51 protein-coding genes (1 of these 51 cut by a window edge) are annotated in these 57,020 nt (G+C 64.3%); 29 read left to right on the plus strand and 22 right to left on the minus strand.

The annotated features are described in order from the left end of the window. A partial coding sequence (locus G1E_RS03380) for a DMT family transporter (RefSeq protein WP_047149669.1) occupies positions 1-772 on the minus strand: 772 nt, incomplete at its 3' end. Positions 773-912: 140 nt separating this feature from the next. Here G1E_RS03380 and G1E_RS03385 point away from each other — a divergent pair. After that, positions 913-1,224 (plus strand): hypothetical protein, encoded by a 312-nt coding sequence (locus tag G1E_RS03385; protein WP_009686693.1) that lies wholly within the window; start codon positions 913-915, stop codon positions 1,222-1,224. Between the two features lie 72 nt (positions 1,225-1,296). On the opposite strand, the gene G1E_RS03390 is transcribed toward G1E_RS03385, so the two are convergent. Continuing rightward, entirely contained in the window at positions 1,297-1,509 is a 213-nt protein-coding gene (locus G1E_RS03390) for a PLDc N-terminal domain-containing protein (protein WP_009686692.1), read from the minus strand. Positions 1,510-1,598: 89 nt separating this feature from the next. Then, positions 1,599-2,069, minus strand: a complete 471-nt coding sequence (locus tag G1E_RS03395; protein WP_009686691.1) for a hypothetical protein — start codon at positions 2,067-2,069, stop codon at positions 1,599-1,601. Between the two features lie 181 nt (positions 2,070-2,250). On the opposite strand from G1E_RS03395, the gene G1E_RS03400 reads away from it, so the two are divergent. After that, positions 2,251-3,258 (plus strand): GlxA family transcriptional regulator, encoded by a 1,008-nt coding sequence (locus tag G1E_RS03400; protein ID WP_009686690.1) that lies wholly within the window; start codon positions 2,251-2,253, stop codon positions 3,256-3,258. A gap of 16 nt (positions 3,259-3,274) precedes the next feature. Here G1E_RS03400 and G1E_RS03405 read toward each other — a convergent pair whose 3' ends face one another. Both G1E_RS03405 and G1E_RS03410 read right to left on the minus strand, forming a co-directional pair. Next, the gene (locus tag G1E_RS03405; protein ID WP_009686689.1) at positions 3,275-3,958 is read right to left on the minus strand and encodes a TetR/AcrR family transcriptional regulator; all 684 of its coding nucleotides are present in this window, start codon (positions 3,956-3,958) and stop codon (positions 3,275-3,277) included. Between the two features lie 77 nt (positions 3,959-4,035). Further along, complete coding sequence (locus G1E_RS03410) at positions 4,036-4,914, minus strand: hypothetical protein (protein ID WP_009686688.1); 879 nt, start codon at positions 4,912-4,914, stop codon at positions 4,036-4,038. 239 nt (positions 4,915-5,153) lie between these two features. Between G1E_RS03410 and G1E_RS03415 the strand changes: the two genes are divergently transcribed. Next, a complete protein-coding gene (locus G1E_RS03415; protein ID WP_009686687.1) occupies positions 5,154-5,990 on the plus strand; it encodes a bifunctional allantoicase/(S)-ureidoglycine aminohydrolase in 837 nt (278 codons plus the stop codon). 98 nt (positions 5,991-6,088) lie between these two features. Here the strand turns inward: G1E_RS03415 and sodC are convergent, their stop codons facing one another. The 4 genes from sodC to pobA all read right to left on the minus strand — a co-directional run bounded on the left by sodC (position 6,089) and on the right by pobA (position 10,762). Then, complete coding sequence (gene sodC / locus G1E_RS03420) at positions 6,089-6,604, minus strand: superoxide dismutase family protein (RefSeq protein ID WP_009686686.1); 516 nt, start codon at positions 6,602-6,604, stop codon at positions 6,089-6,091. Between the two features lie 113 nt (positions 6,605-6,717). Continuing rightward, the gene (locus G1E_RS03425) at positions 6,718-7,599 is read right to left on the minus strand and encodes a LysR substrate-binding domain-containing protein (protein WP_009686685.1); all 882 of its coding nucleotides are present in this window, start codon (positions 7,597-7,599) and stop codon (positions 6,718-6,720) included. 69 nt (positions 7,600-7,668) lie between these two features. Continuing rightward, positions 7,669-9,459, minus strand: coding sequence for a gamma-glutamyltransferase (ggt, locus tag G1E_RS03430; RefSeq protein WP_047149628.1), 1,791 nt, complete (start codon positions 9,457-9,459; stop codon positions 7,669-7,671). Positions 9,460-9,574: 115 nt separating this feature from the next. Next, on the minus strand, positions 9,575-10,762 hold the full coding sequence (gene pobA / locus G1E_RS03435; RefSeq protein WP_009686682.1) for a 4-hydroxybenzoate 3-monooxygenase: 1,188 nt from the start codon (positions 10,760-10,762) through the stop codon (positions 9,575-9,577). Between the two features lie 172 nt (positions 10,763-10,934). Here pobA and G1E_RS03440 point away from each other — a divergent pair, with 172 nt between their 5' ends. The 3 genes from G1E_RS03440 to G1E_RS03450 all read left to right on the plus strand — a co-directional run bounded on the left by G1E_RS03440 (position 10,935) and on the right by G1E_RS03450 (position 13,239). After that, on the plus strand, positions 10,935-11,813 hold the full coding sequence (locus G1E_RS03440) for a helix-turn-helix domain-containing protein (RefSeq protein WP_009686681.1): 879 nt from the start codon (positions 10,935-10,937) through the stop codon (positions 11,811-11,813). Between the two features lie 108 nt (positions 11,814-11,921). Then, a complete protein-coding gene (locus G1E_RS03445) occupies positions 11,922-12,320 on the plus strand; it encodes a MerR family DNA-binding transcriptional regulator (RefSeq protein ID WP_009686680.1) in 399 nt (132 codons plus the stop codon). 19 nt (positions 12,321-12,339) lie between these two features. Then, complete coding sequence (locus G1E_RS03450) at positions 12,340-13,239, plus strand: hydroxymethylglutaryl-CoA lyase (protein ID WP_009686679.1); 900 nt, start codon at positions 12,340-12,342, stop codon at positions 13,237-13,239. A gap of 530 nt (positions 13,240-13,769) precedes the next feature. On the opposite strand, the gene G1E_RS03455 is transcribed toward G1E_RS03450, so the two are convergent. Next, positions 13,770-14,288 (minus strand): MgtC/SapB family protein, encoded by a 519-nt coding sequence (locus tag G1E_RS03455; protein WP_009686678.1) that lies wholly within the window; start codon positions 14,286-14,288, stop codon positions 13,770-13,772. 187 nt (positions 14,289-14,475) lie between these two features. On the opposite strand from G1E_RS03455, the gene G1E_RS03460 reads away from it, so the two are divergent. The 4 genes from G1E_RS03460 to G1E_RS03475 all read left to right on the plus strand — a co-directional run bounded on the left by G1E_RS03460 (position 14,476) and on the right by G1E_RS03475 (position 19,809). Further along, positions 14,476-14,715: a DUF3203 family protein gene (locus G1E_RS03460; protein ID WP_009686677.1), complete on the plus strand. Its 240-nt coding sequence runs from the start codon at positions 14,476-14,478 to the stop codon at positions 14,713-14,715. Positions 14,716-14,835: 120 nt separating this feature from the next. Continuing rightward, the gene (gene ccoG / locus G1E_RS03465) at positions 14,836-16,239 is read left to right on the plus strand and encodes a cytochrome c oxidase accessory protein CcoG (RefSeq protein ID WP_009686676.1); all 1,404 of its coding nucleotides are present in this window, start codon (positions 14,836-14,838) and stop codon (positions 16,237-16,239) included. A 50-nt stretch (positions 16,240-16,289) separates the two neighbouring features. Further along, positions 16,290-17,699 (plus strand): GntR family transcriptional regulator MpaR, encoded by a 1,410-nt coding sequence (gene mapR / locus G1E_RS03470; RefSeq protein ID WP_009686675.1) that lies wholly within the window; start codon positions 16,290-16,292, stop codon positions 17,697-17,699. Between the two features lie 487 nt (positions 17,700-18,186). Further along, positions 18,187-19,809 (plus strand): PAS domain-containing sensor histidine kinase, encoded by a 1,623-nt coding sequence (locus G1E_RS03475; protein ID WP_047149665.1) that lies wholly within the window; start codon positions 18,187-18,189, stop codon positions 19,807-19,809. A 104-nt stretch (positions 19,810-19,913) separates the two neighbouring features. Here the strand turns inward: G1E_RS03475 and G1E_RS03480 are convergent, their stop codons facing one another. The 5 genes from G1E_RS03480 to G1E_RS03500 form a co-directional block, all read right to left on the minus strand. Next, positions 19,914-21,449 (minus strand): DHA2 family efflux MFS transporter permease subunit, encoded by a 1,536-nt coding sequence (locus G1E_RS03480; RefSeq protein ID WP_009686671.1) that lies wholly within the window; start codon positions 21,447-21,449, stop codon positions 19,914-19,916. Continuing rightward, the gene (locus G1E_RS03485) at positions 21,446-22,639 is read right to left on the minus strand and encodes an HlyD family efflux transporter periplasmic adaptor subunit (RefSeq protein ID WP_009686670.1); all 1,194 of its coding nucleotides are present in this window, start codon (positions 22,637-22,639) and stop codon (positions 21,446-21,448) included. Before G1E_RS03485 ends, G1E_RS03480 begins: the two co-directional genes overlap by 4 nt. A 29-nt stretch (positions 22,640-22,668) precedes the next feature. Then, complete coding sequence (locus tag G1E_RS03490) at positions 22,669-23,142, minus strand: MarR family winged helix-turn-helix transcriptional regulator (protein WP_009686669.1); 474 nt, start codon at positions 23,140-23,142, stop codon at positions 22,669-22,671. Between the two features lie 161 nt (positions 23,143-23,303). Continuing rightward, positions 23,304-23,936 (minus strand): response regulator transcription factor, encoded by a 633-nt coding sequence (locus G1E_RS03495; RefSeq protein WP_009686668.1) that lies wholly within the window; start codon positions 23,934-23,936, stop codon positions 23,304-23,306. Positions 23,937-23,947: 11 nt separating this feature from the next. Next, positions 23,948-25,324: a sensor histidine kinase gene (locus tag G1E_RS03500; RefSeq protein ID WP_115295280.1), complete on the minus strand. Its 1,377-nt coding sequence runs from the start codon at positions 25,322-25,324 to the stop codon at positions 23,948-23,950. 225 nt (positions 25,325-25,549) lie between these two features. On the opposite strand from G1E_RS03500, the gene G1E_RS03505 reads away from it, so the two are divergent. From G1E_RS03505 to G1E_RS03515, 3 genes are all read left to right on the plus strand, one after another. Next, positions 25,550-27,172 carry an acyl-CoA synthetase gene (locus tag G1E_RS03505; protein WP_009686666.1) on the plus strand — a complete coding sequence of 541 codons (1,623 nt, stop codon included), beginning with the start codon at positions 25,550-25,552 and terminating at the stop codon, positions 27,170-27,172. Between the two features lie 105 nt (positions 27,173-27,277). Further along, a complete protein-coding gene (locus G1E_RS03510; protein WP_009686665.1) occupies positions 27,278-29,047 on the plus strand; it encodes an acyl-CoA dehydrogenase C-terminal domain-containing protein in 1,770 nt (589 codons plus the stop codon). 140 nt (positions 29,048-29,187) lie between these two features. Beyond that, positions 29,188-30,195: a FecR family protein gene (locus G1E_RS03515; protein WP_047149629.1), complete on the plus strand. Its 1,008-nt coding sequence runs from the start codon at positions 29,188-29,190 to the stop codon at positions 30,193-30,195. A gap of 12 nt (positions 30,196-30,207) precedes the next feature. Here G1E_RS03515 and G1E_RS03520 read toward each other — a convergent pair whose 3' ends face one another. Next, positions 30,208-31,527 (minus strand): Na+/H+ antiporter family protein, encoded by a 1,320-nt coding sequence (locus G1E_RS03520; RefSeq protein ID WP_009686662.1) that lies wholly within the window; start codon positions 31,525-31,527, stop codon positions 30,208-30,210. A 237-nt stretch (positions 31,528-31,764) separates the two neighbouring features. Here G1E_RS03520 and G1E_RS03525 point away from each other — a divergent pair, with 237 nt between their 5' ends. From G1E_RS03525 to G1E_RS03535, 3 genes are all read left to right on the plus strand, one after another. Then, a complete protein-coding gene (locus G1E_RS03525; RefSeq protein ID WP_009686661.1) occupies positions 31,765-33,909 on the plus strand; it encodes a methyl-accepting chemotaxis protein in 2,145 nt (714 codons plus the stop codon). An 80-nt stretch (positions 33,910-33,989) separates the two neighbouring features. Continuing rightward, positions 33,990-35,006, plus strand: coding sequence for an ABC transporter substrate-binding protein (locus G1E_RS03530; protein WP_047149630.1), 1,017 nt, complete (start codon positions 33,990-33,992; stop codon positions 35,004-35,006). Continuing rightward, complete coding sequence (locus G1E_RS03535) at positions 35,003-35,851, plus strand: proline/glycine betaine ABC transporter permease (protein WP_047149631.1); 849 nt, start codon at positions 35,003-35,005, stop codon at positions 35,849-35,851. Before G1E_RS03530 ends, G1E_RS03535 begins: the two co-directional genes overlap by 4 nt. A 43-nt stretch (positions 35,852-35,894) precedes the next feature. Here the strand turns inward: G1E_RS03535 and ilvA are convergent, their stop codons facing one another. The 4 genes from ilvA to G1E_RS03555 all read right to left on the minus strand — a co-directional run bounded on the left by ilvA (position 35,895) and on the right by G1E_RS03555 (position 40,152). Further along, a complete protein-coding gene (gene ilvA / locus G1E_RS03540; RefSeq protein WP_009686656.1) occupies positions 35,895-37,454 on the minus strand; it encodes a threonine ammonia-lyase, biosynthetic in 1,560 nt (519 codons plus the stop codon). Positions 37,455-37,634: 180 nt separating this feature from the next. Further along, the gene (locus tag G1E_RS03545; protein WP_009686655.1) at positions 37,635-38,066 is read right to left on the minus strand and encodes a PACE efflux transporter; all 432 of its coding nucleotides are present in this window, start codon (positions 38,064-38,066) and stop codon (positions 37,635-37,637) included. A gap of 79 nt (positions 38,067-38,145) precedes the next feature. Beyond that, entirely contained in the window at positions 38,146-39,444 is a 1,299-nt protein-coding gene (locus tag G1E_RS03550) for an ATP-binding protein (RefSeq protein WP_009686654.1), read from the minus strand. A gap of 6 nt (positions 39,445-39,450) precedes the next feature. Beyond that, on the minus strand, positions 39,451-40,152 hold the full coding sequence (locus tag G1E_RS03555; protein ID WP_009686653.1) for a response regulator transcription factor: 702 nt from the start codon (positions 40,150-40,152) through the stop codon (positions 39,451-39,453). Positions 40,153-40,423: 271 nt separating this feature from the next. On the opposite strand from G1E_RS03555, the gene G1E_RS03560 reads away from it, so the two are divergent. Together G1E_RS03560 and G1E_RS03565 are read left to right on the plus strand one after the other, a co-directional pair. Continuing rightward, positions 40,424-41,599 carry an efflux RND transporter periplasmic adaptor subunit gene (locus G1E_RS03560; protein WP_047149632.1) on the plus strand — a complete coding sequence of 392 codons (1,176 nt, stop codon included), beginning with the start codon at positions 40,424-40,426 and terminating at the stop codon, positions 41,597-41,599. An 11-nt stretch (positions 41,600-41,610) separates the two neighbouring features. Further along, entirely contained in the window at positions 41,611-44,736 is a 3,126-nt protein-coding gene (locus G1E_RS03565; protein ID WP_009686651.1) for an efflux RND transporter permease subunit, read from the plus strand. Between the two features lie 27 nt (positions 44,737-44,763). Here G1E_RS03565 and G1E_RS03570 read toward each other — a convergent pair whose 3' ends face one another. Continuing rightward, on the minus strand, positions 44,764-45,075 hold the full coding sequence (locus G1E_RS03570; RefSeq protein WP_009686650.1) for an HU family DNA-binding protein: 312 nt from the start codon (positions 45,073-45,075) through the stop codon (positions 44,764-44,766). A gap of 186 nt (positions 45,076-45,261) precedes the next feature. Between G1E_RS03570 and mobA the strand changes: the two genes are divergently transcribed. From mobA to G1E_RS03625, 11 genes are all read left to right on the plus strand, one after another. Then, complete coding sequence (gene mobA / locus G1E_RS03575; RefSeq protein ID WP_047149633.1) at positions 45,262-45,852, plus strand: molybdenum cofactor guanylyltransferase MobA; 591 nt, start codon at positions 45,262-45,264, stop codon at positions 45,850-45,852. Between the two features lie 122 nt (positions 45,853-45,974). Continuing rightward, on the plus strand, positions 45,975-46,283 hold the full coding sequence (locus G1E_RS03580) for a hypothetical protein (RefSeq protein WP_009686647.1): 309 nt from the start codon (positions 45,975-45,977) through the stop codon (positions 46,281-46,283). Positions 46,284-46,851: 568 nt separating this feature from the next. Continuing rightward, positions 46,852-47,913 (plus strand): 3-deoxy-7-phosphoheptulonate synthase, encoded by a 1,062-nt coding sequence (locus G1E_RS03585; RefSeq protein WP_009686646.1) that lies wholly within the window; start codon positions 46,852-46,854, stop codon positions 47,911-47,913. A gap of 80 nt (positions 47,914-47,993) precedes the next feature. Beyond that, the gene (locus G1E_RS03590; RefSeq protein ID WP_009686645.1) at positions 47,994-48,275 is read left to right on the plus strand and encodes a peptidylprolyl isomerase; all 282 of its coding nucleotides are present in this window, start codon (positions 47,994-47,996) and stop codon (positions 48,273-48,275) included. Between the two features lie 11 nt (positions 48,276-48,286). Next, complete coding sequence (locus tag G1E_RS03595; protein ID WP_370593758.1) at positions 48,287-50,215, plus strand: extracellular solute-binding protein; 1,929 nt, start codon at positions 48,287-48,289, stop codon at positions 50,213-50,215. Then, complete coding sequence (locus G1E_RS03600; RefSeq protein ID WP_009686643.1) at positions 50,212-51,270, plus strand: microcin C ABC transporter permease YejB; 1,059 nt, start codon at positions 50,212-50,214, stop codon at positions 51,268-51,270. Before G1E_RS03595 ends, G1E_RS03600 begins: the two co-directional genes overlap by 4 nt. Continuing rightward, a complete protein-coding gene (locus G1E_RS03605) occupies positions 51,270-52,286 on the plus strand; it encodes an ABC transporter permease (protein ID WP_009686642.1) in 1,017 nt (338 codons plus the stop codon). The genes G1E_RS03600 and G1E_RS03605 overlap by 1 nt, the downstream gene beginning before the upstream one ends. Positions 52,287-52,338: 52 nt before the next feature. Next, the gene (locus G1E_RS03610) at positions 52,339-53,721 is read left to right on the plus strand and encodes a sigma-54-dependent Fis family transcriptional regulator (RefSeq protein ID WP_047149634.1); all 1,383 of its coding nucleotides are present in this window, start codon (positions 52,339-52,341) and stop codon (positions 53,719-53,721) included. Positions 53,722-53,953: 232 nt separating this feature from the next. Continuing rightward, a complete protein-coding gene (locus G1E_RS03615; protein ID WP_009686639.1) occupies positions 53,954-55,345 on the plus strand; it encodes a GntP family permease in 1,392 nt (463 codons plus the stop codon). 10 nt (positions 55,346-55,355) lie between these two features. Next, complete coding sequence (gene hbdH, locus G1E_RS03620; protein WP_009686638.1) at positions 55,356-56,126, plus strand: 3-hydroxybutyrate dehydrogenase; 771 nt, start codon at positions 55,356-55,358, stop codon at positions 56,124-56,126. Positions 56,127-56,303: 177 nt separating this feature from the next. After that, positions 56,304-56,579: a peptidylprolyl isomerase gene (locus G1E_RS03625; RefSeq protein ID WP_009686637.1), complete on the plus strand. Its 276-nt coding sequence runs from the start codon at positions 56,304-56,306 to the stop codon at positions 56,577-56,579. 52 nt (positions 56,580-56,631) lie between these two features. Here the strand turns inward: G1E_RS03625 and G1E_RS03630 are convergent, their stop codons facing one another. After that, positions 56,632-57,020, minus strand: the 3' portion of a protein-coding gene (locus G1E_RS03630) for a LysE family translocator (RefSeq protein WP_009686636.1). 235 nt of this gene lie beyond the right edge of the window; the window shows 389 of its 624 coding nt (coding positions 236-624); its start codon lies off the right edge, out of view; the stop codon is at positions 56,632-56,634.

The raw sequence follows: 57,020 nt of genomic DNA on the forward strand, positions 1-57,020 counted from the left end.
CCAACCCCGCCAGCACCGGCACACTCAGCTGCAGGGTCGCCGCCTGTTGCGCACTGACCTGCCGCACCACGCCATACCACACGGCATAACCGGCTCCGGAAGCCAGCACACCGGAGCCCAGGGCGAACAGCAAGCCACCGGCGCTAAGGTGTGGCCCGGCCCCCAGCCACAGCAGCGGTGCCAGCACCACCAGCCAGGGCAGGCTGCGGGCAAAGTTGCCGGCCGTGTCGGCCAGCGGCCTGGGCGACCCTCTGCCGAGCAAGGTGTACGCCCCCCAGGCGATGCCGGAAATAACCATCAGCAAGGCACTGCTGAACGGTGGCGCCGAAGCGCCTGGCAACAACAGCACCAGCAAGCCGGCGAAGGCGATCAGCATACCCAGCAGGCCCCGTGCGCTGATGCGTTCGCCTTTGCACCAGGCAAAGCCGAACATCGTGATCTGCACGGCACCGAAGAGCAGCAAGGCGCCCGCCCCGGCGCTCAGTTGCAGGTAGGCCGCTGAAAACAGGAAGGCATACAGGCACAAGGCCAGGCCTGCTCGCCAGGTGCCACCCATGCGCTGCGCCGGTCTGCGCAAGCGAATCAGCAACAACAGGAATACTGCACCGCTGGCCAGGCGCACCACGGTGAACGAGGCCGGGTCGATCGCCCCGTTCTTGAGGGCCAGGCGGCAGAACACCGAGTTGGCGGCAAATGCCACCAGGCTGAACAGCGCTGGCCAAAGCCAGGCACGAGCCTTATGCCCGGCAAGCGAGGTGGTGCCAGTGCTCATGGTGTGGGACTCGAGGTCAAGTAGGTCGTTTCCTACAAACAGATGAGATTGTTGAACACCTCGTTCGTTTTCACAACTTGCGCATGCCGGTAAGGTGCACGGCACGGCACGGACGCTTTAGCGCAACCAAGGACAAAACCATGAGCAAATTCGATTTTCAGTTGGCTTACACCGTCGAAGGGGATGAGGCAGATGCGGCGAAGGCACGTACGTACCTTCGCGAGAAAACCGGCCTGGAAACCGTCCAGCACATCGAGACCACCTTGCTTGGGGTGGTCACGCTCGAGGCCGCGACGCTTGCCGACCGCCAGAAGGATGCCGAGCGCGTATTCCACGCATTCATACACGATGCGTTGAAGGCGCTGGGCGTGCTGTCCACCGTGAAGTTCTACGGCTGCCTGATGGTGAACGGCCTCGGCCCCGCCATTCGCTTCAACGTGCTGCCCAAATGACCGCTGAGAAGTGACCGCTGGAAAGTGACCGCTGACGGTATCAGGCGCGCGAGCGCCTGATACCCGTGCCTGTCATTTTTCTTCGAGTACGGACCGGCCTTTGACGGCGCGCGGGCCGCGCCAGGCCCAGAACAACAAGCCGGGGATTGGCGCGTAGACGACGAACACCACCCACAACATCTTGCGTTCGGCGCGCCGCTCACTGCCGATGATGTTCCAGATGGCCCAGATTTCCATGAGGATGACCAAGGCTGCGACAATGATCCAGATCGTTCCGACTTCCATAAGCGCTCTCTCTTTGCCGTGTAATGGCTTGGGTTGTTATTGACGCTGAGGGTTCAGATTGTTTTGACCACTCCTGCAGGTAACGCACCTCACTGCTGCGGCGCACGCTCCAGCGCCGCCTTCAATGCCGCGGCATCGGTGAACGCCTGCTGGCTCACCAATCTGCCTTCTTGCAACTGCAACCACTGCACCTGCCCTGGCTGCCCGGGGTACCGGCTGGCTACCCGCCCTTCCCGGTCGAGCAGCACCCTATAGCTGTAACCGCGCATGGCCGGGATGGCGAACAGCTTGCTGACCAACGCAGGCATGCGCTGGATGTCGGCGACGAATACGGCCTTGCGTGCTTCCAGGTAGTCTTTGGGCGCGTCGGCCAGTGCAGCCTTGACCAACTTGGCGCCGTCCATGTCGCGCGCCACCAGTAGTACCTGGGTGTCCGCGCTCAGGGTGTAGGCCTTGTCATGCTGGTCAAGCAACGTGAAGGGCGCGAGCGGTTCGCCCGGCTCCATGGCCGTGGCCAGCAATGGCAACAAGCTGAGCAACAAGGCAGCGGCGTATTTCATCGATAGGTTCCTCAAGGGCCAGGCGTTTCATGCAAGCGCCTATGGCAAAGCATAGTGGGAAAGTCTGCAGCCATACAGGTTGCCTGAACACGACCTGTAATACGACACCGCCACCGGGGAGATTGTCTTTCCTCCAGCCACCGGCCACACTCTGCGAGCCAGCCAGCAAGCGGAGTTCAGAGTGCCCACGCCACGCCAGTTCAGCAAGAAGACCAGTACCAGCAACATGCTGCGGCTCAAGGCCAGCAGCGCCGACGCCCAGGCCCCTTATCAAGTCGATTTCGTGCTGCTCGAACACTTCTCCATGGCCAGTTTCACCGTGGCCATGGACGTGCTGGTCACGGCCAACCTGCTGCGTACCGACAGCTTCAGTTTCACCCCGCTGTCGCTGGACGGCGACCGCGTGCTCAGCGACCTTGGGCTGGAACTGGTGGCCACCGAATTGTCCCCCCAGGCGTTGCAGTCACCAGACCTGCTGGTCATCTGCGGGGGCTTGCGTACGCCGCTGAAATACCCGGTACTCGACCGCTTGCTGAGTGATTGCGCGGCCCATGGCATGGCCTTGGGTGGCTTGTGGAACGGCGCCTGGTTCCTGGGGCGCGCCGGGGTGCTGGATGACTATGGCTGCAGCGTTCACCCCGAGCAGCGTGCCAGTTTGTCCGAGCGCAGCCCGCAAACCCGCATTACTCCGGCCAGCTTCACCCTCGACCGTGACCGGCTCAGTGCCGCCAGCCCGAACGGCGCCATGGAACTGATGCTGGGGCTGGTGCGGCGCTTGTATGGTGACGGCCTGGCCGAAGGCGTGGAAGAAATTCTGTCGTTCTCAGGCGCCCGTTACCGCCAGGTCGGGCCGGGGGCCAAGAAGTCCATGAGCCTGCACCTGCGTACCATTGTCGAACTGATGGAGAACAACCTCGAAGAAACCCTCAGCCTCGACCAGCTGGCCGCCTACAGCGGGCGTTCACGGCGGCAGATCGACCGGTTGTTCCAGGCCCAGCTGGGCACATCGCCGCGGCGTTACTACATGGAGCTGCGCATTACCAAAAGCCGCAGGCTGCTGCAGTATTCCGACCTGTCGGTGATGGAAGTGGCGGTGGCTTGCGGCTTTGTTTCGGTGTCACATTTCAGCAAATGCTATGCGGCGTATTTTGGCTACCCGCCCTCGCGTGAGCAGCGGTTGGGCGACTGAGCAGGCTGGCGCAGCGTCAGGGGCGCTGCCCAATCTGAATGTAGCGCAGCACCGCATCACAGATCATCGCCTTGTGCCGCAGCTTGACCTGGTCATCCGACAGGTCTATCTGGAAGATCTCGCCAAAGGTATGCCGGTTGGACACCCGGTAAAAACAGAACGAGCTCATCAGCATGTGCAGGTCGATCACCTCGATACCGCTGCGGAACACCCCTTCTTCTACCCCGCGGCGCAGCGTGTTGCCCAAGGCTTCGAGCACCAGGCTGCTCATTTCGCGAATAGCCGGGGACTGCTTGACGTATTCGCCGTAGTGGATGTTTTCGGTGCAGATGATCCGCACGAAGTCGACATTGCGGTCGTGGTGGTCGAAGGTGAACTCCACCAGCCTGCGGATCGCCTGGTCGGCCGGCAGCGACTCCAGGTCCAGGCTTTGCTCGGTCTTGCGAATATCGCCGTATAGCTTGACCAGGCACTCGCAATACAACTGCTCCTTGCTGCCGAAGTAGTAGTAGATCATGCGCTTGGACGTAGCCGTGCGTTCAGCGATGGCGTCTACGCGAGCCCCGGCCAGCCCTTGCTGAACGAATTCGTGGATGGCGGCCTGGAGGATATCCTCGCGGGTTTTCTCGGGGTTGTTCTTGCGCGTTCTGCGCCCCCCTTCGGTTTCAGGCTGGCCAAGGCCGACTACGGAATCACTCATACCCACTCACAGGCTGTTTATTGGAATGTGGGGGATTATCCGTGAGCACGGCCGTGCAGGGAAGCACGCTGTTGCGGCTAGCGCTGGGCCGTGACCGGCTCTGCTGGCGGCGTCAGGTGCAAGACACGGTCGCGTCCGCCCTCGGCCAGCAGGTAACCGCCCTTGCCGTCGGCGATGATGGCCTGGGGCGCCTTGAGAAACGTCAGCACCGTGTGCTGGCTGCCGTCGGCAGCGATGCGCAGCAGCCGGGCGCGGTGCGTGTTGTCCTCGCTGATCCACAGGCCACGCTGGTCACAGTACAGGAACGTGGGGTTGCGCAAACCGTCGACCACCACCGGGTCGTTGCCATCGGCGGACAGGGCGCGCACGATGCCCTTGGCTTTTTCGGTGTACAACAGGTCGCCCCGACAGCGTGTCAGCCCTTCGGTTTCTGTCAGGCCGGAACGCAGCACGTCCAGTTGCCCGCTCTGCCAGTCGTAGCGCATGAGGCGGCCGTTACCTTTGCGGTCTTCGATGGCATACAGGTGCTTGCCGTCGTTCCACAGCCCTTGCACGCTGTCGCCATTGAACAACGGCGTGACCTCGCCATCGCGGGCCAGGCTGACGGGCGCGGCACCGCCCTCCTGGCTGAATACCCAACCGCCCTGGGCCGCGACCATGCCGTCGGGTTTGGACAGGTTATCAATGACTACCACCCGGGCGCCGTCGGCGGCGATCTTGAGGATGCTGCCGCGGCCGTCGTCCAGCTCGCGGCTGACCAGCAGGCTGCCATCGGCTTGCGGCAGCAGTGACGCGGCCTTGGTCACGTCACTGTGCAGCACACCGACTTTCCAACCTGCCGCGGCCTGCACCGGATAGAAGCTTTGCCAGGCGAAAAAGCCCAATGTGGCCACGAGCAGGCCAGTGGTGGCGGTGAAGACGATTCGGGTGCTGCGCTTGCGCAGGATAGACGGCATAAGGGGGGGCTCCTTGGAAATGCCGGGGGATCCTAACAAGGGAATGTGAAAAATATGTCGGAATTATCTGCTCAGCAGCCCCTGCGAGCGAACGCGCATTCAGCGATCGAATCCTGGGTATTCCAACATTTAATTTGTGCATGGCGCGCGCTCGACCCTATTCTGTCGCCACATCCCCTGCGCCGCACCGGCCGGTGCGGTTCACGGCACGGGGAGAGAACAACAAGTCGAGATTGTCCATGTCGAACCATTCGTACTTCGCCCCCCACGGTGGGCACCCGGCTCAAACCGAGCTGCTGACTGACCGTGCCATGTTCACCGAAGCCTACGCCGTCATCCCCAAAGGCGTGATGCGTGACATCGTCACCAGCCACTTGCCATTCTGGGACAAGATGCGCATGTGGGTCATCGCCCGCCCACTGACCGGTTTTGCCGAGACTTTCTCGCAGTACATCGTCGAAGTGGCCCCGGAAGGCGGCAGCGAACGCCCTGAGCTGGACCCTGATGCCGAGGCCGTGGTGTTCATCGTCGAAGGCGAAATGGACATCACCGTCGAAGGCAAGCACCACACCCTGGTGCCAGGCGGCTACGCGTTCCTGGCGCCAGGCGCCGAGTGGAGCCTGCGCAACAACAGCAAAGCCAATGTCACCTTCCACTGGCTGCGCAAGCACTACCAGAAAGTCGAGGGCCTGGACGCACCTGAGTCGTTCGTGACCCACCGTGACAACGCCACCGTCATTGAAATGCCGGGCACCGAAGGCCGCTGGGTCACTACCCGCTTCGTCGACATGGCCGACATGCGTCACGACATGCATGTGAACATCGTCACCTTCCAGCCCGGCGGCGTGATCCCGTTCGCGGAAACCCACGTGATGGAGCATGGCCTGTACGTGCTGGAAGGCAAGGCGGTGTACCGCCTGAACCAGGACTGGGTCGAAGTGGAAGCCGGCGACTTCATGTGGCTGCGCGCCTTCTGCCCGCAAGCCTGCTACGCAGGTGGCCCAGGCAAGTTCAGCTACCTGCTGTACAAGGACGTGAACCGTCACGTGCACCTGACGCTGAACCCCAAGCGCTGAGGCACCGGGGCGCATGGCGCCCTCCCGACACAAGGCCGCCCCCGCAGGTTTGCGTGAACCTGCAGGGGCGGCCTTGTTTCAGGCGCACGGGCAAGCGTTTACTGCACGACCCCGCAGGCCACCCGGGCTCCACCGCCACCCAGCTTCTCGGGGTGGTCGCTGTGGTTGTCACCGCCGGCGTGCACCATCAGTGCATGGCCTTTGAAATCGGTGGCCTTCAGCCGCGGCGCGAGGACCGGATAGGTGGCCTTGCCATCGGCCCCCACATACAGCGCCGGCAAGTCGCCACGATGACCACTGTCATCATAGGGGCCTTTGTGGGCGTTGCTGGAATCCGGGTCCCAGTGCCCGCCCGCAGCACCCGCTGGCACAGGCTTGCCGCCTTCTTGCGCCGGTGCGCACGAGGCGTTCTGGTGGAGGTGGAAGCCGTGCACACCTGGCGGCAGGTCCTTCAGGTCGGGGGTGAGCAACGTGCCATATTTGTTCTGCTCGATGCTGATAGTGCCAATGGACTTGCCAGGGCCGTCGGGGCCGGCCAGCTTGAGTTCGACCGTTTCGGCCGCCTGGGCCAACCCGGCGCTGGCCAGTAAAGCGACAAATGCAGCTGTTTTCATAGTGCGTCTCCATGGCTTGGGTTGCTGGGCGTACTGCCCACGTTAACGGTGGGACTGCACGGCCCTGCCAGACATTCCATCGCGCCACAGCCTGAAACACTTTTCTCGTTGGGCTAGATGCCACCCCCGGCCAGCAATTGAGTCATCACCTCGGCCAAGGCCTTGACCATGATGTCAGCGGTCGGCCGGTGCACAATGACGATTTCATAGCTATCGATCTCCGGCAGCCCCTGCCCCTCGCCCAGCACCCGGTGCTCGCCTGTCGCCGCGCGCGGCGGGAGCAAACTGACGCCCATGCCATCGGCCACGGCCGCCTGGATGCCACTGAGGCTGGAACTGGTGAAGCTGATACGCCAGCGCCGGCCCATGCCCTCGATGGCATTGATCATGTCTTCGCGGTACAGGCCGCGTGGCGGAAAGGTCACAAGCGGAATCGGGTCCAGCTCGAACGCCGGCGCGCGGGCACTGTCGATCCACTGCAGGCGCTCTGGCCAGCATGCCACGCCCTCGCGGGTGTTGCGCCGCTGCTTGAGCAGCACCAGGTCGAGCTCACCGTTGTCGTAGGCCTGGCTGAGGTCGCGGCACAGGCCGCTGGTCACCTCCAGCTTTACCTGCGGGTGCAGGCGGCTGAACGCCGCCAGCGCATTGGTGGTCCGCCCGCCGACGAAGTCTTCCGGCACACCCAGGCGCACGGTGGTGCCGACCATGGCCCCGGCCAAGGCTTCGAGCATCTGGTCGTTCAGCGCCAGCATATGCCGGGCATAGCCCAGCAGGGTCTGCCCGGCGTCGGTTGGCAGCACGTCGCGGTTGCCGCGTACCAGTAACCGGTGGCCAACCATGTCCTCCAGGCGGCGAACCTTCTGGCTGATGGTCGACTGGGTGGAATGCAGGCGTGCGGCCGCGGTGGTGAAACTGCCGCAGTCGGCCACCACCACCGTGGCGCGCAACAGGTCAAGGTCGAACAGGGCCCTATTCGATTTCGCGCTATTGGACATCTTGGTATTCAACTAATGAATGACAAGACAGACTTCTATCACGCTATACCAGGCCCTGCAACGCCCTGCTCAGTCGCCGAGGGCGACCCCTTCGCGCCGCGGATCGGCCCCTCCGGCCCAGCCGTCAGCCGTGCGCTGGATGATCTGCATGCCGCTGGTCATGGTCATTGGCGTGACTTCGTGGCCCCAGGCCGCCAACTGGCGGACCAGTGCCGGGCTGGCCAGCCCTGCTTCCACTTCCGTGCCGGCATTGCGGCTGCCGAAATTGGGCAGGCCGGCAGCCTGCTGCGGGTCCAGTTGCCAATCCAGCAGGCCGAGCAGTGCCTTGTTCACGTAACCGATGATCTGTGAGCCCCCCGGCGAACCAAGGCTGGCCACCAGCTCGCCGCCAGCGCGGGAAAACACCAGGGTCGGCGCCATGGCCGACAGCGGCCGCTTGCCAGGTTGTACCCGGTTGGCCACAGGCCGGCCACGCTCCTGCGCGATGAACGAAAAGTCGGTCAGGGTGTTGTTGAGCAGGAAGCCCCTGACCATCACGTGCGCGCCGAACGCGGCCTCGACCGAGGTGGTCATGGCCAGGGCATGACCGCTGTCATCCACTGCGCTCAGGTGCGAGGTAGAAATGCGCAGGGGCGAGCGGTCTGGTGCCAGGGCCAGGTCGACACCAGGCGGCTGGCCTGGGCGCGCACGCCTCATGCTGTGTGCCCCGATCAAGGCGGCGCGGCTGGCCAGGTAGGCCGGGTGGGTGAGGGCCTTGACCGGCACGGGCACATAATCGCTGTCTGCCAGGTACTGGGCGCGGTCGGCATAGGCCAGGCGCTCGGCCTCGGCGACCAGGTGCACGGCCATTGGCGCTGCTTCAATACCCGCTGGGGATGAAGTGGGCTGCGGCCGCAACCCAGCCAGGTCATGCGCAGGCACGGCCCGTTGAGCGGCTTCAAGGATGCCCAGGGTCTGCAACACCGTTACCCCGCCGGAAGACGGCGGCGGCACGCCGCAAATTTGCCAGGCCTTGTAGGGGCCGCATACCGGCTCGCGCTCCCTGGCCTGGTACAGCTGCAAGTCCTGCAGCGACAGGTAACCGGGATTGGCATGGCTGCGCACCTGGGTCACGATGGCCTGGGCAATCTCACCGCTATAGAACACATCGGCGCCGTGCGCAGCGATCAGCTCCAGGGTTTGGGCAAGCGCCGGGTTGCGCAGGGTAGCCCCCACTGGCAAGGGCCTGCCCTGTTCATCCAGAAAATAACGCGCCATGGCCGGTGACTGGGCAATGAACGGGTCACCGGCTATCAACGTGTGCAAGCGCGGGGAAACCGCAAAGCCGCTGCGGGCCAACGCGATGGCCGGCGCAAACAGGTCGCGCCAGGGCAGCTTGCCATAGCGCTGGTGGGCCACCTGCAACGCCCGCAGCACACCCGGCACCCCCACCGAGCGGCCACCGATCTGCGCCTGGCGGAACGGCATCGGCTCACCATCGGCCTGCAGGAACAGTTGTTCCGTGACCCCCGCCGGGGCTGCCTCGCGGCCGTCGAATGCCTGCACGCGCTCGCCATCCCAATACAGGATGAAAGCCCCACCGCCAATGCCACTGGACTGCGGCTCGACCAGGGTCAGCACCATTTGCATGGCGATGGCAGCGTCGATGGCGCTGCCACCGGCCCGCAGTATCGCCCGCCCCGCTTCGCTGGCCAGCGGGTTGGCAGCGGCCACCATGTGCCGGCTGGCGTGCACCGGCTGCAGGCCGGTGCGGTACCCGGAAGCCAGTTCCGGTGCAACTGGCAGCGCCTGGTCGGCCTTCGTCGCCCCGCTGGCAGCCAGCAGCCACAGGGCCACGAGCAGTGGCTTGGAAAATGTCATCGCGTGCTTCCTGCTTCACCCATTCAGCCCGCCACTGTGGTTCATGGCTAAACCCGAGTTCAAGCTTTTGCGCGATTTTCCTGGCTCCCGGCCTCGTCAGCGGGAGGCGGCAGCCTCAAACCACCTCTTCGAACGGCAGGCCCACATAGTTTTCGGCAATGTTCAGCAAACCTGCCGGCGAGGTCAGGAAGTACTCGCGATCAGCCTCTTGCATCTTCTGGTCCCAGGCGTCCTTGTGGCTGCCGAAGTCGTGCAGCAGTTGGGTCATGAACCAGCTGAAACGCTCGCCCTTCCATACCCGGCGCAGGGCCAGGGGCGAATACTGCTGCAACAGCTCGGTACGCCCCTCGCGGTACACCTTGAGCAGAATCCGGTACAGGTAGTTGACGTCCGAGGCTGCCAGGTTCAACCCCTTGGCCCCGGTTGGCGGCACGATATGCGCGGCATCGCCGACCAGGAACAGGTGGCCATACTGCATCGGTTCCACCACCAGGCTGCGCAGCGGCGCGATGCTCTTCTCCAGGGCCGGGCCTGTGACCAGGTCCGCTGCCACCTCGGCAGGCAAACGCGCTTTCAGTTCGCCCCAGAAGCGCTCGTCGGGCCACTCCTCGACACGGTCTTGCAGCGGCACTTGCAGGTAGTAGCGGCTGCGGGTTTGCGAACGTTGGCTACACAGCGCGAAACCGCGGGCGTGGTGGGCATAGATCAGTTCATGGTTGACCGGCGGTGTATCCGCCAGCAGGCCCAGCCAGCCGAAGGGGTATACCCGTTCGTATTGTTTGAGCACACCCTCGGGAATGCTCTGCCGGGAAACCCCATGGAAGCCGTCACACCCAGCAATGTAATCGCAATCCAGGCGCTGGACCTGACCGTCTTTTTCAAAGGTCAGGTAGGGCTTCTCGCCCTTGAGCTCATGCGGCTGAACATTGCTGGCCGAATAGAAGATGGGGGCCCCGCTGGCTGCACGGGCCTGCATCAGGTCACGGGTAACTTCGGTCTGGCCATAGACCATCACCGTCTTGCCGCCGGTCAGGGCCTTGAGATCCAGGCGCTGGCGGCGCCCGCCAACCAGCAGCTCGACCCCTTCGTGCACCAGGCCTTCGCGGTCCATACGTTCGGCCACACCGGCCTCGCGCAGCAGGTCGACCGTGCCCTGCTCCAGCACCCCGGCGCGGATGCGGCCCAGCACGTACTCGGCGGTCTGGCGCTCGACGATCACCGTGTCGATACCGGCGTTATGCAGCAGTTGACCCAGCAGCAGGCCCGACGGGCCCGCGCCAATGATTGCAACCTGAGTTTTCATTGTTGTTGTCTCTGTTGGAACGACACCGGGCCTGCACTGGCGGTGGCGCGGCATCTGCTGTTAGAGTTTGCCTTTGCATTTTTACGGGCAAAAACCGCAACTGAGCTGTGCTATTCCATGCAAAACCTGCACTTTTACAAAAAACGTTCGATTAACGGACAGGCCAAAGCTGATGAAATCCACCCTCCCCGGCGTTCCGCTGTTCAAGTTGTATGGGGAAAACCAGGCCTGGCCTGGTACCGACCTGCTGCACTGTGAGCCGATCCCCGCACGCAGCCGCCTGCACCACTGGGAGATCAAGCCCCACCAACATGCCGAGCTGTTTCAATTGCTGTACGTGCAACGCGGGCAGGCCCAGGTGGAAATCGAGGGCACCCGCACTGCCATAAGCGAAGCCGCGATCCAGGTGGTGCCCCCCCTGACCGTGCATGGCTTTCGCTTCAGTGCCGACATCCAGGGCCACGTGCTCACTTTTGGCGCCGCGCTGGTGGCCAACCTTGAGCAGCGCCTGGGCGCACCGCTGGCGGTGTTGTCCAAGCCGGTAAGCTACCCGCTGGGCCGGGATCGCGCGCACCTGCGCAGCCTGATCGAGACCTTGCAGCAGGAATACCAGGGCAACGCCCCATCGCGGGCCGCCATGCTGGAGGCGTTGGTGACCGCCCTGATGGTGTGGATCAGCCGCCGTCAGCAGCTTGGGCAGGCCCCGCGCACGCGCGATGAACGCGACCGCCAGTTGCTGGGGCAGTATTTGCGCCTGGTCGAAGCGCACTACCGCGAGCACTTGTCGATAGAGGCATTCGCCGCACGGCTGAATGTGCAGAGCCTGCAGTTGAACCAGCTGTGCCGGGCGCTGAGCGGGCAGACGGCGTTGCAAGTGGTGCACCAGCGCCTGTTGCTCGAGGCGCGGCGCAGCCTGGTTTACACACGCATGAGCATCGGCCAGTTGTCCGATAGCCTGGGGTTCAGCGACCCCACCTACTTTGCCCGCTGGTTCAAGCGCCTGAGTGGGCAAACGCCCAATGCGTATCGACGGGCAGTGCAGCCTGAATGATCGGCCTGCCTGGCCCCAGGTCCGCAGGCCATGCCCACGCTCGCGCTTGCTTGACGTTTACGTCAAGCTGGCCTCAGGATACCCGGATACTTCCGCCCGAGCCCCAGCATGAGCACGCAGACCTACAGCATCTCCGACCTGTCCCGCGAACTGGACATCACCACCCGCGCCATCCGCTTCTACGAGGAACAGGGCCTGTTGAGCCCGGAGCGCCGGGGCCTGGAACGTATCTATTCGGCGCGCGACAAGGTCAGCCTGAAGCTCATATTGCGTGGCAAGCGCATCGGCTTTTCGCTGGCCGAGTGCCGCGAGCTGATCGAGCTGTACGACCCCACCAGCGGCAACCTCAAACAGCTCAACAGCATGCTGGCGAAAATCGCCGAACGCCGCGCCCAGCTGGAGCAGCAACTGCTCGACATTCACCAGATGCAACTGGAGCTGGACACGGCCCAGGAACGCTGCGAGCAAGCACTGGCCGCCACCCTCAACAACACAGACAACCGCTGAACGCCACAGGAAAACCACCATGTCCCTGCCCAACCACGTGCGCCTGGTCGAAGTCGGCCCCCGCGACGGCCTGCAGAACGAAGCCCAACCCATCAGCGTCAGCGCCAAGGTGCGCCTGGTAGACGACCTCACCGAAGCGGGCCTGGCCTACATTGAAGTGGGCAGTTTCGTGTCGCCCAAGTGGGTCCCGCAGATGGCCGGCTCGGCCGAGGTGTTTGCCGGTATCCAGCAGCGCCCAGGCGTTACCTATGCAGCGCTGGCACCGAACCTGCGCGGTTTTGAAGACGCATTGGCCGCGGGGGTAAAGGAAGTGGCGGTGTTCGCCGCGGCCACCGAAGCGTTCTCGCAGCGCAACATCAACTGCTCGGTCAGCGACAGCCTCAAGCGCTTCGATCCGATCATGGCAGCTGCCCGCAGCCACGGTGTGCGGGTGCGTGGCTATGTGTCGTGCGTGCTGGGCTGCCCCTACGAGGGCAAGGTCAGCGCCGAGCAGGTGGCACCGATTGCCCGCGAGCTGCGCGACATGGGCTGCTACGAGGTATCGCTGGGCGACACCATCGGCACTGGCACCGCCGGCGACACCCGACGCCTGTTCGAGGTGGTGTCGGCGCAGGTGCCACGCGAGCAACTGGCCGGGCACTTCCATGACACATATGGCCAGGCCCTGGCCAATGTCTACGCCAGCCTGCTCGAAGGCATCAATGTGTTCGACAGCTCGGTCGCCGGCCTGGGCGGTTGCCCGTATGCCAAGGGCGCCACCGGCAATATCGCCAGCGAGGATGTGCTTTACCTGTTGCAGGGGCTGGGCATCGAAACCGGCATCGACCTGGACCGGCTGATTGCCGCTGGGCAGCGCATCAGCCAGGTACTGGGCCGCAGCAACGGTTCACGGGTGGCGCGGGCGCGCATGGCGCAGTAGGTCATGAAGGTGTCACAGAGGTGTGGGTGAGTGTTACCGCCCCCCATTCCACAGCGAAAAATCGGGTAACAGGGAAACAAATCGACAAAAATTCGGGCCCTGCATTTTTTTCAAAATCCGCTAAATGCTTGATTTTAAACGATATTCAAAAGTTGGCACGCTGCCTGCTATATCTTTCGTACAACAACAAAAAAAATGCGATACCCAATAAAAACAACAGATAACGGCTCTGACATAACAAGAACAACACGGCAGAGGCGCAGCAAGCAGATTTTTTTGGAGTAGGCAGTCTTTTCAGGGGCCCGCCCCGCGGTCTGGCACAGAACAACAAAACTACCTCGAGGTAGCAGCAGCCAGGTTCGGATCAGCAATGATGAAAGCAGGTCAGCGCTCAAAAAAATACGTTTGCTCTTGACCCCGCATGGGGGTCGCCCGCAACACCAGGACACGCCGACAAAAACAACAACAGGCCAGTCCCAATAATAAAAAAAGAGCAGGCAACAACGCTTTGAGGGGAGCTTCGGCTCCCCTCAGTGCTTCCTGCCCTCTTCCTCCTTCTGTTTATCCTCGTTTTCCCCCTCGAACTTGTCCACCAGCACCGGCATCGTGGCCAGCACCAGCAGGGCCAGCACCGTGCTGATCAGCGCTGTGGCTTCGCGGCCCATGCCAGCGGCCGTACCAATGGCAGCGGTCATCCACAAACCTGCGGCCGTGGTCAGCCCCTTCACATGGCTGGTGTCCTTGCCGTTGCCTTTGAGGATGGTGCCCGCACCCAGAAAGCCGATACCGGCGACGATACCTTGTATCACCCGGCTCAGGGCTTGTGCATCGGCCCCGGCCATGCTCGGTGCCAGCACGAACAGCGCGGCCCCCAGCGACACCAGCATGTGCGTGCGTACGCCCGCCGACTTGCCCCTGTGTTCGCGCTCGAACCCCAGTACTGCACCAAGCACCGCTGCCATCAACAGCCGTAAAAGAATGCGCGTGACCTCACTCGCGTCGGTCACATCGGCGAACTCTGCCTGTATTACCTGCCAGATCAGCTCCATTGCCTGGTTCCCATGCTGAGCATTGTGCTACCTGCCCGGCAGTGCGCAGGGTGTGTCTGTAAGCAGCCGGGCCTGCTGTGTATAGACACTGACCGCCAGCCGCCGTGCAAAGTGCCACTCAGCCCGTTGATGCAACGACCCGGCCCCCCTCGCGGTCCACCCTGTAACCCACCCAGGAGGCCTGACCATGCCCGTTGAAATCGATGAAGCCACCCGCCGTTGCACCTTGACGGGTGAAAACCTGCGTATCGAGTGTGCTGGTCCGGATATCGAAATCATTACCGACGAACAGTTGCGCATGTCGGTGGCGCTGCACGACGACAAACGCGTGCCCATCACCGAAGCCGAGGCCGACGCCTTGACGGTAGCAGGTGCGGTGGATAGCCGCAGGCACCTCAAGGCCAGCGCTCCAGGCTCGGTCATCTAGGGGCCGGCGACGCCTGCGCGGTATCTGATATGGTTTTTGGCGCAAAATCTGAACCTGTGCTGCTAACAGTTTCGGCGCCATAGTGCTCATGCCTGATCGAGGCCTGATGAGCACCTGCCCATGACTGACAGAATTCTTTGCACAGAGATCGACACCCCCGCAACCAGCGTCAAAACGCGCCGCACCGACAGCGGCATTTACACCCGCAGCTTCACCGGGCGGTACCGTAACCTGCGCGTGGGTTTCGCTGGCGCGCTTTTCTTGCTGTTCTTCGGCACCGCCTGGCTCGACTGGAACGGCCGCCAGGCGGTGCTGTGGGACCTGGCCAACAGCAAGTTCCACATCTTTGGCGCGACCTTCTGGCCCCAGGATTTCATTCTGCTGTCGGCGCTGCTGATCATCTGTGCCTTCGGCCTGTTCGCCGTGACCGTGTACGCCGGCCGAGTGTGGTGCGGCTACAGCTGCCCACAAAGTACCTGGACGTGGCTGTTCATGTGGTGCGAGAAAGTCACCGAGGGCGACCGCAATAAGCGCATCAGGCTGGCCGCCGCCCCCTGGGGCCTGAACAAACTGACCCGGCGCACGGCCAAGCACTGCCTGTGGCTGGCCATTGGTGTGGCCACAGGGCTGACCTTCGTCGGCTATTTCACCCCGATCCGCCCGCTGGCTGCAGAACTGCTGACCTTGCAATTGGGCGGCGTAGCGTTGTTCTGGGTACTGTTCTTCACCGCGGCCACCTACATCAATGCCGGCCTGCTGCGCGAGGCAGTGTGCCTGCACATGTGCCCGTATGCGCGGTTCCAGAGCGTGATGTTCGACAAGGACACCCTGGCAGTTGCCTACGACCCACGCCGTGGCGAGGCCCGTGGCCCGCGCAGAAAAGGCAGCGATGCTCGCGCCCAAGGTTTGGGCGATTGCATCGACTGTACCCTGTGTGTGCAGGTCTGCCCCACCGGTATCGATATCCGCGACGGTTTGCAGATGGCCTGCATCGGTTGCGCGGCGTGCATCGATGCCTGCGACGGGGTCATGGACAAAATGGGCTATGCCCGCGGGCTGATTGGCTACAAGTCCGAACATAGCCTGCAAGGCGGCTCCACCCACTGGCTGCGGCCACGCCTGCTGGGCTATGCCACTGCGCTGGTGGTCATGCTGGCAGCGCTGGTGCTGGCCTTGCAGCTGCGCCCGATGGTGTCGCTGGATGTGATCAAGGACCGCGGCCTGTTCCGCGAAAACGCCCAGGGCCAGATCGAGAACATCTACCTGCTCAAGGTCATCAACAAGACCGAGCGCACCCAACACTACCTGCTGCGCCTGCTGGATGCCGACGGCTTCACCTTGCAGGGCGACACCGCGCTGGTCATCCCCGCAGGCGAAATGAGCGAACTGCCGGTGTCGGTGGCAATGCTCGCCGAGCGGCCGACCAGCAGTTCGCAGACACTCAGTTTTGTCATCAGCGAACGTGACGACCCCGCCATACGCAGCGTGGCCCACAGCCGCTTCGTCGCACCCATGAACCGCTGATCCCTTACACTGCAACCACCTTGCCTGCCAGGCTTCGACAGAAGGCCAGAATGAAACGCTACGAACGCTTCGCCGACGATATTGCCGAACTGATCCGCTCCGGGGTGCTCGGCCCCGGCCAGCGGGTGCCCTCGGTGCGCTACGCCAGCCAGACCCACGGGGTCAGCCCGTCCACGGTGTTCCAGGCCTATTACCTGCTGGAACGGCGCGGGCTGATCCGCGCCAGGCCACGCTCGGGCTACTTCGTCAACGCCCACGCTCCACGCCAGTTCTGCGAGCCGCAGCCGCTGCAGCCGGCCAGCGAGTCCACCGATGTCGACGTCAGTGCCCTGGTGTTCTCCATCCTCGACTCGATCAAGGACCCCAACACCGTGGCGTTCGGCTCCGCCTTCCCCAGCCCCGAGCTGTTCCCGCTGCAACGCCTGTCACGCTCGCTGGCCAGCGCCAGCCGCAGCATGGACCCGCGCATGGTGGTGACCGACCTGTCACCCGGCAACCCGCAGCTGCGCCGCCAGATCGCGCTGCGCTACATGGTTGGCGGGCTGATGCTGCCCATGGAGGAACTGCTGATCACCAACGGCGCCCTGGAGGCGTTGAACCTGTGCCTGCAGGCGGTCACCCAGCCGGGCGACCTGGTCGCCATCGAAGCGCCCGCGTTCTATGCCTGCCTGCAGGTGCTGGAGCGGCTCAAGCTCAAGGCAGTGGAAATCCCGGTTCACCCGCGCCAGGGCATGGACCTGGAGGTGCTTGCGCAAACCCTGGACAAGCACCCGGTCAAAGCCGTGTGGTGCATGACCAACTTCCAGAACCCGGTCGGCGCCAGCATGCCAGAGGCGAACAAGCAGGCGCTGGTACAACTGCTGGCACGGCACCAGGTGCCCCTGATCGAGGACGACGTTTACGCCGAGCTGTACTACGCGCAGCAGGCACCCAAGCCGGCCAAGGCGTTCGACACCCAGGGGCTGGTGATGCACTGCGGTTCGTTCGCCAAGAGCCTGGCCCCTGGCTACCGCATTGGCTGGGTCGCGGCCGGGCGTTACGCGCAGAAAATCGAGCGGCTGAAGTTGATGACGTCCCTGTGTGCCTCGATGCCTGCCCAGGCCGCCATCGCCGACTACCTGCAGCACGGCGGCTACGACCGCCACCTGCGCAAACTGCGCTACGCACTGGAAGGCCAACAGGCCGACATGCTCGCCGCTATCGCCCGGTACTTCCCAGCCCAGACGCGGGTCAGCCAGCCCTCCGGGGGTTACTTTCTGTGGCTGGAGCTGCCCGAGCAAATGGACGCACTCAAACTGTTCCACATGGCCCTGGCTCAAGGCATCAGCATCGCCCCCGGCCCGATCTTTTCGCCCACCAGACGTTTCGGCAACTGCATTCGCCTGAACTACGGCAGCCCCTGGAACGCCGCCGCCGAACAAGCCATGGAAACCCTGGGGCGGATCATTCGGTCATTTTGAAGGCAAATGGCAATCGTGGTAACTATAGTAGTGCGATCCATTACCGAGGGAGCTCAGCATGGTTCAGGACGATGCCGCTTCTCGCACACAGGCACTTCACGACAAGGTGCTCGAACTGGAGGCCCAGGTTGCTGAGCTGCAGCTGAAAGCGGCCTGCCAGGATGTTTTGCTCCAGCACATGGAAGAGGGGTTTTGTGTACTGGAGCTGCTGGCGGACGATAACGGGCAGGTCCATGACTACCGCTACATTCTCAGCAATGAGGCCTGCCTTCGTCACACTGCCCATGCCAAGCAGATGGGTCAGACGGCCCGTGAACTGATCCCGAACGAAGTCGATACTTGGCTACCCCGCTTCGCCGAAGTGGCGCGCAGCGGCCGTGCGTTGCAGTTCGAAGAACGGCTGGCCGCGACCGATCGCTGGTTGAGCCTGTCGGTGCACCGGCTGGAGCCTGCCAGCGATAAACGCGTAGCCGTGATCTTTACCGGTATGCCAACCGCGCAAGTCAGCGTGCACCGGCTGCAGGCAATCAATCAGCAACTGGCCGAGCGTGTAGACCAGGCAGACGCAAACAACAAACTGCTGGGGGAATTGGTCGACCACAGCCTGGCCAATGTATTTGCTGCCGACTGCAACCTCAGGCTGCTGGCCATCAATCGCACAGCACAGGAAACGTTCCTGCGCCTGCGCGGGTTCGTCCCCCAGGTCGGCGACCACATTCCGCAGTTGCTGGCGCGCCAGCCCGATATCATGAGCCAGCTGGCACCGGTCTGGCCGCGTATAGTGGCGGGCGAGGCCTTCGTCGACAACATTGCCCTAGGGCCGCCTGAAGCACTGCGGCACTACGAAATCCGCTACAACCCGTTGCGTGATAACCGCTTGATGATTCAGGGTGGCTACCTGTTCGCCTACGACATCACCGAGCGCATCAACGAACAGCAGCGCCTGCGCAAGATTGAAACTGCCCTGGTCCAGTCGCAGAAGATGGAAGCGGTCGGTCAGTTGACCGGGGGTATTGCCCACGACTTCAACAATTTCCTGGCCAGCATCCTGGCTGCCCTGGAAAGCGCCATTCAACGCCAGGATGAAAAGCGCTACCCCGAAGCCGCGCGGTTGCTTGGCGCGGCCCGCCACGACGCCCAACGGGCCGCGGCGGTGGTACAGCGGCTATTGGCATTTGCCCGCCAACAGGTACTGACGCCCCAGGCGGTGGATGTGCATCAGCTGCTGGCCGGCATGCGCGAACTGATCATCAACTCGCTGCATGCGGGCATTGATTTCAACGACCAGACCCAGCCGGGTGCGTGGCCGGTACGCGTCGACCTCTCGCAGCTGGAGAGCTCCTTGCTCAACCTGTGCATCAATGCCCGCGATGCCATGCCCTCAGGCGGCACGCTGTGCATTGGCAGTGCCAACCAGACACTGACCCAGGAGCATGCCCTCAGCCTTGACCTGCCGTGTGGCGACTATGTACGGATCAGCGTCAGCGACTCGGGCATCGGCATGCCAGCCAACGTGATGCAGCGAGCATCGGAACCGTTTTTCACCACCAAACCGCTTGGCCAGGGTTCTGGGCTGGGGCTGTCAATTGTCTACGGCTTCATCCGGCAATCCAGGGGCCAGCTGCAAATCGACAGTGTGCCGGGTAAAGGAACCTGCATCGATATCTACCTGCCCAGGGACGACACCCAGGTGGCGGTCCCGCCGGCGTTGCCCCAACCCCCACCGCCCATGCCTGCCAGAACGGCCAACCTGATCATGCTGGTGGAGAACCAGGAAACCATGCGTCTGGTCATCAGCGAAATTCTGCAGGAGCAAGGCCACGACGTGCATGCATTCGGCGATGGTCAACACGCCGTGGCCGCACTGCAGGGCGGCCTGCAGCCGGACTTGTTGATCACCGATTCCGGCCTGCCTAGAGGGCTGGTTGGTCAGCCACTGGGCAACAGTCTGCCGGAAACCACGCCGGTGGTGTTCATCACCGGCTATACCAGCGAGCAACCGGAGCTGCCCACAGCACGTCGTTTCGCGGTCCTGCACAAGCCCTTCGAGCTGGCACAGCTCAGCGACCTGGTGGCGCGGATGCTGGCCGGCACGCCGTTGTCACGCTGAGCGGCACGGCTCAGCGCCCGCCGCCCAGGTCGATGAACCTGCCGGTGGCATAAGAGGGAGGCGCAAGCGACAGCCGCCACCCCGTGCCAACCTGCACAACGGCGTCAATGCCCCGCCGACGCCGGCCCCGCCTTGGCGGTGAACGGTGGCTTGGCAAACCACACCAACAGGATCAACCCGGCGAACACCCAGGTCATCAGGGTGAAGTAGTCCACCGTGGACATCATGTAGGCCTGCCCGTTGAGTATCTGCTCAAGCTGCGCATAACTCTGCGGGTTGGCCCCGCCCAGCTGTTCGAGGGTATGCCGCGTGGTCGGGTCGAACTGGCTGATGTTCTCGCTCAGGTAAGCATGATGCTGGTCCGCCCGGCGAATCCAGATCCAGGTGGTCAACGACGCCGCAAAGCTGCCGCCCAAAGTCCGCAGGAAGGTGGCCAGCCCCGAGCCGTCGGCGATCTGCTGCGGCGGCAGGTCGGACAGCAGGATGCTCAAGGTCGGCATGAAGAACAACGCGACCCCGATCCCCATGAACAACTGCACCAGTGCCACATGCTGGAAATCCACCTCGCTGGTGAACCCGGCGCGCATGTAGCAGCTGCCCCCGATTGCCAGGAACGCCAGCCCCGCCAGCACGCGCAGGTCGAAGCGGTGCGCGTACTTGCCCACGAACGGTGACATGATCACCGGCAGCAAGCCGATCGGCGCCACCGCCAGGCCCGCCCAGGTGGCGGTGTAGCCCATTTGCGTCTGCAACCACTGCGGCAGGATCAGGTTGATACCGAAGAACCCGGCATACCCCCCGACCAGCACCAGCGTGCCTACGCGAAAATTGCGGTGCACGAACAGCCGCAGGTTCACCACCGGGTGGCGGTCGGTCAGCTCCCAGATCACGAACACCGCCAGGAACACCACCGATATCAGGCTACCGGCGATGATGAACGACGACTCGAACCAGTCCAGGTCGTTACCCTTGTCCAGCACCACCTGCAACGCACCCACGCCAATGATCAGTGTCAGCAGGCCGATGTAGTCCATCGGCTGGCGGCTGGTCACCACCGGCCGGGTGCGCATTTGCTGGCGCACTACTGCAGCAGCGAACAGGCCGATCGGCACGTTGATGAAGAAGATCCATGGCCAGCTGTAGCTGTCGGTGATCCAGCCACCCAAAATCGGCCCGGCAATCGGCGCCACCACCGTGACCATCGCCAGCAGCGCCAGGGCCATCCCCCGTTTCGCCGGCGGGTAGACGGCAATCAGCAGGGTCTGGGTCATGGGATACAGCGGCCCGGCCACCACGCCCTGCAGCACGCGGAAGCCGACCAGCTCCGGCATGGACTGGGCGATACCACACAGGAACGAGGCCAGCACGAACAGCAACGTGGCCCAGATGAACAGCTTCACCTCACCAAAACGCCGGCTCAGCCAGCCGGTGAGCGGCAAGGCAATGGCATTGCTCACCGCGAACGACGTGATGACCCAGGTGCCCTGCTCGTAGCTGACGCCCAGGTTGCCGGAAATGGTCGGCAAGGCCACGTTGGCAATGGTGGTGTCGAGCACCTGCATGAACGTGGCCAGCGACAGGCCGATGGTGGTCAGCAGCAGGCTCGGCGGGGTGAACTGCGCTGCGGCGTTATCGCTCATCGCTGCGCCGTCTTGCCAGGGGCGCTGTTTTCGTGGATCAGCTTGGCAATCAGGGTATCGGCTTCGCCCAGCTGGCGGTCATAAACCTCAGTGGTATAGCTGGCCTTCTGCGGCGGTTGCTGGGCAAGGGTCGGGCCGCTCTGGTCGTGCAGGTTGACCTCGACCACGGTGGACAGGCCGATACGCAGCGGGTGGTCCTTGAGTTGCTCGGGGTTCAGGTGAATACGCACGGGCACCCGCTGCACGATCTTGATCCAGTTGCCCGTGGCGTTCTGCGCCGGTAGCAGGGCGAAGGCGCTGCCGGTGCCTGCGCCGAGGCTGTCGACGGTACCGCTGTACGTCACTGCGCTGCCGTAAAGGTCAGCACTGATCTCTACCGGCTGGCCAATCCGCATGTCGCGCAACTGGGTTTCCTTGAAGTTGGCGTCGATCCATACCTGGTCCAGCGGGATCACCGCCATGGTCGCGGTGCCCGGCTGCAGGCGCTGGCCCAGCTGCACGGTCCGCTTGGCAACATACCCGGTGACCGGCGCCACCAAGGTAGTGCGCGCGTGGTCGAGGTAAGCCTGGCGCAGGTCGGCCGCAGCCGCCATGACCTCGGGGTGCGACGACACCACGGTGTCGTCGACCAGGGCACTGCTGGTGCTCAGTTGCTGGCGGGCGCTATTGACCGCGGCCTGGGCCACGCTCAGGTCATCGCGGGCGTGGGACAGCTCCTCGGCAGCGATGGCACCGCTGTCGGCCAGCACCTTGCGCCGGTTGAAGTCCTGCTGCGCCTTGCGCAGTTCGGCCTGGCGGGTCGCCAGCTGGGCCTTGAGCGAGTCGACATTGCTGTACAGCCCGCGCACCTGGCGCACGGTGCGCGCCAGGTTGGCTTCGGCCGACTGCAGGGCCACCTGGCTGTCGGCCGGGTCGAACTGCAGCAGCACCTGGCCGGCATGCACCAGGTCGCCGTCATCGGCGCCAATGCTGGTCACAGTGCCGGTGATCAAGGGGGTGATTTCCACCACGTTGCCATTGACGTAGGCGTCGTCGGTGCTTTCATACCAGCGGCCGACCAGGCTGTACCAGGCCCAGGTGCCGATGCCGGCAAGCACCAGCAGCAACAGCAGGCCAAGCAGCCAGGCCTTGCGCTTGCGCGACGGCTCGGGCGCTGCGGAGGGTGTCGGGGTGTCTGTGGAAGTGGCCATGACAATACCTTGAAAATTCGTGACAGGGTTCAACGGTCGCCGAAGCGGCGCACCGTCAAGGGGTCGCCGGCATTGAGCAGGACCTTGGCCAACAGGCCTTCCAGGGTCTGCAACTCTTCTGGGGCCAGCACGCCGCACAGTTCGTTCATGGCGGCAGCGCCGATTTCCGGCAGGCGGTCGGCCAGGCGCTGGCCATCGGCCGTCAGCGCCAGGCGCACCTGGCGCCGGTCGTCGGCGCAGCGGTTACGCACGATCAGCTCCTTCTGCTCGAGGCGGTCGAGCATGCGGGTCATCGAACCGCTGTCCAGCCCGAGGTAGCGACACAGTTCGGCCGGCGTATCCACCTGGTACTGGGTGACGATGATCAACACCTTGAACTGGGCGGCGGTCACGCCCTCCGACTCCAGGTGCCAGTCGAGGATGCGGTCCTTGAGGATCGCCGCGCGCCCCAGCAGCATGCCAATGGCGCAGCTCTGGAAGTTTTCGGGGGAAAAATGGGCCATCGATAACCGCTCGGGGAGTTGTGTGAAAATATTACTGCCTAGGCAGTGAATGTCAAAGCCTTGATTAGCTTGCTATGCAAAATTTCATCATTCAGCCCGTTCGGTACCCACGGTCGTGGCTTGCGCAAGCCCCGCCCTTGGCCATGGCGCCACCCGCGTTGCTACTGCCGAGCCCGCAGCCCCAACGCTTCGACCGCCCCGCAGGCTATGGCCATGCCCACCAGCTCTGCCAGGCTGGCCGCCTGGAGCCGCTTCATTACCCGGCCGCGGTAAAGGTCGACGGTTTTCACACTGATGCCCAGGCGCTCGGCGATTTCACGGTTGCTCAGCCCTTGGGCCAACGGCACGAACACGTCACGCTCTCGCGGTGTGAGGCTGTCGATACGCGCCTGCACCTGCGCCAGCGCCTGATCGCCCTGGCGTACCCGCCCCGCGCGCTCCAGTGCGGCCTGCACACTGTCGAGCAGCAACTGATCGTTGTAGGGCTTTTCGATGAAGTCACAGGCGCCCGCCTTGAACGCCCGTACCACGATGGGCACATCGGCATGCCCGCTGACGAACACCACCGGCAGGGCCAGCCCACGCGCGTGCATGGCCTGCTGCACGGCAAGGCCACCGAGCCCCGGCATGCGCACATCCAGGAGCACGCAGGCAGGCCCGTCGTCGACGCACGCCTCCAGAAACGCCTGCCCGGTGGCAAATGGCAACGCCTGCAGGCCTACCGACTGCAGCAACCAGACGGTCGAATCACGCATCCCCTGGTCGTCATCGACCACATAGACTTTTGCTTGCACCGCAGCTCCCCTTAGCGCCTGCTGACCACCAGCCGGCAGCACAATACCAGACCACCGTTGTCTCCCACCCGCGCCCACAGGCTGCCGCCGAAGCCTTCGATCAGGCTGCGGCTCATGCTCAACCCCAGGCCCAGGCCATCCGCCTTGCTGGTGGTGAACGGCGTAAAAATCGCGTCCAGGCGTTCAGGCGCGACCCCTGTGCCCTGGTCGGCGACTTCGACCAGCACGCCGTCGCCATCCCGCGTTGCGCCAAGCAGGATATGCGATGGCCGCTCGCCGTGGTGTTCACGGTTGGCCTCTATGGCATTGCGCAGCAAGTTGAGCAGCACCTGCTCCAACAGCACCCGGTCGGCGTACACCGAAGGCAGTTGCGCGCTGACGCGTAGCTCGATCTGCACCTGGTCACGGGCGGCCTCCCAGGCGCACAGGCGCATGGCTTCGCCAGCCACTTCAGCCACGTCCAGCGCCTGCAGGCGCCGCGGCCCCTTGCGCAGGAACGCGCGCAGGCGGCGGATCACTTCGGCGGCATGGGTAGCCTGCTCGCTGATACGCTGCAGGCCCTGCCCCACCCGCTCCAGGGCTTGCGGGTCACGCCCCAGGCTGTGCAGGTAGCGCTGACTGGCGTTGGCATAGTTGACCACGGCAGCCAGCGGCTGGTTGAGCTCATGGGCAATGCCCGAAGCCAGTTCACCCAGGGTGGCCAGCCGCGCGCTGTGCGCCAGGTTCTCCTGGGCTTCGATTCGCAAGGTGATGTCGCGAGACACGCTGACCACCTCCACCACCGCGCCCGTGTAGGTTTCGCGGATCGCCCGGCTGGCGATCTCGAACCAACGGTAGCCCCCGCTGGCCTGGCGCACCCGGCAAGTCATGGTGTGGTAGCCGTCCTGGTCCAGTGCAGCGGCGGCCTGGCGCAGCACCTGGCGGCGCTCCCGCGGGTGCAGCAGGCCATGCACCAGCCTGCCACGCAGTTGCTCAGGCCAAAGGCCCAACAGACGGTGGGCGGCCGGTGAGGCATCGAGAAAACGGCCATCGGGGCTGTGCCGCGAAATCAGGTCGGTGGTGTTCTCGATGATCAACCGGTACAGGCGCCTGGCGCGGCTGGCTTCGCGTGCCCCCTGGCGCTCTTCGCTGGCGTCACGGCAGCGGCCCAGCACCTGTTGGCCCTGGTCGTCCGGCATGAAGGTCCAGAGCACGGTGCGCGCGCCGACCTGTACCTCCACGTCGCTGATTGCGCGGTGCTGGCGCAGGCAGGCGCGGACCAGCGCCGTACAGTTGGCCGGTAGCCAAGCACGCAACGTAGGCCCCTCGGCAACCCAGGCCTGCAAGGCCGGGTTCAGCGCCACCACGCTGGCATCGGCGGCCAGCAGCAGGCTCGGTTGTGGGTCCATGGCCAGCAGGCAGGCGGCAGGTTGATCCACGTTGAAGGGCTCCTATATAGTATTTCTACTATATTGCTATGGTCGATATTCCTATTACCATAGCCATTCGCGTAAAAATGCGACAGAGGGAGCGCCCCACCGTGCGCCTCCCTGTGCACCCTGAACAGAGCTAACAATCAGCCACCGGGGGCCAGGCAGCAGCCGCTGCGCCTGCCTCCCTTACAGGACTACCGCATGTCGATCTATGCCCAGGGCCTGCAGCCCGCTGCCGTCAACCATGTCGCCCTCACCCCGCTGAGTTTCATCGAGCGCACCGCCGCCGTGTACGGCGACTACCCCGCGGTCATTCACGGTGCCATCCGCCGTAACTGGCAGGAAACCTACCAACGCTGCCGACGCCTGGCCAGCGCCCTGGTCGGCCGCGGCATTGGCCGTGGCGACACGGTAGCGGTCATGCTGCCGAATATCCCGGCCATGCTCGAAGCGCATTTCGGCGTGCCGATGACCGGTGCCGTACTCAATACCCTGAATGTGCGCCTGGACGCCGAGGCCATTGCCTTCATGCTGCAGCATGGCGAAGCCAAGGTGCTGATCACCGACCGCGAATTCCACACGGTCATCGCAGCCGCCCTGGCCCTGCTCGAGCACCCGCCACTGGTGGTGGATGTGGATGACCCGGAATACGGTGAGGGCCGCGCAGTCAGCACGTTGGACTATGAAGCCCTGCTTGCCGAGGGCGACCCGGCATTTGCCTGGGACTGGCCGGATGACGAGTGGCAGGCCATTTCGCTGAATTACACCTCCGGCACTACCGGCAACCCCAAGGGCGTGGTCTATCACCACCGTGGCGCGTACCTGAACGCCATTGGCAACCAGATGACCTGGGCCATGGGCCATCGCCCGGTGTACCTGTGGACCTTGCCGATGTTCCACTGCAACGGCTGGTGCTACCCCTGGACCATCACCGCCCTGGCCGGCACCCACGTGTTCCTGCGCCGGGTCGACCCGCAAAAGGTCCTGAACCTGATCCGCGAACACCGGGTCAGCCACCTGTGCGGTGCGCCGATCGTACTCAACGCCCTGGTCAACATGCCCGAGGCAGCCAAGGCTGCCATCGAGCACCCGGTGCAGGCGATGGTGGCCGGCGCAGCGCCCCCGGCCAAGGTCATTGGCGCCGTCGAGCAAATGGGCATCAAGGTGACCCACACCTATGGGCTGACCGAGGTCTACGGCCCGGTGACCGTGTGCGCCTGGCACGAGGAATGGGATGCGCTGACGCTGGAAGAGCGTGCGCAAATCAAGGCCCGCCAGGGGGTACGCTACCCCACCCTCGACGGGCTGATGGTCGCGGACCCGCAAAGCCTCGAACCTGTGCCGCGCGATGGCAACACCCTGGGCGAGATCTTCATGCGCGGCAATACCGTGATGAAGGGCTACCTGAAAAACCCGGAAGCTACCGCTGAAGCCTTCCGTGGGGGCTGGTTCCATACCGGCGACCTGGCCGTGTGGCACGCCGATGGCTATGTGGAGATCAAGGACCGGCTCAAGGACATCATCATTTCCGGCGGCGAGAACATCTCCACCATCGAAGTCGAGGACGCACTGTACAAGCACCCGGCAGTGCTGGAGGCCGCCGTGGTGGCCCGCCCGGACGAAAAGTGGGGCGAAACCCCGTGCGCCTTCGTCGCCCTCAAGCCCGGCCGCGAAGACACGCGCGAAGCCGACATCAGCAGCTGGTGCCGCGAGCACCTGGCCGGGTTCAAGGTGCCGAAGACGGTGGTGTTCGGTGAGCTGCCCAAGACCTCCACCGGCAAGATCCAGAAGTACTTGCTGCGCGACCGCGCCAGAACCCTCTGACCCCATGGGGCCTGTTCGCGGCTTGACCCACATGCGCCCGCTGTTGCGCGAGCGGGATCAGCCGCGAAGGGCCAACCCTGATGTGCCATTTTTCCAGAGCCGCCAATGACCACCTACACTGCCCCCCTGCGCGACATGCGCTTCGTACTGCACGATGTATTCAACGCCCCGGCCCTGTGGGCGCGCCTGCCGGCCCTGGCCGAGCACATAGACGCCGACACCGCCGACGCCATTCTGGAAGAAGCGGCCAAGGTCAGCAGCCAGCTGGTCGCCCCGCTCAGCCGCCAGGGTGACGAGCAAGGCGTGCGTTTCGACGCCGGCAGCGTCACGACGCCCGATGGCTTCCGCGAAGCGTGGAACACCTACCGCGAGGGCGGCTGGGTCGGCCTGGGCGGCAACCCGGCCTATGGCGGCATGGGCATGCCGAAGATGCTGGGGGTGCTGTTCGAAGAGATGCTCTACGCGGCCGACTGCAGCTTCAGCTTGTATTCGGCGCTGAGCGCTGGCAGTTGCCTGGCGATCGATGCGCACGCCAGCGAGGCGCTCAAGGCCACTTACCTGCCGCCCCTCTACCAAGGGCGCTGGGCCGGCACCATGTGCCTGACCGAGCCGCATGCCGGCACCGACCTGGGGTTGATCCGCAGCCGCGCCGAAGCCCAGGCCGACGGCAGCTACCGCATCACCGGCAGCAAGATCTTCATCACCGGCGGCGAGCAGGACCTGACCGAGAACATCATCCACCTGGTGCTGGCCAAGATGCCCGATGCGCCCGCCGGTGCCAAGGGCATCTCGTTGTTCCTGGTGCCCAAGTTCCTGGTTGACGCCAATGGCCGGCTGGGCGAGCGCAATGCTGCCCACTGCGGCTCGATCGAACACAAGATGGGCATCAAGGCCTCGGCCACCTGCGTGATGAACTTCGATGCAGCCACGGGTTATCTGGTGGGCGCCCCGAACAAGGGCCTGGCGGCCATGTTCACCATGATGAACTATGAACGCCTGTCGATCGGCATCCAGGGCATCGGCTGTGCCGAGGCGTCGTACCAGGCGGCTGCCCGCTACGCCAACGAGCGCCTGCAGAGCCGCGCCGCCGTGGGCCCGCAGCTGCGGGACAAAGCCGCCGACCCGATCATCCACCACGGCGATGTGCGGCGAATGTTGTTGACCATGCGCACCCTCACCGAAGGGGGCCGGGCGTTTGCCGCCTATGTGGGCCAGCAGCTCGACGTGGCGCGCTATGCCGAAGCTGGCAGTGAACGCGAGCAGGCCCAGCGCATGGTGGCGCTGTTGACCCCGGTGGCCAAGGCGTTCTTCACCGACAACGGCCTGGAAAGCTGCGTGCTCGGCCAGCAGGTGTACGGTGGCCACGGCTACATTCGCGAATGGGGCCAGGAGCAACGGGTACGTGATGTGCGCATCGCGCAGATCTACGAAGGCACCAACGGCATCCAGGCCCTCGACTTACTGGGGCGCAAGGTGCTGGCTGACGGCGGCCAGGCACTGGCCAGCTTCGCCGCCGAGGTACGGGCGTTCAGCCTGGAAGCCCCACTGCACCGGGCAGCCTTGCAGGCAAGCCTGACACGGCTGGAGGCCACCAGCGCGTGGTTGCAGGCACGCGCCACTGAAGACGCCAACCTGGTCAGTGCGGTGGCGGTGGAGTACCTGCAGCTGTTCGGGCTCACCGCGTATGCCTATATGTGGGCACGCATGGCGGCGGTGGCGTTGGCCAAACAGCATGAAGACAGCGGGTTTTACGGCGCCAAGCTGGCCTGTGCGGACTTTTTCTTCCAGCGCGTGTTGCCGCGCGAGTTGGCACTGGAGGCCAGCATTCGTGCAGGCAGTGCCAGCCTGTACGGGCTGGCAGCAGCGCAGTTCTGACGGCGGGCGCGAAAGGTTCTCAAACGCTCAAAACCGTTGCAATTCCAGCGGAAAACCGGCACAACTGATAGTCATTCGCCATTACCCAGGTTCTCCGGGGCCCATGCGCAAGGGTAGAATGCGCAAAACCCGGAGCCGCAATGAACCAAGACCGCCTCAAGCCCACCCCTGACGATGCGATCACCGACGCCGCCGCGCATTGGTGCATGCGCTTGCATGCAGACGATTGCACGGCGGCCGAGCGCGAGGCATTCCTGCGTTGGCAGGCGGCTGACCCCAGGCATGCCGATGAGTACCAGGCCATGCTGGAAATCTGGCAAACCGCCGACCTGCTGCCGCGCACCGCCACGATCATGGACGTCAACCCAGCGGCCATCGCCATCAGGCGCCGGCGTAACTGGCGCCCCCTGGCTTCTGCCGCCGCCATCGCCCTGGCCGTGCTGCCACTGGCGGGCTGGTTCGGCTGGGAACAGGGTTGGTTGCCCAATCGCTACCAGCACTTCGAAGCGACTGACCACATGCAGAGCGTGGTCCTGAGCGACGGCAGCCAGGTGCAACTCAACCTGCACAGCGAGCTGACCTTCCTCAATTACAAGGACCAGCGCCAGGTCACACTCAAGCGTGGCGAAGCGTTCTTCAAGGTCTGGCACGACAGCAGCCACCCGTTCATCGTGCGCGCCGGCCGCGGCCAGACGCGCGTGACCGGCACCCAGTTCAACGTGTGGAAGTATCGTGATCAGGTCAAGGTCACGTTGCTGGAAGGTTCGGTGCTGGTCTCCAGCGACGGCAGCGCCGGCGGCTATCGCCTTGGCCCTGGCATGCAGGCCAGCTACCACAAGGGCGACTTCGAACCGCAACTGGAACAGAGCGGCGACGTTGGCAATAGCCTGGCCTGGCGCAGCGGCAAGCTGGTGCTCGACAACCTCAGCCTGGAACAGGCACTACCGGTGATCAACCGCTACCTCGACGCGCCGTTGCGGCTGGCCGATGCCAGCACCGGGCGCATCCGCATCAGCGGTGTCTACAACACCCGCGAGGTGGAAGGCCTGGTCAACAACCTGCCCAAGGTGCTGCCGGTCTACCTGACCCGCAGCAAGGACGGCAGCACCGTGCTCAACCGCATTTCGCCGCCGCCCGGCAAAGGCTGACGCCCGCCCCGCCTACAAGGTCATGGCCGCCAGCCAGCCGAACGCCAGCAACGGCAGGTTGTAATGGATGAAGGTCGGGATCACGGTGTCCCAGATGTGGTGGTGCTGGCCATCCACGTTAAGCCCGGAGGTCGGGCCCAGGGTGGAGTCCGACGCCGGCGAGCCAGCATCCCCCAGGGCACCGGCAGTGCCGACGATGCATACCGTGGCCAGCGGGTCGAAGCCCAGTTGGACGCACAGTGGTACGAAGATCGCCGCCAGGATCGGCACGGTGGAAAACGACGAACCGATGCCCATGGTCACCAGCAGCCCCACCAGCAGCATCAGCAAGGCACCTACGCCCTTGCTGTGGTCGATCCACTGCGCCGAAGCCTGCACCAGGCTGTTCACCTCGCCCGTGGCCTTCATCACCTCGGCAAAGCCCGAGGCGGCGATCATGATGAAGCCGATCATGGCCATCATCTTCATGCCCTCGGTGAACAGGTCGTCGGTGTCGCGCCACTTGACGATGCCCGACAACGAGAAGATCAGAAAGCCGACCATGGCGCCGATGATCATCGAATCGAGCAGCAGTTGCACGATGAACGCCGCCGCAATCGCCAGCCCGGCCACCAGCAGCGTCACCGGGTTGTACTGCACGCTCACCTGCTCCACCTGGGCAATGCGTGCCAGGTTGTAGTCGCGTTTCTTGCGGTAGCTGACGAACACGGCCAACAACAGGCCGACAAGCATGCCGGCAGCCGGGATCGCCATGGCGTGGGTGACATTGACGCCGCTCACGTCGACACCGGCGCGGGCCACGTTGGCCAACAGGATTTCGTTGAGGAAAATGTTGCCAAAGCCCACCGGCAGGAACATGTAGGGGGTAATCAGGCCGAAGGTGATCACGCAGGCGATGAGCCGCCGGTCGATGCGCAGGCGGGTCAGCACATACAGCAGCGGCGGCACCAGCAGCGGGATGAAGGCGATGTGAATGGGCAGGATGTTCTGCGACGACACCGCCACCGCCAGCATCAGGCCGATCATCAGCCACTTGAGCTTGCCAGCATTGGCATGGCCCTGGCGGTCGATCATGGCCAGCGCGCGGTCGGCCAGGGCATGGGCCAGGCCGGACTTGGCGATCGCCACGGCGAAGGCGCCCAGCAATGCATAGGACAAGGCCACCGTGGCGCCACCACCGAGGCCGCCGTTGAAGGCCTTGAGCGTGCCTTCCATTCCCAGGCCACCGGTCAGGCCGCCGACGAGGGCGCCAATGATCAGGGCGATGACCACGTGCACGCGGGACAGGCTGAGTATCAGCATGATGCCGACCGCGGCGATCACTGCATTCATGGTGGGCTTACCTCTTTACGACAGAAAAAAGCGCGAACTCTGAAGCAGTGGGCGGCAGATGTCAAAATTGCCAGGTTGCGGCGGATTTCACCGGCGACAAATTTAAATTGAATGTTTGAATAAAGAAAAATCCTACAGCGCCGATACGGTGATGTTGGGGCCACTTGCCTGCCCCCACGACCTGCCCACCCTGCCCAAAGCCATAACCCTTACTGCATTGAAAAAGGGAACCGCCCCATGCCTTTGCGACAACTCTCCATCCAGTGGAAGATCACCCTGCTCGCCGGCCTTTGCCTGGCCAGCATCGTCACCCTGCTCGTCGGCCTGTCGCTGTACCGCATGGACCACAGCTCGGACCTGGTCAAGGCCAGCAGCATGCAGATGTTGACCGAGGCGGCGCAGTCGCGCATCGAGTCGCAAGGTGAAGTACAGGCGTTGAACATTCGCCGCCAGTTCATGGACGCCTACCAGTACGGTGCTGGTTTCGCCCGCCAGGTGCTGTTCCTGCGCGAACAGGCCGAAAAGCGCTTTCTCGATGCCTTCGACCTGCGCGAGGACATGACGCGCCAGGTACGCGCCGCCTTGCAGGCCAACCCCGACCTGCTTGGCCTGTCACTGGTGTTCGAGCCCAATGCACTGGACAACAAGGACAACCTGTTCGCCGACAAACCGGAACTGGGCAGCAACGAGACCGGGCGCTTCGCCTTGTACTGGTCGCAGCCGCGTGCCGGCCAGCTGACGGCCATGGCACTGCCTGAACATGACATGGCCAACACCGAGATCGGCCCCAGTGGCCAGCCGGCCAACACCTGGTGGGTATGCCCGCGCACTACCGGCAAGGTATGTGTGGTGGAGCCGTACTTCTATGCCATCGACGGCCAGCAAGTGCTGATGACCAGTATCGTTTTCCCGCTGACGGTCAATGGCAAGATCATCGCCACGCTGTCCATCGACATCAACCTCAACAGCCTGCAGGCACTCAGCGAAGAGGCCAGCCGCAACCTGTACGAGGGCCGCACCCGGGTCGGCATTCTCAGCCCGGTCGGCCTGCTGGCCGGCTACAGCGCCGACGCCAGCAAGCTGGCCCAGCGCGTCGACCAGGTCGACCCCGCCCATGGCGCCGCACTGGTGCGCAGGCTGGCCGCTGGCAAGCTGAGCATTCTGCATGACCAGCAGCGCCTGAAAGTGCTGGCCGCGTTCCGGCCAATCCCTGATGCCCAGCCCTGGGGCGTGTTGCTGGATGTGCCGGAAAATGCCCTGACCGGCCCCGCTGAAGCACTGAAGCAGGAACTGGACACACTGAACACCAGCGGAACCTTGCTGGAACTCGGCCTGGGCCTGGCTGCCGCGATCGCCGGCCTGCTGCTGGTATGGCTGATGGCGCGCGGGGTCACCCGGCCGATTCTTGGCGTGGCCGCCATGCTCAAGGATATCGCCAGCGGCGAAGGTGACCTCACCCGGCGCCTGGCTTACCAGAAGCAGGACGAACTCGGTGAACTGGCCGGCTGGTTCAACCGTTTTCTCGACAAGCTGCAACCGACCATCGCCGAGGTGAAACGCTCGGTGCAGGCCGCCCGGGGTACCGCCGACCAGTCTTCGGCGATCGCGACTGAAACCAGCGCCGGCATGGAGCAGCAGTACCGCCAGGTCGACCAGGTAGCCACCGCTTCGCATGAAATGAGCGCCACCGCTCAGGATGTGGCACGCAGCGCCGCCCAGGCCGCCCAGGCGGCACGTGATGCCGACCAGGCCACCCGGGAAGGCCTGGCGGTGATCGATCGGACCACCAGCAGCATCGACGCCCTGGCCGCCAACATGAGCGATGCCATGGCCGAGGTCGAGGGCCTGGCACAGAACAGCGAGAAGATCGGTTCGGTGCTGGAAGTGATCCGCTCGATTGCCGAACAGACCAACCTGCTGGCGCTCAACGCCGCCATCGAGGCAGCGCGCGCTGGCGAGGCCGGCCGGGGCTTTGCCGTGGTCGCGGACGAGGTGCGCAACCTCGCCCAACGCACTCAGGAGTCGGTGGAGGAAACCCGCCAGGTGATCGAGGCGCTGCAGAACGGCACCCGCGAAGTGGTCGGCGCCATGGACCAGAGCCACCGCCAGGCACAGGGCGGTGTCGAACAGGTAGGCCAGGCGGTGACCGCGCTGCAGCGCATCGGCCAGGCGGTGACGGTGATCACCGACATGAACCTGCAGATTGCCTCGGCCGCCGAGGAACAAAGCGCGGTGGCCGAGGAAATCAACAGCAACGTGGCCACCATTCGTGACGTGACCGAATCGCTGTCCGGCCAGGCCAATGAGTCAGCCCGGGTCAGCCAGTCGCTGAACAGCCTGGCCAACCAGCAGCAGGCGCTGATGGACCAGTTCCGCGTCTGAAGCATTGGGGGCGCCATTGGCCCCCAGGGCAGCCCAACCTCGTCGTCTACACTTGCCGCACTGTCGACGACGAGGTGCACATGAAAACAATCCCCGCGCTCCTGGCCGGGCTGCTGCTGACGGTTGGCCTGGCCAGCACCGATAGCGCAGCAGCGGCCGACCAGCCCGCTCCCATTCATTTCGGCGCCATCAGCTGGGAAAGCGGCGCACTCACCACCGAGATATTGCGGCTGATTGTCGAGCGCGGCTACGGCTACCCCACCGACACCCTGCCCGGCAGCACGGTCAGCATGGAGGTGGCGCTGGCACGTAACGACCTTCAGGTCATCGCCGAGGAGTGGGCCGGGCGCAGCCCCGCCTGGGTCAAGGCCGAGCAGGCCAGCCAGGTATTCGCCTTGGGCGACACGGTAAAAAATGCCGAAGAAGGCTGGTGGGTGCCGGCCTATGTGATAGAGGGCGATCCTGCCCGTGGCATCAAGCCCAGTGCCCCCGACCTGCGCCAAGTCCAGGACCTCAAGCGCTACCCGCAGGTGTTTCGCGACCCCGAGTCGCCCGACAAAGGCCGCTTCCTCAACAGCCCCAGCGGCTGGACCTCCGAAACCGTGAACAGCCAGAAGCTCAAGGCCTACGGTTTGAATGAGCTGTACACCAACTTCCGCAGTGGCTCCGGTGCCGCCATGGATGCCGAAATCACCTCGGCCATCCGCCGTGGCCAGCCCGTGCTGTTCTACTACTGGAACCCTACCCCCCTCATGGGCCGTTACAAGCTCGTACGCCTGCAAGAACCCCCGTTCGATGCCAACGCCTGGGCCACCCTCACCGATGCAAGCAACCCCAACCCCCAAGGCAGCCAGTCACTTCCGGCGAAATTGTCGATCGGGGTGTCCAAGGCGTTTCGCGATGGCTACCCAGACCTTGTGCGTGTCTTCGAGCAGGTCGACTTGCCAATCCAGCGCCTGAACCAGGCGCTGGCGAACATGAGTGAAAAGCGCACGCCACCGCGCGAAGCCGCGCTGGCCTTCCTGCGCGATAACCGCGAGGTATGGAAGGCCTGGCTGCCCGCCGATATCGCCGCCAAGGTCGAGGCCAGCCTGTGAGCGACGGTTTCCCTCAAGCCTTGCAGTTTTCCATCGCTGACAGCGTCAACCGCGTGGTCGACTGGCTGGTGTTGCACTACGGCGACCACTTGCGCAACGTGTCCGACCAGTTGCTGCAGGTGCTGGTCGGGCTGGAGAACCTGCTGCGCCTGTTGCCTTGGTGGCTGCTGCTGGCGATGGTCGGCCTGCTGGCCTGGCACGCCAGCCGCAGCCTGCTGCGCAGCGTGGTGCTGGTGGCCCTGCTAGCACTGATCGGCATGCTCGGGCTGTGGGACAAACTGCTGCAGACCCTGGCCTTGGTGCTGGTGAGTACGGGTTTGTGCGTACTGGTTGGCGTACCGCTGGGCATCCTGCTGGCCGCCCGGCCACTGGCCAGGCGGTTGTTGCTGCCAGTTCTGGATGTGATGCAGACACTGCCGGCGTTCGTGTACCTGATCCCGGTGCTGATGCTGTTTGGGCTGGGCAAGGTGCCGGCAGTATTCGCCACCCTGATCTACGCCCTGCCACCCTTGGTGCGCCTGACCCAGCTGGGCCTGAGCCAGATCGACCCGTCGCTGCTGAAGGCCGCCCATGGGCTGGGCGCCAGCCGCTGGCAGCGGTTGCGGCGTATAGCCCTGCCGCTGGCGCTGCCCAGCATCATGGCCGGGCTGAACCAGTCGGTGATGATGGCCTTGTCGATGGTGGTGGTGGCGTCGATGATCGGCGCGCGCGGCTTGGGTGAGGATGTGCTGGCGGGTATCCAGACCTTGAACGTGGGCCAGGGTGTGGAAGCCGGGCTGGCGATCGTTGCCCTGGCCATGGTCATCGACCGCATCAGCCAGGCCTACGGGCGCGGTGCACGCTGAACGGCGCGCCGGGTCCGCTTGACCGCGTACCCGCCGACCCGGCTCAGCCCAGGAACAGTGTGTAGGCCGGGTTGTCGGTCTCATCCCAGTACTGGTAGCCCATGGCATCCAGGGCCGTCGGCAAGCCCGCCAGCTCTTGCGCCGGCACTTCCAGGGCGGCGAGCACCCGGGCCTGGGCCGCGCCATGGTTGCGGTAATGGAACAGGCTGATGTTCCAGTGCTTGCCCAAGCGCTCCAGAAAACCCAGCAACGCCCCTGGCCGTTCCGGGAACTCGAAGCGCAGCACCCGCTCAGTAGCCCCCGGGGCGGCATGACCGCCCACGGTATGGCGCACATGCAACTTGGCCAACTCGTTGTCGGTCAAGTCCTGTACGGCGTAACCCTGCCCAGCCAGGCTGGCCAGCAGTTGCTTGCGCGGGTCGTGCACCGGGTGGGTCTGCACCCCGACGAACAGGCGCGCCTGCTGGCCGGGGTAGTAGCGGTAGTTGAACTCGGTGATCTGGCGTTTGCCCAGTGCCTGGCAGAACGCCCGGAAGCTGCCGGGTTGCTCCGGGATGGTCACTGCAATGATTGCCTCGCGCTGCTCGCCCAGTTCGGCGCGCTCGGCCACATGGCGCAAACGGTCGAAGTTGACGTTGGCGCCGGAATCGATCGCCACCAGGGTCTGCCCTTGTGCGCCGTGCTGCGCCACATACTGCTTGATCCCGGCCACTGCCAATGCGCCGGAAGGCTCGGTGATGGAACGGGTGTCATCGTAGATATCCTTGATCGCTGCGCACAGCTCGTCACTGCTCACCGTCAGCACCTCGTCGACGAAGTGCCGGCACAGCTCGAAACAATGCGCGCCGACCTGCGCCACCGCCACCCCATCGGCAAAGCTGCCCACCTGCGGCAGGACCACCCGCTCCCCCGCAGCCATTGCCGCTTGCAGGCAATTGGAGTCGTCCGGCTCGACGCCAATCACCTTCACTTCGGGGCGCAGGTACTTCACGTAGGCGGCGATACCGGCGATCAGGCCACCGCCGCCCACCGGCACGAAGATGGCGTCCAGCGCACCCGGGTGCTGGCGCAGTATTTCCATGGCCACCGTACCCTGGCCAGCGATGACATCGGGGTCATCGAACGGCGGCACGAAGGTGGCGCCGGCCTGGTCGGCCAGTTTCAAGGCATGGGCCAGGGCATGCGGGAAGCTCTCGCCGTGCAACACCACATGGCCACCGCGTGAGCGCACCCCCTCCACCTTCAACGACGGTGTGGTGGTGGGCATGACGATGGTGGCCTGCATGCCCAAGTGCGCAGCTGCCAGGGCCACGCCCTGGGCATGGTTGCCCGCCGACGCCGTGATGACCCCGCGCTCGCGTTGCGCGGTGCCAAGCCGCGACAGGCGGGTGTAGGCACCGCGGATCTTGAACGAGAAAGTCGGCTGCAGGTCTTCACGCTTGAGCAACACCTGGTTACCCAGGCGGGCAGACAAGGCCGGGGCAGCTTGCAGCGGCGTTTCGATAGCCAGATCGTACACCGGCGCGGCAAGAATGCGCCGCACATGCTCCGACAGCAGTTGCTGGGGGGTTGCTGGGGTACGGGGGGTGCTGAAGCTGGTCATCGATGACTCCTTGGCTTTGTTACGTTGCCCAGGAGTCAGAGAGAAAAAACCCGCCTCCAGGGCGGGTTCGGTGCACGTACGCGCTAGCCCGCCAAGCTGATAATGGCGGTAATAATGATGGCGTTCACGTGCGGGTAAGTGTTCATAGACCAGGAACTTAGCCTGCCGCGCAGGCCCACGTCAACACTTGGCTTGCTGCGCCGACAGCGGCACATCGAACACTTTGTCGAAGCCCCACTGGAACACGAAGGCGTAGACGAAGAAGAACACGAACAATGCCAGGTTGGTGAGCAGCGCCGCCCACAGACTGACGTTCAGCCAGTAGGCCACCAGCGGCAGCAGGATCAGCACCAACCCACCCTCGAAACCCAGGGCGTGCAGCAGGCGCCGGGTGAACGTACGTTCACGCCGCTGCTGGCGCGCCTCCCAGCGCTCGAACACCCAGTTGTAACCCATGTTCCAGCTCATGGCGATGCCTGACATCAGCACCGACAGCACTGTGGATTGCGCCATGCCGGCGCCGAACGCCAACGCCAGTGCCGGGGCCACGCAGGCGACGGCGATGGCCTCGTAAAGAATGGCCTGAACGATCTTGCGTGCCTTGCCTTGCATGTTCAGCTCCCTGGCTTGAAGAACTGTAAACCTACAAGAACTGGCCGAGAAGAAAAAGCCTGTACGCCCCTGCCGCCTGCTAACGGGCAGGCAAGCGGATGCGGAACTGCGCCCCGCCCAGCGCCGACTGTGCGACAGTCAACGTACCGCCCTGGCCCTCGATCGCACGCCGGCTGATCGCCAAGCCTAGGCCAAAACCACCGGTGTTCCGGTCACGACTGCGGTCCAGCCGGTAGAACGGCTGGAAGATCCGCTCCCGCTCCGCTACCGGAATGCCGATACCGTCGTCTTCCACCGTCAACAGGCACGCGCCGTCCTGGTCCAGGCACAAGCGCAGCAACAGGCTCTGGTCACAGTAACGCATGGCATTGCGCACCAGGTTCTGCACGGCCCGGGCGGTGAGCCGCGGGTCCAGCACAAAGCGGGGTAGCTCGCTTTCGGCGCGAACTTCCCACTGGATGCCGCGGCCATCGAGCTCCTCGGCGAAGCCGCCCAGCACGCTGTCGACCAGTTCCAGCAACGACACCTCGACCCGCTCGCGGGCCTGGTCGGCGTTGTACAGCCGGCTGTACGACAACAATTCCAGCACCAGCTCATCCAGCTCGCGCACATGGCCAACCAGTTCCAGCAAGCGCTTGCGGCTGGCTGGCGGCACTTCGTCGAACAACAGCACCAGGCCGAAGTCGAGCCGGGTCAACGGCGTACGCAGCTCGTGCGACACCGCATTGAGCAGCTCGCGTTGCTGGTTGACGTGCCGCTCAAGGTCGCTGGCCATGGTATCGAACACCCCGGCCAGCTCACCGATGTTGGAGTGCGGCGAGATGTGCGTACGCTCGGCCATGTGCCCCTGGCCCAGGCGCCGTGCGGTTTCCTTCAGGCGCTCCAGGTCCCGCCAGTGCGGCCACACCCACAGCAGCAGGCAGCCGAGCATGGCGGCACCGATCAAGACGGTCACCCCCCAGGACAATACGTTGATGTCGAACGGGTCGGGCGGCGAATGCAGCTCTACCAGCCACTGTTTGTCCAAGGGGGCCAGCACGGTTTCGTAATAGCCCCACTCGCCAATGCGTACCGCGTGCAGCCCCTGCGCCAGGCGCGCCTGCTCCAGGTCGCTCAGGCCCGCCTGGTCCATGGGCAACAGCCGCAGTTGCAGCGGTGCGAAATCACCGGCCAGCTCCTGCGCTACCGCTGGCCACTGCTCGCGCGGCGCCTGACGGAACTGGCGCACGACCATCGACTGCACACCCTTGGCCTGGTCCAGGTTGTAGGCCATGAACCGGTCATGGAACAGACCGACGATACTGTCGGGGATAAGCAGCAGCGCACCGGCGTAGGCAATGATGATCACCAGGTACAGCCGCACCAGGATCTTGAGCATGGCCGGTCAGCACTCCCACTCGACGCGGCTGAACAGATAGCCCTTGCCCCATACGGTCTTGATCTTGCGCGCTTCACCGGCGTTGTCGTCGAACTTGCGCCGCAGCTTGGAAATGGCCACGTCCACCGAGCGGTCGGTGCCATTGAATTCGATGCCCCGCAGTTGCTGCAGGATGCGGTCGCGGTTCAGCACTTCGCCGGCGTTGCGCGCCAGCACCACCAACAGGTTGTACTCGCCGCTGGACAACTCCACTTCGTCGCCGCGCCAGCTGACCGTGCGTTCGGCCAGGTCGATGCGCAGGCCGCCGATCACGATCAGGTCGTGGTCCAGCCGTGGCTCGTTGACACTGCTGCGGCGCAGCAAGGTACGCACCCGCGCCAGCAGCACACGGGGCTCGCAGGGTTTGCTCACATAGTCGTCGGCACCCATTTCCAGGCCCAGTACCTGGTCGTGGCTGTCGTCACGGGCGGTCAGCATCAGGATCGGCAAGCCTTGCGATTCCTGGCGCAACAGGCGGCAGACCTGCAGGCCATCGAGGCCCGGCAGCATCAGGTCGAGAATGACCAGATCGGGCTTTTGCCGGCGGTACTCGTCCAGCACATGATCGCCGCGGGCGATCACCTGGACGTGGAAGTCGTTGCGTTGCAGGTAGCTGGCGATCAACTCGGACAGGGCGCTGTCGTCTTCGACCAGGAGAATATTCGGCATAGGTGCTTGGGAATCTAGGTTGTGTTGGGCCTTGCCGGCCTCTTCGCGGGCTTGCCCGCTCCCACAGGTACAGCACAGATTTCAGATACTGTGCGGTCCTTGTGGGAGCGGGCAAGCCCGCGAAGAAGCCGGCACAGGAATACTCAGGATATAGAACACTGCAACACCACAGGCTTGTTCTTTACATTTTTTCACACTCGCCCTACAGGTATTAACAGCCGCCCAGCAATGCCTGCCGTAGCATATACCCCGTCATCATCGGAAGATCCGCATGCCTACTACCCTCTCCCTTCGCCTGCGCCCAGTGGCGCTTCTGGCGTTTCTGAGCCTGTCCCTGGCCGGCTGCGGCAACAGCGCCGAGCAAGACGAACAGGCGCCCACCCCGCAAGTACGGGTGGAAACCCTGCAACTGCAGCCCTTGGCCATCAGCAGCGAACTCAGTGGCCGCATCCTGGCCCCGCGTACCGCAGAAGTGCGCGCGCGGGTCGCCGGCGTGGTGCTCAAGCGGGTGTACCGCGAAGGCAGTGACGTCAAGCAAGGCGATGTGCTGTTCCTGATCGACCCGGCGCCGTTCAAAGCCGACCACGACAGTGCCCGCGCAACCTTGGCCAAGGCCGAAGCCACTCGCTACCAGGCCCGCCTGCAAGAGCAGCGCTACCGCCAGCTGGTTGACGACAAGGCGGTCAGCCGCCAGGAATACGACAATGCCAAGGCCAGCCTGCTGCAGGCCGATGCCGCCGTAGCCGAAGCCAAGGCGGCACTGGCGCGCGCACGCCTCAACCTCGGCTATGCCACGGTCACCGCGCCCATCTCCGGGCGCATTGGCCGTGCCCAGGTCACAGAAGGCGCGCTGGTCGGGCAAAACGAGAGCACCCCGCTGGCGACCATTCAGCAACTGGACCCGATCCACGCCGATGTCACCCAATCCACCCGCGAGCTCAATGCCCTGCGCCGCGCCTTGCGCGCGGGCGAGCTGCAGCAGGTGGGCGACGGTCAGGCCCGGGCGACGCTGATCCAGGACGACGGCAGCCCCTACCCACTGCCGGGCAAATTGCTGTTCTCCGACATCAGCGTCGACCCCAGCACCAACCAGATCACCCTGCGCAGCGAGTTCCCCAACCCGGACCTGGACCTGTTGCCCGGCAGCTACGTGCGCGTGCGCCTCGAGCAGGCCGTGCAACCCCATGGCCTGAGTGTGCCGCAGCGCGCCATCCTGCGTGACAGCGCCGGGGTGCCCAAGGTACTGGTGGTCGACCCGCAGGCGCGGGTGAGCGAGCGCGAGGTGGTGCTGGGCAATACCCAGGGCGACCGCTGGATCGTCAGCGCCGGCCTGGCCGCTGGTGAGCGGGTGGTCATTGAGGGCCTGCAGCACGTCAAGGCCGGCGACCAGGTGCAGGTCGACCCCAGCCCACAAACGCCGCCCATCGCACAGCACAACGGCCAGTGAGGGCCTGACCCATGCCGCAATTCTTCATAGACCGCCCGGTATTCGCCTGGGTGGTCGCGCTGTTCATCCTGCTGGCCGGCGCGCTGGCCATCCCGCAACTGCCGGTGGCCCAATACCCCAACGTGGCACCGCCGCAGGTCGAGATCTACGCCGTATACCCCGGCGCCTCGGCAGCCACCATGGACGAAAGCGTGGTCAGCCTGATCGAACAGGAGCTCAACGGGGCCGACAACCTGCTGTACTTCGAATCCCAGAGCAGCCTGGGCAGCGCCACCATTACCGCCACCTTCGCCCCGGGCACCCACCCGGACCTGGCCCAGGTCGACGTGCAGAACCGCCTGAAGGTGGTCGAGTCCCGCCTGCCGCGGCCGGTCACCCAACAGGGCCTGCAGGTCGAGAAGGTGTCCACCGGCTTTCTGCTGCTGGCCACCCTCACCTCCACAGACGGCAAACTCGACGAAACCGCCCTGTCGGACATTCTGGCGCGTAACGTGATGGATGAAATACGCCGCCTCAAAGGCGTCGGCAAGGCCCAGCTGTATGGCTCGGAACGGGCCATGCGCATCTGGATCGACCCGCGCAAGCTGGTCGGTTTCAACCTAACGCCCAACGACGTGGCCGACGCCATCGCCGGCCAGAACGCCCAGGTAGCCCCTGGCAGCATTGGCGACCTGCCCAGCCGCAGCACTCAGGAAATCACGGCCAACGTGGTGGTCAAAGGCCAGCTGAGCACGCCGGAAGCGTTCGCCGCCATTGTGCTGCGCGCCAACCCCGACGGCTCCGTGGTCACCCTTGGCGATGTCGCCAGGGTGGAAGTCGGCGCACAGGAATACCAGTACGGCACCCGCTTGAACGGCAAGCCGGCAACGGCCTTCAGCGTGCAACTGGCACCGGGCGCCAATGCCATGCAGACCGCCACCCTGGTACGGGCGAAACTGCAGGACCTGGCGCGCTACTTCCCCGAGGGGGTCAGGTACGACATCCCCTACGACACCTCGCCGTTCGTCAAGGTGTCGATCGAGCAGGTCATCAGTACCCTGTTCGAAGCCATGCTGCTGGTGTTCGCGGTGATGTTCCTGTTCCTGCAGAACCTGCGCTACACGCTGATCCCGACCCTGGTGGTACCGGTGGCACTGATGGGCACCTTCGCCGTAATGCTGGCGCTGGGTTTCTCGATCAACGTGCTGACCCTGTTCGGCATGGTGCTGGCCATCGGCATCCTGGTCGATGACGCCATCGTGGTGGTGGAAAACGTCGAACGCATCATGGCCGAAGAAGGCTTGCCGCCCCGGCAAGCCACGCGCAAGGCCATGAGCCAGATCAGCGGCGCGATCATCGGCATCACCCTGGTACTGGTGGCAGTGTTCCTGCCCATGGCCTTCATGCAAGGTTCGGTGGGTGTGATCTACCAACAGTTTTCGGTCGCCATGGCGGTATCGATCCTGTTCTCGGCCTTCCTCGCCCTCAGCCTGACCCCGGCACTGTGCGCCACGCTGCTCAAGCCTGTGGCCAAGGGCGAACAGCATGCACGCAAGGGTTTCTTCGGCTGGTTCAACCGCCGTTTCGAGGGCATGAGCAATGGCTACCAGCGCTGGGTCATGCAAGCGCTGCAACGCAGCGGGCGCTACCTGTTGCTGTATGCGCTGCTGCTGGGGGTATTGGGCTATGGCTTGAGCCAGCTGCCCACGGCGTTCCTGCCCACCGAAGACCAGGGCTACACCATTACGGACATCCAGCTGCCGCCGGGCGCCAGCCGCATGCGCACCGAACAGGTGGCCGCCCAGATCGAGGCGCACAACAGTGAAGAACCGGGGGTCGGCAACACCACACTGATCCTGGGTTTCAGCTTCTCGGGCAGCGGGCAGAACGCCGCGCTGGCCTTCACCACCCTCAAGGACTGGTCCGAGCGCGGTGCCGAACACACTGCCCAGGCGATTGCCGAGCGCGCCAATCAGGCCTTCACGCAACTCAAGGATGCGGTGGCCTACGCCGTACTGCCGCCGCCCATCGACGGGCTTGGCGAGTCGACCGGCTTCGATTTCCGCCTGCAGGACCGGGGTGGCATGGGCCACCGCGCGCTGATGGCGGCGCGTGACCAGCTGCTCGAGCAGGCCGCCAAGAGCAAGGTACTGAGCAACGTGCGCGAAGCCTCGCTGGCGGAAAGCCCGCAGGTGCAGCTGGAGATCGACCGCCGCCAGGCCAATGCCCTGGGCGTGACGTTTGCCGATATCGGCTCGGTACTCGACGTGGCAGTGGGCTCCAGCTACGTCAACGACTTCCCGAACCAGGGCCGCATGCAGCGCGTGGTGGTGCAGGCCGAAGGCGACCAGCGCAGCCAGGTGCAAGACCTGCTGAACATGCATGTGCGCAACAGCAGCGGCAAGATGGTGCCGTTGGCCGCGTTCGTCCAGGCCAAATGGGTCAGCGGCCCGGTGCAGCTGACGCGCTACAACGGCTACCCGGCGGTGTCGATTTCCGGCGAACCGGCCGCCGGCTACAGCTCGGGCGAAGCCATGGCCGAAATCGAGCGCCTGGTCGCGCAACTGCCCGCCGGTACGGGCCTGGAATGGACCGGCCTGTCACTGCAAGAACGCCTGTCCGGCAGCCAGGCGCCGATGTTGATGGCACTGTCGCTGCTGGTGGTGTTCCTGTGCCTGGCTGCGCTGTACGAGAGTTGGTCGATACCCACCGCAGTGCTGCTGGTGGTGCCACTCGGCGTGCTGGGTGCGGTCCTGGCGGTAACCCTGCGCGGCATGCCCAACGACGTGTTCTTCAAGGTCGGCCTGATCACCTTGATCGGCCTGTCGGCGAAGAACGCCATTCTGATCATCGAGTTCGCCAAGCACCTGGTCGACCAGGGCGTGGACGCCGCCGATGCCGCCGTACAGGCCGCCCGCCTGCGCCTGCGGCCGATCGTGATGACATCGCTGGCGTTCATCCTCGGTGTGGTGCCCTTGGCGATCGCCAGCGGTGCCAGCTCGGCCAGCCAACAGGCAATTGGCACCGGGGTTATCGGCGGCATGCTGAGCGCAACGCTGGCGGTGGTATTCGTGCCGGTGTTCTTCGTCAGCGTGATGCGGCTGGCTGGCACGCGCAAAACCGCAACGGCCGGCGAGGCGCTGCACGACAGCCCCTGAATGAGGGTCCCCAGGGACCCTCTGCGTTCACTTGCGGGGTTTGGTCTTGGCCTCGGGCTCCCCGCGGAATCTGACGGCATCCTTCAGATCCTTGCCAGCTCGAAACTTGACCGTCATCGCCGCAGGTATGTTCAACGGTTTGCCAGACCGCGGGTCCCTGCCGACCCGCGCTGGCCTTCGGGCAGTCTCGAACCTGCCGAAACCCACCAAAGCGACAGGCGTGTGTGTGCTCAGCGACGCCTTGATCCCGTCGATGAAGGCATCGACTGCCTTTTTGGCCATCGCCTGGCTGAGTTCGGCGCGCGCTGCTACCTGTTCAATAAGTTGCGCTTTGTTCAATTGCCTCCTCCTGGGAATCTGGCTTGCCCTCATTGCGAGGGCAAGGCTGCAGCCCTATTCAAGGGAGAAGCAGCGGCGGGCACAACTGGCAAAAATGTCAGTGCCCTGGCCCCGCGTTCACGTCCGCTGGACAACCGCTGTCGTGCGTGTGAGGGTTGCCTGCGTACCTGCCTCGGACTTTAGCCAATGACTGAACAATTGCTCACCTGCTCTGCCCTGATCCTCGCGGGAGGCCGCGGGCAACGTATGGGCGGCCGGGACAAGGGCTTGATCAGTTGGCAGGGCGAGCCACTGGTGGCCGCAATCCATCGCGTGCTGCGGCCCCTGACTGACGACCTGGTGATTTCCTGCAACCGCAACCAGCAGGCCTACCGGGTGTATGCCGACCAGTTGGTGGGCGATGCCGACAACGACTTCCCTGGGCCGCTGGCGGGGGTGATTGCCGGGCTGAAGGTGGCGCGGCATGCATGGGTGGTGGTGCTGGCCTGCGATGCGCCGCTGGTCGACCGCGCACTGATCGAAGACCTGCTGCGGGTTGCTGCGGCCAATGACAGTGCCGCGATGGCGCACCAGGGCGGCTACTGGCAGCCGATGTTCAGCGTGCTGCCGCGCCAGTTGTTGCCGGTGCTGGAGCAAGCCTGGGCCGAGGGTGAGCGGAGCTTGCAGAAGGCCCTGTTGCGCGCCAAGGTGCAAGCGCTTGAGTGCAGCGCAGACGATCGCCGCTTGAGCAACTTCAACAGCCCCGAGCTTCTGCAAGAACACGCGCAATCTCGCTGATCGCCGGCCCGGCGCAGCGGCACCCATCGCTTGTTGCGCTTACCGCTCGTCGCCCGAACGGCACCCAGCCCGGCTCACCAGGCCAAACGAATGACAGATCATCCGCACAATGGAGATATCCCATGATCCGCATTCGCCCGCTCTCTCTGTGCCTGGCATTGGCGCTGATCCCACTCGCTGGCACCAGCTTCGCCGCCACGGCCACCAACACCGACAGCCACCCACAAACCGACCAATCTGGCGGCAAGACTGCCGGTGAGGGCAGCAGCGTCAACACCCCTGGCAGCGGCAAAAGCAATGACAGTAGCGACACCGGCAGCAGCTCCGATGCCGCCGATGGCGCCACGGGCGGCTCCAACAGCACCGGCGAGGCCACTGGCTCGGGTGCCGGCGCCAGCGGTGGCACCGCTGAAGATCAGGACAGCCGTTGACAGGGCCGTTTAACCATTCAGTACACAAATAAATGATTGAACACATAGTATTTATCCATTGAATGGCCCAGCCGAACTGCAGTAAGCTCGGGCTCATTCACTGGAGTGCAACATGCCAACACACATCCGCCACCTCGCCAACCACACCGGTCGCCAACCGCGCCCTGTGCTGGCCGTTGCCGGCTGCGTAGCTCCAGCAAGCTATTACTTCGGGTATTGGTTTAGCCACTAGGCGCCGATACCTGCACGGCGCCCACCTTCGAGGGGCCGCCGAACATGAGAATACTCAAACCCCCGGTCGGCTCCCCGACCGGGGGTTTTGCGTTTCAGGCCTTTGAAAAAACCATTGATTCACATTGAGGACCGCTTCATGAACTACGCCACCTATTACTACGCCGACACCTACACCTGGCGATTTAGCCAATCCCGCTCGGGCCAGCCAGCCGCCTCCGATCGGTCTTGCACAGGTGGCAATGCAGCAGCCAACAGTAATTCAACGATCTGTCGAACACCTCGATAGGGCCGACCGCGCGGGCCAGCCCCCGCCGTCCGCCCAGGGAAAAATGCCATGCACGCCTCCAGCCTCGCCCTGCCCCTGACCCAGCCGCAAGCGGCCAACACCGCAGTCAGCAAACGCCTCCCCAGTGCGCACCTGCTCAAGCAGCAAATGCCGCTCGCCACAGACCTGGCCCAGCAAGTCCATGCCCACCGCCAGGCTATCCGCAACATCCTCGAAGGCCACGATCAGCGCCTGCTGGTGATCGTCGGCCCGTGCTCGATCCACGACCCGCGCGCCGCGCTGGAATACGCCGACCGCCTGGCCGCCCTCAGCCGCGACGTCGACGACAAGCTGCTGTTGGTGATGCGCGCCTACGTCGAAAAACCGCGTACCACGGTGGGCTGGAAAGGCCTGGCGTATGACCCGCACCTGGATGGCAGCGACGACATGCATGCCGGCATCGCCCTGTCTCGCGGGCTGATGCTTAGCATGATCGAGCGCGGCCTGCCCATCGCCACCGAGTTGCTGCAACCGCTGGCCGCGGGCTACTTCGACGACCTGCTGGCCTGGGCTGCGGTCGGCGCGCGTACCACCGAATCGCAGATCCACCGCGAAATGGTCAGTGGCCTGGCGCTGCCAGTGGGCTTCAAGAACGGCACCGATGGTGGTATTGCCGTAGCCAGCGACGCCATGCGCAGCGCCGCACACCCGCACCGCCACTTCGGCCTGGACGCGCAAGGCCACCCGGCGATCATCGAAACCCTGGGCAACCCCGACACCCATCTGGTACTGCGCGGCGGCCACAAAGGGCCCAACTACGATGCCCCTAGCATTGCCCTCGCCCGCCAGGCGCTGGCCAAGGCTGGCTTGCAGCCACGGATCATGGTCGATTGCAGCCATGCCAACAGCGGCAAGGACCCAGCGCGCCAGCCTGCGGTGTTCAATGAGGTGCTGGCGCAACGCCTGAGCGGCGACCGCTCGCTGGTGGGCGTGATGATCGAAGGCCACCTGTTCGACGGTTGCCAGGCGCTGGGCAAGGGCGCCCTGAAATACGGCGTGTCGATCACCGACGGCTGCCTGGGTTGGGCCTCGACCGAAACGCTGTTGCGCGAAGCCGCACAACAACTGTGAACCGATGGTTGCAAGCCTGGCGAGACATACCCCGGACAAGTGCGCTAGGCTTGCACTTTTTACCCCAAGGAGCAGTACCCATGGCCCGTGCAACCGCCCGTCACATCCTCGTTGCCAGCGAAGACAAGTGCAACGAACTGAAAGCCCAGATCGAAGCCGGTGCCGATTTCGCTGAAATCGCCAAAGCCAACTCCACCTGCCCGTCCAGCCGCCAGGGCGGTGACCTGGGTTCGTTCGGCCCAGGCCAGATGGTCAAGGAATTCGACACCGTGGTGTTCAGCGCACCTGTGAATACCGTGCAAGGCCCGGTAAAGACCCAGTTCGGCTACCACCTGCTGGAAGTCACCAGCCGTCAGGACTAAGCAGCCAACAGCTGTTCATGCCCCCGGTGGCAGCGGGTTCACACGCGAATACGTCAGCTCAGGCAACGAGGCTGCATGCTCGGGCGTATTCGCGGGGTAACCCGCTTCTGCAGGGGTTGTGGTGCCTGTTGCTGCTTTGTTTCGCCCTCGATACCCTGGCCGCCCCCACCCATGCCCTCACGGTGTACGGCGAAGCCCCCCGCTACGGCGCCAGTTTCCAGCATTTCGACTATGTGAACCCCAGCGCCCCCAAGGGCGGCATGCTGCGCCGCTCGGCCATCGAGATTGGCCAGTTCGACCATATCCTGCCGTACATCGACAAAGGTATTGGTGTCAGCCAGGTCGATGGCCTGTTGTTCGCACCCCTGGCCGTGCGCTCATTCGACGAACCCTACACCGTCTATGGGCTGATCGCCCGGCGCATGGAGCGTGGCCCGGATGACGCCTGGCTGCGTTTCGATATCGACCCTCGGGCGACCTTTGCCGACGGCAAGCCGGTGCGCGCCGAAGACGTGCGCTTCACCTACGACCTGCTGATGAGCAAAGGCAGCCTGACCTACCGCACCCAGTTCGCCGACGTCAGCGCGGTGACCGTGGAAGGCCCGCGCAGCATCCGCTTCGACTTCAAGCCCGGGCACGGCCATACCCTGGCGCTGGACCTGGCCAGCTTGCCCGTGCTGCCCGAGCACGACTGGCAGCAACGCGATTTCGCCAACGGGGCCGGCTTCGACAAACCGGTCGGCAGTGGGCCCTACCGCATCGGCCAGATCGACAATGGCCGCAGCATCACCTTCGAGCGTGACCCCACCTGGTGGGCCCGTGACCTGCCGGCCAGCCGTGGCCGCTACAATTTCGCCAAACTGCGCATCGAGTACTTCGGCGACACCGAGGTGGCGCGCCAGGTGCTCAAGGGCGGGGGCTACGATTACAACCGCGAGTTCTCCGCAACCGCCTACACCCTGGGTTACAACGGCGCCACACTGGACGACGGTCGCCTGCAACGGGCCCACCTGGGCCCGGCCAAACCGCAGGTAGCCCAGGGCTTCGTGTTCAACCTGGACCGGCCGCAGTTCAAGGACCGCCGTGTGCGTCAGGCACTGGGCATGCTCTGGGACTTCGAGTGGAGCAACCGGCAGATGATGCGCAACCTGTACATCCGCCAGCAGAGCGTGTTCTCCAATACACCGCTGGCCGCCCGCCAGCTACCCGATGCCGGCGAGCTGAAACTGCTCGAACCGCTGCGTGGCCAGGTGCCGCAGGAAGTCTTCGACCACGTGTTCACGGCACCGGTCACTGATGGCTCGGGAATCATCCGCGCCCAGCAGTTGCAAGCCCTGGCCCTGCTGCAGCAGGCCGGCTGGCATGCCGATGGCGACCGCCTGGTCAACCGCGAAGGTGAGCCACTGGCGTTCACCTTCCTCAACGGCCAGGCCGGCATGGAGCGCCTGTTGTTGCCCTGGAAGCGCAACCTGGCACAGATCGGCGTTACCCTCAACATCCGTAACGTCGACTCGGCGCAGTACGTCAACCGGCTGATGGCCCGTGACTACGATATGGTTGTGACCGGCTACCCGGTGACGCTTTCACCGGGTGCCGAGCTGTACAACTACTTCGGCTCGGCCGCTGCCCACGACCCCGGTTCGAACAACCTGATGGTGCTGCAGGACCCGGCCGTCGACCACCTGATCGACGGCCTGGTACGCGCTGCCAGCGAGGCCGACATGCTGCGCCACGCTCACGCCCTGGACCGGGTGCTGCAGTGGAATTACTACTGGATCCCCAACTACTACCCGCCAGGCAGCTCCACCGTCTGGTGGAACCGCTTCGGCTTGCCCAAGGTTCAGGCCACCTACGATGAAGGCCTGGACACCTGGTGGGAGATCAGCCCAACGGCGCTGACCAATGAACAGATGGCCATACGCCGGAACGCCGCCCCATGACCCGCTACCTGTTGCGCCGCCTGCTGCTGATCATCCCGACCTTGCTGGCGATTCTGCTGGTCAACTTCGTCATCGTGCAGGCCGCGCCAGGCGGCCCGGTGGAACAAGCCGTGGCGCGCCTGCAAGGCATCGGCGGTGGCGCCCCCGGTGCGCGCTCGGAGGTTGTGCACGGTGAATCACGCGCCACCCGCGGGCTCGACCCCAAACTGATCGAAGAGATCAAGCGCCAGTACGGCTTCGACAAGTCAGCGCCCGAGCGCCTTTGGCTGATGCTGGGCCAGTATGCCCGGCTGGACTTCGGCAACAGTTTTTTCCGGGGTGCCAAGGTCACCGACCTGATCCTCGACAAACTGCCGGTCACCCTGTCGCTGGGCTTCTGGGCCACGCTGATCACCTACCTGGTGTCCATCCCCCTGGGCATTCGCAAGGCGGTGCGCCACGGCAGCCACTTCGATGCCTGGAGCAGCGCACTGATCGTGGTCGGCTACGCCCTGCCCTCGTTCCTGTTCGCCCTGATGCTGATCGTGGTGTTTGCCGGCGGCACTTCGCTGAACTGGTTTCCGGTGCGTGGCCTGGTTTCCGACAACTTCGACGAGCTGAGCCTGCTCGGCAAGGTGACCGATTACTTCTGGCACCTGGTACTGCCCGTCGGCGCCCTGGTGATCGGCGGGTTCGCCACCCTCACCTTGCTGACCAAAAATGCCTTCCTCGACGAAATTTCGCGCCAGTACGTGGTCACCGCCCGGGCCAAGGGCCTGAGCGAGCGGCGGGTGCTCTACGGCCATGTATTGCGCAACGCCATGCTGCTGGTGGTGGCAGGGTTGCCACAGGCACTTATCAGCGTGTTCTTCGCCGGCTCGCTGCTGATCGAGGTAATTTTCTCACTGGATGGCCTGGGCCGCATGAGCTACGACGCCGCCGTGTCCCGCGACTACCCCATCGTCTTCGGTACGTTGTTCATCTTCACCTTGGCAGGGCTGCTGATCCGCCTGATCGGCGACCTGGCCTACACCTTGCTGGACCCGCGCATCGACTTCGACACGAGGGCACACTGATGCTGTCGCCTGTGGCGCGCCGGCGCCTGCAACGCTTTCGCCGCAACCGCCTGGGCTGGGTATCGCTGTGGGTATTCGCCGCCCTGCTGTCGCTGAGCCTGGGCGCCGAGCTGGTGGCCAACGACAAGCCGTTGCTACTGGGCTACCAGGGCGAACTGTACGTACCGGCGCTCAAGCGTTATACCGAGCAGCAATTTGGCGGCCAGCTGCCGTTCCAGCCCGACTACCGCAGCGCCTACGTGCGCAAGCTGATCGAGGACCAGGGCGGCTGGATGCTGTTCGCACCGATCCCGTTCAGCGCCGACACCCCGAACTACGACTTGCAGGTCCCAACGCCCAGCCCACCGAGCAGCAGCAACTGGCTGGGTACCGATGACCAGGGCCGTGATGTGCTGGCCCGGGTGTTGTATGGCACGCGGGTGTCTTTGCTGTTTGCCTTTGCCCTGACCGTGATCAGCGTGGTCATCGGGGTGACGGCAGGCGCCCTGCAGGGCTACCACGGCGGCTGGGTCGACCTGTTCGGCCAGCGCCTGCTGGAGGTATGGTCCGGGCTGCCGGTGTTGTACCTGCTGATCATCCTCAGCGGGTTCGTCGAGCCGGATTTCTGGTGGCTGCTGGGGATCATGGCGCTGTTTTCATGGCTGACCCTGGTCGACGTGGTGCGGGCCGAGTTCCTGCGGGGGCGCAACCTGGAATACGTCAAAGCAGCCCGGGCGCTGGGTTTGCCAGACAGCCAGGTCATGCTTCGGCATATCTTGCCCAATGCCTTGAATGCCACACTGACCTACGTGCCGTTCATGCTCACCGGGGCCATCACCACGCTGACCGCGCTGGACTTCCTCGGTTTCGGCATGCCCGCGGGCAGCGCCTCGCTGGGGGAGTTGGTGACCCAGGGCAAGCAACACCTGGAGGCACCGTGGCTGGGCTTTACCGCGTTCTTTGCCCTGGCGCTGATCTTGTCGCTGCTGGTGTTCATCGGCGATGCCTTGCGGCAGGCGTTTGACCCGAAGGGCTGACGTTTCAGGCAAGGTGCCGGCGCGGGCAAACAACGTATTCAGGACTTTTTCCATGCACGACAGCGACAGCCTCAAGGACTACCCCTACGTTCGGCAACTGGCGATCCGTTCGTTGTTCGAGATCATCGAACAGTCCAGCGAGGGTACGGTGATCGTCGACCGCCAGGCGCGTATCGCCTGGATGAACGAACGCTATGCCCGGCGCTTTGGCCTGGCCGACGCGGCCAGTGCGATTGGCCAGCCCTGCGAAGCAGTGATCCCAGGTAGCCTGATGCGCGAGGTGGTGAGCAATGGCCGGCCTATCCTGCTGGACATGCTGGACACGCCGAACGAGCCGTTGGTGGTCATGCGCCTGCCTATCCACGACGACCAAGGCGCGCTGATCGGCGCCATCGGTTTTGCCCTGTTCGATCAGTTGCGCAGCCTGTCGCCGCTGCTCAAGCGTTATTCGAGCATGCAGCAGGAGCTTGCCTCGACCCGCTCGCAACTGCGCGCCCGCCAGGCCAAGTACAGCTTTGCGCAGTTCGTTGGCAGCAGCGCTGCCAGCCTGGAAGCCAAGCGCCGTGCGCGGCGCGGTGCAGGCAGTGACTCGCCGGTGCTGTTGCTGGGCGAGACGGGCACGGGCAAGGAGTTGCTGGCGCACGCCATCCATGCCGCCTCGGCCCGGGCCCACAAAGCGTTCGTCAGCATCAACAGCGCCGCCATCCCGGAAACACTGCTGGAGGCCGAGTTCTTCGGCACCGCGCCCGGTGCCTTTACCGGGGCGGACCGCAAAGGCCGCAGCGGCAAGCTGCAACTGGCCGAAGGCGGCACATTGTTCCTCGATGAAATCGGCGACATGCCGCTGGCCTTGCAAAGCAAGCTGCTGCGGGTGCTGCAGGAAAAGGAATACGAGCCGGTGGGGTCGAACCAGATGCTGCGCAGCGACGTGCGCATCATTGCGGCCACGTCCATCGACCTGCAGGCGGCCATGGCCCGCGGCGCATTCCGCGCCGACCTGTACTACCGGCTGAACGTGTTACCGATCGAAGTACCCCCGCTGCGGCAGCGGCTGGAGGACCTGCCGGCGTTATGCGAGGCCGTGCTGGCAGAGCTGGGCAGCCAATACGAGCTGGAAACCGAGGCGCAGCAACTGCTGGCACGCCATGCCTGGCCGGGGAATATCCGTGAACTGCGCAACGTGCTGGAGCGGGCGACCTTGCTGGCCGATCAACCGCGCCTGGGGGTGGCAGACTTGCGTGCGGCGTTGGGGCCGTTGAGTCCGCTGTCGGCGGCACCGGTGCGCCAGACCTACCGCGAGGCGTGCGAGGCATTCGAGCGCTCACTGATCGCCGGGGCGTTGGCGGACCATGCGGGCAACGTGCCGCAGGCGGCAAAGGCGCTGGGGCTGGGGCGCTCGACCTTGTACAAAAAAATGGTGGCGCTTGGTCTCTGAGTAGAGACTTTTGTCCCTTTTTAGAGATAGCCGTACAAGCTCCGTTGTGCAGGCAGGCAGCTTGCCAATCTGGGAGGAGAAGGTGCGTGCGCTTGAGCAACAAAATCTCAAAACAGAGACTGAAACACTGAAAAAAATAAAAACTCTATGTAAATCAATAAGTTAAAAATTGGCACGATATCCGCTTTCTCCTGCAAACCGATAACAACAAGACTCACCCAGGAGACACCCGATGACCGTGCTCATCGCCCTTGCCGCGCTGGCCCTGCTGATGCTGGCCGCCTACCGCGGCTACAGCGTCATACTGTTCGCCCCTATCGCGGCCCTCGGCGCCGTTCTGCTCACTGACCCGTCCGCCGTTGCCCCCGCCTTCACCGGGGTTTTCATGGAAAAAATGGTGGGCTTCATCAAGCTGTATTTCCCGGTGTTCCTGCTGGGTGCGGTGTTCGGCAAACTGATCGAGCTGTCCGGCTTTTCCCGCTCGATCGTGGCCGCTGCCATCCGCCTGCTCGGCACCCGCCAGGCCATGCTGGTGATCGTGCTGGTCTGTGCGTTGCTGACCTACGGCGGCGTCTCGCTGTTCGTGGTGGTGTTTGCGGTATACCCGTTTGCGGCCGAGATGTTCCGCCAGAGCAATATCCCCAAACGGCTGATCCCGGCCACCATTGCCTTGGGGGCGTTTTCATTCACCATGGACGCCCTGCCCGGTACCCCGCAGATCCAGAACATCATCCCCAGCACCTTTTTCAACACCACCGCCTGGGCCGCACCCTGGCTGGGCCTGATCGGCACACTGTTCGTGTTCTGCACCGGCATGGCCTACCTGCAGCGCCAGCGCAACAAAGCCCAGCGTGCCGGTGAAGGGTATGGCACCGACTTGCGCAACGAACCGGAAACCGCTGCCGACCTGAGGTTGCCCAACCCCTGGCTGGCGATATCCCCGTTGATGCTGGTGGGGGTGATGAACCTGCTGTTCACCCACTGGATCCCGCAGTGGTACGGCGCCAGCCACAGCTTGCAACTGCCCGGCATGAGTGCCCCAGTGAACAGCGACGTGGCCAAGCTGACCGCCATCTGGGCGGTACAGGCAGCATTGCTGGTCGGCATCCTGATGGTGCTCGCATGTGCCTTCGGCGCCATCCGCAGCCGTTTGGCCGAAGGCACCAAAAGTGCTGTCGGCGGCGCCTTGCTGGCAGCCATGAACACGGCCTCGGAGTATGGCTTTGGCGCAGTGATCGCCTCGCTGCCTGGCTTCCTGGTGCTGGCCGATGCCCTGCGCGGCATCCCCAACCCCCTGGTCAATGAAGCCATCACCGTCACCTTGTTGGCCGGCATCACCGGCTCTGCCTCGGGCGGCATGAGTATTGCGCTGGCCGCCATGGGTGACACCTTCATCGCCGCCGCCCATGCCGCCAACATTCCGCTCGAGGTGCTGCACCGGGTAGCGGCCATGGCCAGCGGCGGCATGGACACCCTGCCGCACAACGGCGCGGTGATCACCCTGCTGGCAGTCACCGGCCTGACCCACCGGGAAGCCTACAAGGATATTTTCGGTATTACCCTGATCAAGACCCTGGCAGTGTTCGTGGTAATTGCCACGTTCTACGCCACTGGCATTGTCTAAGGAGCACTGCATGACCCTCAACGGCAAGACTGCACTCGTGACCGGCTCGACCAGCGGCATCGGCCTGGGTATCGCCCAGGTACTGGCCCGGGCCGGTGCCAACATCGTCCTCAACGGCTTTGGCGACCCGGCACCCGCCCTGGCGGAAATTGCCCGGCACGGGGTAAAAGCCATCCATCACCCGGCCGACCTGGCCGAGGTCGCCCAGATCGAGGCATTGTTCGCCGCGGCCGAGCGCGAGTTCGGCGGCGTCGACATCCTGGTCAACAACGCTGGTATCCAGCATGTGGCCCCGGTCGAACGGTTTCCGGTGCAAAGCTGGGACAAGATCATCGCGCTCAACCTGTCGGCGGTCTTCCATGGCACACGCCTGGCGCTGCCGGGCATGCGCGCGCGCAATTGGGGGCGCATCATCAACATTGCCTCTGTGCATGGCCTGGTCGGTTCGACCGGCAAGGCGGCGTACGTGGCCGCCAAGCATGGCGTAGTGGGCCTGACCAAGGTCGTGGGCCTGGAAACCGCCACCAGCCCTGTCACCTGCAACGCCATTTGCCCGGGCTGGGTGCTGACCCCGCTGGTGCAGCAACAGATCGATGACCGTGCCGCCAACGGTGGCGATGCGCTGCAGGCGCAGCATGACCTGCTGGCGGAAAAGCAACCCTCGCTGGCCTTCGTTACCCCGCAGCACCTGGGCGAGCTTGTGCTTTTCCTGTGCAGCGAAGCGGGTAGCCAGGTGCGTGGTGCCGCCTGGAACGTTGACGGGGGCTGGTTGGCCCAGTGACGCAGGCTCCCGCGGTGGTTGGCACCGGTTTTTGCCGGTGTTCGCCGCTGACGCGGCTGCTAGTTCATGCGCTATCAGCGGTGCGAGAGCACCGCCCACGGGGCTGGGTGAATGGCCACAAACACGCAGCAATCAGGCATAATGCGCGCTTTTCACCCCCCGAAGCACAGGTAATCCATGAAAGCTCAAGCCCGCCATATTCTGGTCAAGACCGCTGACGAAGCCGAAAAGCTCAAGCAGCGTATCGCCAATGGCGAGGCGTTCGACGTGCTGGCGAAAAAGTTCTCGACTTGCCCGTCCGGCAAACGGGGCGGCGACCTGGGTGAAGTCCGCCCAGGGCAAATGGTCGGCGCCATCGACCAAGTCATCTTCAAGAAGCCCCTGCGCGTGGTACACGGCCCGATCAAGAGCAAGTTCGGCTACCACCTGGTGCAAACCTTCTACCGCGACTAACGCACTGGCCCTGTGCCACCTGACATTTACAGCTTACTACCCGGGTTGAACCCTAGCGACGCGCCACCAGTAGGCCGAGGCCAGCGCAACCCAACAGCGAGGCGCTGACCCGGTTGAACAGGCGCCGCGGGCCTGGCTGGCTGAACCAGCGCTGCAGGTAGGCGCCAAGGCCTGCATAGAGGGCGATCGCGGCCCATTCCAGCACCAGGAACAGCGCTCCCAGCCAGAGGAACTGCTCACTGACCGGCATACGACTGTCGACGGTTACGAACTGCGGCAGGAACGCAGTGAAAATCAGGATCGCCTTCGGGTTGCCGGCCGCTACGAAGCATTCCTGCCGCGCCAGGTGCCACATGCCCCGTAACTCACCGCCGGTGCTCGCAGCCACGCCCACCGGTGCCCGCCACAGTTGCCAGGCAATGTAGAACAGGTAACCCGCGC

The organism is Pseudomonas sp. TJI-51 (genome assembly GCF_000190455.2).
Taxonomy (GTDB): Bacteria; Pseudomonadota; Gammaproteobacteria; order Pseudomonadales; family Pseudomonadaceae; genus Aquipseudomonas; species Aquipseudomonas juntendi.

Excerpts from the sequence above, each read along its gene's own strand:
- G1E_RS03460 (WP_009686677.1), top strand. The coding sequence starts at position 14,476 with ATGCCCGTTGAAATCGATGAAGCCACCCGCCGTTGCACCTTGACGGGT.
- G1E_RS03555 (WP_009686653.1), bottom strand. The coding sequence starts at position 40,152 with ATGCCGAATATTCTCCTGGTCGAAGACGACAGCGCCCTGTCCGAGTTG.
- G1E_RS03525 (WP_009686661.1), top strand. The coding sequence starts at position 31,765 with ATGCCTTTGCGACAACTCTCCATCCAGTGGAAGATCACCCTGCTCGCC.
- G1E_RS03530 (WP_047149630.1), top strand. The coding sequence starts at position 33,990 with ATGAAAACAATCCCCGCGCTCCTGGCCGGGCTGCTGCTGACGGTTGGC.
- G1E_RS03600 (WP_009686643.1), top strand. The coding sequence starts at position 50,212 with ATGACCCGCTACCTGTTGCGCCGCCTGCTGCTGATCATCCCGACCTTG.
- G1E_RS03610 (WP_047149634.1), top strand. The coding sequence starts at position 52,339 with ATGCACGACAGCGACAGCCTCAAGGACTACCCCTACGTTCGGCAACTG.
- G1E_RS03490 (WP_009686669.1), bottom strand. The coding sequence starts at position 23,142 with ATGGCCCATTTTTCCCCCGAAAACTTCCAGAGCTGCGCCATTGGCATG.
- ccoG (WP_009686676.1), top strand. The coding sequence starts at position 14,836 with ATGACTGACAGAATTCTTTGCACAGAGATCGACACCCCCGCAACCAGC.
- G1E_RS03480 (WP_009686671.1), bottom strand. The coding sequence starts at position 21,449 with ATGAGCGATAACGCCGCAGCGCAGTTCACCCCGCCGAGCCTGCTGCTG.
- ggt (WP_047149628.1), bottom strand. The coding sequence starts at position 9,459 with ATGACATTTTCCAAGCCACTGCTCGTGGCCCTGTGGCTGCTGGCTGCC.
- G1E_RS03450 (WP_009686679.1), top strand. The coding sequence starts at position 12,340 with ATGTCCCTGCCCAACCACGTGCGCCTGGTCGAAGTCGGCCCCCGCGAC.
- G1E_RS03515 (WP_047149629.1), top strand. The coding sequence starts at position 29,188 with ATGAACCAAGACCGCCTCAAGCCCACCCCTGACGATGCGATCACCGAC.
- G1E_RS03545 (WP_009686655.1), bottom strand. The coding sequence starts at position 38,066 with ATGCAAGGCAAGGCACGCAAGATCGTTCAGGCCATTCTTTACGAGGCC.
- G1E_RS03455 (WP_009686678.1), bottom strand. The coding sequence starts at position 14,288 with ATGGAGCTGATCTGGCAGGTAATACAGGCAGAGTTCGCCGATGTGACC.
- G1E_RS03440 (WP_009686681.1), top strand. The coding sequence starts at position 10,935 with ATGAAATCCACCCTCCCCGGCGTTCCGCTGTTCAAGTTGTATGGGGAA.
- G1E_RS03385 (WP_009686693.1), top strand. The coding sequence starts at position 913 with ATGAGCAAATTCGATTTTCAGTTGGCTTACACCGTCGAAGGGGATGAG.
- G1E_RS03520 (WP_009686662.1), bottom strand. The coding sequence starts at position 31,527 with ATGAATGCAGTGATCGCCGCGGTCGGCATCATGCTGATACTCAGCCTG.
- G1E_RS03445 (WP_009686680.1), top strand. The coding sequence starts at position 11,922 with ATGAGCACGCAGACCTACAGCATCTCCGACCTGTCCCGCGAACTGGAC.
- G1E_RS03475 (WP_047149665.1), top strand. The coding sequence starts at position 18,187 with ATGCCAACCGCGCAAGTCAGCGTGCACCGGCTGCAGGCAATCAATCAG.
- G1E_RS03415 (WP_009686687.1), top strand. The coding sequence starts at position 5,154 with ATGTCGAACCATTCGTACTTCGCCCCCCACGGTGGGCACCCGGCTCAA.
- G1E_RS03585 (WP_009686646.1), top strand. The coding sequence starts at position 46,852 with ATGCACGCCTCCAGCCTCGCCCTGCCCCTGACCCAGCCGCAAGCGGCC.
- G1E_RS03580 (WP_009686647.1), top strand. The coding sequence starts at position 45,975 with ATGATCCGCATTCGCCCGCTCTCTCTGTGCCTGGCATTGGCGCTGATC.
- mobA (WP_047149633.1), top strand. The coding sequence starts at position 45,262 with ATGACTGAACAATTGCTCACCTGCTCTGCCCTGATCCTCGCGGGAGGC.
- G1E_RS03510 (WP_009686665.1), top strand. The coding sequence starts at position 27,278 with ATGACCACCTACACTGCCCCCCTGCGCGACATGCGCTTCGTACTGCAC.
- G1E_RS03500 (WP_115295280.1), bottom strand. The coding sequence starts at position 25,324 with ATGGACCCACAACCGAGCCTGCTGCTGGCCGCCGATGCCAGCGTGGTG.
- G1E_RS03615 (WP_009686639.1), top strand. The coding sequence starts at position 53,954 with ATGACCGTGCTCATCGCCCTTGCCGCGCTGGCCCTGCTGATGCTGGCC.
- pobA (WP_009686682.1), bottom strand. The coding sequence starts at position 10,762 with ATGAAAACTCAGGTTGCAATCATTGGCGCGGGCCCGTCGGGCCTGCTG.
- G1E_RS03425 (WP_009686685.1), bottom strand. The coding sequence starts at position 7,599 with ATGTCCAATAGCGCGAAATCGAATAGGGCCCTGTTCGACCTTGACCTG.
- G1E_RS03395 (WP_009686691.1), bottom strand. The coding sequence starts at position 2,069 with ATGAAATACGCCGCTGCCTTGTTGCTCAGCTTGTTGCCATTGCTGGCC.
- G1E_RS03565 (WP_009686651.1), top strand. The coding sequence starts at position 41,611 with ATGCCGCAATTCTTCATAGACCGCCCGGTATTCGCCTGGGTGGTCGCG.
- G1E_RS03505 (WP_009686666.1), top strand. The coding sequence starts at position 25,550 with ATGTCGATCTATGCCCAGGGCCTGCAGCCCGCTGCCGTCAACCATGTC.
- mapR (WP_009686675.1), top strand. The coding sequence starts at position 16,290 with ATGAAACGCTACGAACGCTTCGCCGACGATATTGCCGAACTGATCCGC.
- G1E_RS03590 (WP_009686645.1), top strand. The coding sequence starts at position 47,994 with ATGGCCCGTGCAACCGCCCGTCACATCCTCGTTGCCAGCGAAGACAAG.
- ilvA (WP_009686656.1), bottom strand. The coding sequence starts at position 37,454 with ATGACCAGCTTCAGCACCCCCCGTACCCCAGCAACCCCCCAGCAACTG.
- G1E_RS03390 (WP_009686692.1), bottom strand. The coding sequence starts at position 1,509 with ATGGAAGTCGGAACGATCTGGATCATTGTCGCAGCCTTGGTCATCCTC.
- G1E_RS03410 (WP_009686688.1), bottom strand. The coding sequence starts at position 4,914 with ATGCCGTCTATCCTGCGCAAGCGCAGCACCCGAATCGTCTTCACCGCC.
- G1E_RS03405 (WP_009686689.1), bottom strand. The coding sequence starts at position 3,958 with ATGAGTGATTCCGTAGTCGGCCTTGGCCAGCCTGAAACCGAAGGGGGG.
- G1E_RS03625 (WP_009686637.1), top strand. The coding sequence starts at position 56,304 with ATGAAAGCTCAAGCCCGCCATATTCTGGTCAAGACCGCTGACGAAGCC.
- sodC (WP_009686686.1), bottom strand. The coding sequence starts at position 6,604 with ATGAAAACAGCTGCATTTGTCGCTTTACTGGCCAGCGCCGGGTTGGCC.
- G1E_RS03560 (WP_047149632.1), top strand. The coding sequence starts at position 40,424 with ATGCCTACTACCCTCTCCCTTCGCCTGCGCCCAGTGGCGCTTCTGGCG.
- G1E_RS03485 (WP_009686670.1), bottom strand. The coding sequence starts at position 22,639 with ATGGCCACTTCCACAGACACCCCGACACCCTCCGCAGCGCCCGAGCCG.
- G1E_RS03550 (WP_009686654.1), bottom strand. The coding sequence starts at position 39,444 with ATGCTCAAGATCCTGGTGCGGCTGTACCTGGTGATCATCATTGCCTAC.
- hbdH (WP_009686638.1), top strand. The coding sequence starts at position 55,356 with ATGACCCTCAACGGCAAGACTGCACTCGTGACCGGCTCGACCAGCGGC.
- G1E_RS03605 (WP_009686642.1), top strand. The coding sequence starts at position 51,270 with ATGCTGTCGCCTGTGGCGCGCCGGCGCCTGCAACGCTTTCGCCGCAAC.